The 54,698-nt window shown below is 50.8% G+C and carries 67 protein-coding genes (2 of these 67 only partly in view); 9 read left to right on the top strand and 58 right to left on the bottom strand.

The features are described from left to right. A protein-coding gene (gene ppk1, locus ACE418_RS01865; protein ID WP_416448925.1) for a polyphosphate kinase 1 crosses the window boundary here: on the bottom strand, window positions 1-278 show its 5' portion. It extends 1,879 nt beyond the left edge of the window; only the first 278 of its 2,157 coding nucleotides appear in the window; the start codon lies at window positions 276-278; the stop codon falls past the left edge of the window. A 7-nt stretch (window positions 279-285) separates the two neighbouring features. Then, window positions 286-1,830 carry a Ppx/GppA phosphatase family protein gene (locus tag ACE418_RS01870; protein WP_416448926.1) on the bottom strand — a complete coding sequence of 515 codons (1,545 nt, stop codon included), beginning with the start codon at window positions 1,828-1,830 and terminating at the stop codon, window positions 286-288. A gap of 183 nt (window positions 1,831-2,013) precedes the next feature. Between ACE418_RS01870 and ppx the strand changes: the two genes are divergently transcribed. Continuing rightward, the gene (ppx, locus tag ACE418_RS01875) at window positions 2,014-3,549 is read left to right on the top strand and encodes an exopolyphosphatase (protein WP_416448928.1); all 1,536 of its coding nucleotides are present in this window, start codon (window positions 2,014-2,016) and stop codon (window positions 3,547-3,549) included. 189 nt (window positions 3,550-3,738) lie between these two features. Here the strand turns inward: ppx and ACE418_RS01880 are convergent, their stop codons facing one another. The 9 genes from ACE418_RS01880 to ACE418_RS01920 all read right to left on the bottom strand — a co-directional run bounded on the left by ACE418_RS01880 (window position 3,739) and on the right by ACE418_RS01920 (window position 9,443). Next, window positions 3,739-4,500, bottom strand: a complete 762-nt coding sequence (locus ACE418_RS01880) for an EFR1 family ferrodoxin (protein ID WP_416448930.1) — start codon at window positions 4,498-4,500, stop codon at window positions 3,739-3,741. A gap of 105 nt (window positions 4,501-4,605) precedes the next feature. Next, window positions 4,606-5,295, bottom strand: a complete 690-nt coding sequence (gene radC, locus ACE418_RS01885) for a RadC family protein (RefSeq protein ID WP_020309747.1) — start codon at window positions 5,293-5,295, stop codon at window positions 4,606-4,608. Then, on the bottom strand, window positions 5,292-5,852 hold the full coding sequence (locus ACE418_RS01890) for a Maf family protein (protein ID WP_298587320.1): 561 nt from the start codon (window positions 5,850-5,852) through the stop codon (window positions 5,292-5,294). The genes radC and ACE418_RS01890 overlap by 4 nt, the downstream gene beginning before the upstream one ends. Before the next feature lie 18 nt (window positions 5,853-5,870). Next, window positions 5,871-6,146 carry a DUF4321 domain-containing protein gene (locus tag ACE418_RS01895; protein WP_416448933.1) on the bottom strand — a complete coding sequence of 92 codons (276 nt, stop codon included), beginning with the start codon at window positions 6,144-6,146 and terminating at the stop codon, window positions 5,871-5,873. A 98-nt stretch (window positions 6,147-6,244) separates the two neighbouring features. Next, window positions 6,245-7,936, bottom strand: coding sequence for a glutamine--tRNA ligase/YqeY domain fusion protein (locus ACE418_RS01900; RefSeq protein WP_416448934.1), 1,692 nt, complete (start codon window positions 7,934-7,936; stop codon window positions 6,245-6,247). Between the two features lie 257 nt (window positions 7,937-8,193). After that, window positions 8,194-8,478: a hypothetical protein gene (locus ACE418_RS01905; protein ID WP_416448935.1), complete on the bottom strand. Its 285-nt coding sequence runs from the start codon at window positions 8,476-8,478 to the stop codon at window positions 8,194-8,196. A 27-nt stretch (window positions 8,479-8,505) separates the two neighbouring features. Beyond that, complete coding sequence (locus tag ACE418_RS01910; protein ID WP_416448937.1) at window positions 8,506-9,090, bottom strand: N-acetylmuramoyl-L-alanine amidase family protein; 585 nt, start codon at window positions 9,088-9,090, stop codon at window positions 8,506-8,508. Beyond that, the gene (locus ACE418_RS01915) at window positions 9,087-9,263 is read right to left on the bottom strand and encodes a hypothetical protein (RefSeq protein ID WP_416448939.1); all 177 of its coding nucleotides are present in this window, start codon (window positions 9,261-9,263) and stop codon (window positions 9,087-9,089) included. Before ACE418_RS01915 ends, ACE418_RS01910 begins: the two co-directional genes overlap by 4 nt. 9 nt (window positions 9,264-9,272) lie before the next feature. Beyond that, window positions 9,273-9,443 carry a hypothetical protein gene (locus ACE418_RS01920; protein ID WP_416448941.1) on the bottom strand — a complete coding sequence of 57 codons (171 nt, stop codon included), beginning with the start codon at window positions 9,441-9,443 and terminating at the stop codon, window positions 9,273-9,275. A gap of 83 nt (window positions 9,444-9,526) precedes the next feature. Between ACE418_RS01920 and ACE418_RS01925 the strand changes: the two genes are divergently transcribed. Beyond that, a complete protein-coding gene (locus ACE418_RS01925; RefSeq protein WP_416448942.1) occupies window positions 9,527-10,501 on the top strand; it encodes a tyrosine-type recombinase/integrase in 975 nt (324 codons plus the stop codon). Window positions 10,502-11,451: 950 nt separating this feature from the next. On the opposite strand, the gene ACE418_RS01930 is transcribed toward ACE418_RS01925, so the two are convergent. From ACE418_RS01930 to ACE418_RS02090, 33 genes are all read right to left on the bottom strand, one after another. Next, window positions 11,452-12,135 carry a phage baseplate protein gene (locus tag ACE418_RS01930; RefSeq protein ID WP_416448943.1) on the bottom strand — a complete coding sequence of 228 codons (684 nt, stop codon included), beginning with the start codon at window positions 12,133-12,135 and terminating at the stop codon, window positions 11,452-11,454. Further along, window positions 12,136-12,513: a hypothetical protein gene (locus tag ACE418_RS01935; RefSeq protein WP_416448944.1), complete on the bottom strand. Its 378-nt coding sequence runs from the start codon at window positions 12,511-12,513 to the stop codon at window positions 12,136-12,138. It lies immediately after the preceding gene. Between the two features lie 19 nt (window positions 12,514-12,532). After that, complete coding sequence (locus ACE418_RS01940; RefSeq protein WP_416448946.1) at window positions 12,533-13,114, bottom strand: hypothetical protein; 582 nt, start codon at window positions 13,112-13,114, stop codon at window positions 12,533-12,535. Next, window positions 13,111-13,464: a hypothetical protein gene (locus ACE418_RS01945; RefSeq protein WP_416448948.1), complete on the bottom strand. Its 354-nt coding sequence runs from the start codon at window positions 13,462-13,464 to the stop codon at window positions 13,111-13,113. Before ACE418_RS01945 ends, ACE418_RS01940 begins: the two co-directional genes overlap by 4 nt. Continuing rightward, window positions 13,464-17,021, bottom strand: coding sequence for a phage tail protein (locus tag ACE418_RS01950; protein ID WP_416448950.1), 3,558 nt, complete (start codon window positions 17,019-17,021; stop codon window positions 13,464-13,466). Before ACE418_RS01950 ends, ACE418_RS01945 begins: the two co-directional genes overlap by 1 nt. Further along, window positions 17,021-17,470, bottom strand: coding sequence for an NlpC/P60 family protein (locus ACE418_RS01955; protein ID WP_416448951.1), 450 nt, complete (start codon window positions 17,468-17,470; stop codon window positions 17,021-17,023). Before ACE418_RS01955 ends, ACE418_RS01950 begins: the two co-directional genes overlap by 1 nt. Beyond that, the gene (locus ACE418_RS01960) at window positions 17,467-18,051 is read right to left on the bottom strand and encodes a baseplate hub domain-containing protein (protein ID WP_416448952.1); all 585 of its coding nucleotides are present in this window, start codon (window positions 18,049-18,051) and stop codon (window positions 17,467-17,469) included. Before ACE418_RS01960 ends, ACE418_RS01955 begins: the two co-directional genes overlap by 4 nt. 4 nt (window positions 18,052-18,055) lie before the next feature. Further along, window positions 18,056-18,628 carry a DUF2460 domain-containing protein gene (locus ACE418_RS01965; protein WP_337563694.1) on the bottom strand — a complete coding sequence of 191 codons (573 nt, stop codon included), beginning with the start codon at window positions 18,626-18,628 and terminating at the stop codon, window positions 18,056-18,058. Continuing rightward, complete coding sequence (locus tag ACE418_RS01970; protein ID WP_416448954.1) at window positions 18,628-22,899, bottom strand: tape measure protein; 4,272 nt, start codon at window positions 22,897-22,899, stop codon at window positions 18,628-18,630. Before ACE418_RS01970 ends, ACE418_RS01965 begins: the two co-directional genes overlap by 1 nt. Continuing rightward, window positions 22,856-23,125, bottom strand: coding sequence for a hypothetical protein (locus ACE418_RS01975; protein ID WP_416448956.1), 270 nt, complete (start codon window positions 23,123-23,125; stop codon window positions 22,856-22,858). The genes ACE418_RS01970 and ACE418_RS01975 overlap by 44 nt, the downstream gene beginning before the upstream one ends. A 119-nt stretch (window positions 23,126-23,244) precedes the next feature. Beyond that, window positions 23,245-23,622, bottom strand: a complete 378-nt coding sequence (locus ACE418_RS01980) for a hypothetical protein (protein WP_020310794.1) — start codon at window positions 23,620-23,622, stop codon at window positions 23,245-23,247. A gap of 13 nt (window positions 23,623-23,635) precedes the next feature. Continuing rightward, window positions 23,636-24,097: a phage tail tube protein gene (locus tag ACE418_RS01985; protein WP_416448958.1), complete on the bottom strand. Its 462-nt coding sequence runs from the start codon at window positions 24,095-24,097 to the stop codon at window positions 23,636-23,638. A gap of 12 nt (window positions 24,098-24,109) precedes the next feature. After that, window positions 24,110-24,517, bottom strand: coding sequence for a hypothetical protein (locus ACE418_RS01990; protein ID WP_278968175.1), 408 nt, complete (start codon window positions 24,515-24,517; stop codon window positions 24,110-24,112). Continuing rightward, window positions 24,514-24,903, bottom strand: a complete 390-nt coding sequence (locus ACE418_RS01995) for a hypothetical protein (protein WP_416448960.1) — start codon at window positions 24,901-24,903, stop codon at window positions 24,514-24,516. The genes ACE418_RS01990 and ACE418_RS01995 overlap by 4 nt, the downstream gene beginning before the upstream one ends. Next, a complete protein-coding gene (locus ACE418_RS02000) occupies window positions 24,900-25,364 on the bottom strand; it encodes a hypothetical protein (protein ID WP_416448962.1) in 465 nt (154 codons plus the stop codon). Before ACE418_RS02000 ends, ACE418_RS01995 begins: the two co-directional genes overlap by 4 nt. Before the next feature lie 4 nt (window positions 25,365-25,368). Next, on the bottom strand, window positions 25,369-26,223 hold the full coding sequence (locus ACE418_RS02005) for a phage major capsid protein (RefSeq protein WP_416448964.1): 855 nt from the start codon (window positions 26,221-26,223) through the stop codon (window positions 25,369-25,371). Beyond that, complete coding sequence (locus tag ACE418_RS02010; RefSeq protein ID WP_416448965.1) at window positions 26,223-26,906, bottom strand: hypothetical protein; 684 nt, start codon at window positions 26,904-26,906, stop codon at window positions 26,223-26,225. Before ACE418_RS02010 ends, ACE418_RS02005 begins: the two co-directional genes overlap by 1 nt. 117 nt (window positions 26,907-27,023) lie before the next feature. Then, a complete protein-coding gene (locus ACE418_RS02015) occupies window positions 27,024-27,197 on the bottom strand; it encodes a hypothetical protein (protein ID WP_416448966.1) in 174 nt (57 codons plus the stop codon). A 14-nt stretch (window positions 27,198-27,211) separates the two neighbouring features. Continuing rightward, complete coding sequence (locus tag ACE418_RS02020; RefSeq protein WP_416448967.1) at window positions 27,212-28,666, bottom strand: DUF6883 domain-containing protein; 1,455 nt, start codon at window positions 28,664-28,666, stop codon at window positions 27,212-27,214. Beyond that, a complete protein-coding gene (locus ACE418_RS02025; RefSeq protein ID WP_416448968.1) occupies window positions 28,666-30,039 on the bottom strand; it encodes a hypothetical protein in 1,374 nt (457 codons plus the stop codon). Before ACE418_RS02025 ends, ACE418_RS02020 begins: the two co-directional genes overlap by 1 nt. Window positions 30,040-30,051: 12 nt before the next feature. Then, the gene (locus ACE418_RS02030) at window positions 30,052-31,305 is read right to left on the bottom strand and encodes a PBSX family phage terminase large subunit (RefSeq protein WP_416448970.1); all 1,254 of its coding nucleotides are present in this window, start codon (window positions 31,303-31,305) and stop codon (window positions 30,052-30,054) included. Then, a complete protein-coding gene (locus tag ACE418_RS02035) occupies window positions 31,283-31,789 on the bottom strand; it encodes a terminase small subunit (protein WP_416448972.1) in 507 nt (168 codons plus the stop codon). The genes ACE418_RS02030 and ACE418_RS02035 overlap by 23 nt, the downstream gene beginning before the upstream one ends. A gap of 237 nt (window positions 31,790-32,026) precedes the next feature. Beyond that, on the bottom strand, window positions 32,027-32,539 hold the full coding sequence (locus ACE418_RS02040) for a hypothetical protein (RefSeq protein WP_416448974.1): 513 nt from the start codon (window positions 32,537-32,539) through the stop codon (window positions 32,027-32,029). Window positions 32,540-32,864: 325 nt separating this feature from the next. Then, window positions 32,865-33,110 (bottom strand): hypothetical protein, encoded by a 246-nt coding sequence (locus ACE418_RS02045; RefSeq protein WP_416448975.1) that lies wholly within the window; start codon window positions 33,108-33,110, stop codon window positions 32,865-32,867. After that, window positions 33,094-33,303: a hypothetical protein gene (locus ACE418_RS02050; RefSeq protein WP_416448977.1), complete on the bottom strand. Its 210-nt coding sequence runs from the start codon at window positions 33,301-33,303 to the stop codon at window positions 33,094-33,096. The genes ACE418_RS02045 and ACE418_RS02050 overlap by 17 nt, the downstream gene beginning before the upstream one ends. Before the next feature lie 115 nt (window positions 33,304-33,418). Further along, complete coding sequence (locus ACE418_RS02055) at window positions 33,419-33,940, bottom strand: hypothetical protein (protein ID WP_416448978.1); 522 nt, start codon at window positions 33,938-33,940, stop codon at window positions 33,419-33,421. A 9-nt stretch (window positions 33,941-33,949) separates the two neighbouring features. Continuing rightward, window positions 33,950-34,372 (bottom strand): RusA family crossover junction endodeoxyribonuclease, encoded by a 423-nt coding sequence (locus tag ACE418_RS02060; protein WP_416448979.1) that lies wholly within the window; start codon window positions 34,370-34,372, stop codon window positions 33,950-33,952. Next, on the bottom strand, window positions 34,362-34,649 hold the full coding sequence (locus ACE418_RS02065) for a hypothetical protein (protein WP_416448980.1): 288 nt from the start codon (window positions 34,647-34,649) through the stop codon (window positions 34,362-34,364). Before ACE418_RS02065 ends, ACE418_RS02060 begins: the two co-directional genes overlap by 11 nt. A 260-nt stretch (window positions 34,650-34,909) precedes the next feature. Then, window positions 34,910-36,916 (bottom strand): AAA family ATPase, encoded by a 2,007-nt coding sequence (locus ACE418_RS02070; RefSeq protein ID WP_416448982.1) that lies wholly within the window; start codon window positions 36,914-36,916, stop codon window positions 34,910-34,912. A 15-nt stretch (window positions 36,917-36,931) separates the two neighbouring features. Continuing rightward, window positions 36,932-38,524 (bottom strand): DEAD/DEAH box helicase, encoded by a 1,593-nt coding sequence (locus ACE418_RS02075; protein WP_416448984.1) that lies wholly within the window; start codon window positions 38,522-38,524, stop codon window positions 36,932-36,934. After that, on the bottom strand, window positions 38,525-39,001 hold the full coding sequence (locus tag ACE418_RS02080) for a DUF669 domain-containing protein (RefSeq protein WP_416448985.1): 477 nt from the start codon (window positions 38,999-39,001) through the stop codon (window positions 38,525-38,527). A 15-nt stretch (window positions 39,002-39,016) separates the two neighbouring features. After that, entirely contained in the window at window positions 39,017-40,072 is a 1,056-nt protein-coding gene (locus ACE418_RS02085) for an ATP-binding protein (RefSeq protein WP_416448987.1), read from the bottom strand. Between the two features lie 13 nt (window positions 40,073-40,085). Further along, entirely contained in the window at window positions 40,086-41,417 is a 1,332-nt protein-coding gene (locus tag ACE418_RS02090) for an AAA family ATPase (protein WP_416448988.1), read from the bottom strand. A 50-nt stretch (window positions 41,418-41,467) separates the two neighbouring features. Here ACE418_RS02090 and ACE418_RS02095 point away from each other — a divergent pair, with 50 nt between their 5' ends. Beyond that, window positions 41,468-41,635, top strand: a complete 168-nt coding sequence (locus tag ACE418_RS02095) for a hypothetical protein (protein ID WP_337465710.1) — start codon at window positions 41,468-41,470, stop codon at window positions 41,633-41,635. Here the strand turns inward: ACE418_RS02095 and ACE418_RS02100 are convergent. The 3 genes from ACE418_RS02100 to ACE418_RS02110 all read right to left on the bottom strand — a co-directional run bounded on the left by ACE418_RS02100 (window position 41,619) and on the right by ACE418_RS02110 (window position 42,504). Beyond that, window positions 41,619-41,780 (bottom strand): hypothetical protein, encoded by a 162-nt coding sequence (locus tag ACE418_RS02100; RefSeq protein WP_159459055.1) that lies wholly within the window; start codon window positions 41,778-41,780, stop codon window positions 41,619-41,621. The two genes, ACE418_RS02095 and ACE418_RS02100, sit on opposite strands and share 17 nt — an antisense overlap. An 81-nt stretch (window positions 41,781-41,861) precedes the next feature. Beyond that, a complete protein-coding gene (locus ACE418_RS02105; RefSeq protein ID WP_416448991.1) occupies window positions 41,862-42,197 on the bottom strand; it encodes a LysM peptidoglycan-binding domain-containing protein in 336 nt (111 codons plus the stop codon). Then, window positions 42,148-42,504 (bottom strand): hypothetical protein, encoded by a 357-nt coding sequence (locus ACE418_RS02110; protein WP_416448992.1) that lies wholly within the window; start codon window positions 42,502-42,504, stop codon window positions 42,148-42,150. Before ACE418_RS02110 ends, ACE418_RS02105 begins: the two co-directional genes overlap by 50 nt. Window positions 42,505-42,562: 58 nt before the next feature. On the opposite strand from ACE418_RS02110, the gene ACE418_RS02115 reads away from it, so the two are divergent. Then, on the top strand, window positions 42,563-42,916 hold the full coding sequence (locus tag ACE418_RS02115; RefSeq protein ID WP_416448993.1) for a DUF2513 domain-containing protein: 354 nt from the start codon (window positions 42,563-42,565) through the stop codon (window positions 42,914-42,916). A 173-nt stretch (window positions 42,917-43,089) separates the two neighbouring features. Here ACE418_RS02115 and ACE418_RS02120 read toward each other — a convergent pair whose 3' ends face one another. Genes ACE418_RS02120 through ACE418_RS02130 form a run of 3 tightly spaced genes read right to left on the bottom strand, consistent with a single transcriptional unit; the run spans window position 43,090 to window position 43,885 of the window. Further along, window positions 43,090-43,383 carry a hypothetical protein gene (locus tag ACE418_RS02120; protein ID WP_416448995.1) on the bottom strand — a complete coding sequence of 98 codons (294 nt, stop codon included), beginning with the start codon at window positions 43,381-43,383 and terminating at the stop codon, window positions 43,090-43,092. 19 nt (window positions 43,384-43,402) lie between these two features. After that, the gene (locus ACE418_RS02125) at window positions 43,403-43,660 is read right to left on the bottom strand and encodes a hypothetical protein (protein ID WP_416448996.1); all 258 of its coding nucleotides are present in this window, start codon (window positions 43,658-43,660) and stop codon (window positions 43,403-43,405) included. Between the two features lie 36 nt (window positions 43,661-43,696). After that, entirely contained in the window at window positions 43,697-43,885 is a 189-nt protein-coding gene (locus ACE418_RS02130; protein ID WP_020310820.1) for a helix-turn-helix transcriptional regulator, read from the bottom strand. A 118-nt stretch (window positions 43,886-44,003) separates the two neighbouring features. On the opposite strand from ACE418_RS02130, the gene ACE418_RS02135 reads away from it, so the two are divergent. From ACE418_RS02135 to ACE418_RS02150, 4 genes are all read left to right on the top strand, one after another. After that, a complete protein-coding gene (locus tag ACE418_RS02135; protein WP_416448997.1) occupies window positions 44,004-44,624 on the top strand; it encodes a LexA family protein in 621 nt (206 codons plus the stop codon). Continuing rightward, window positions 44,602-44,988 (top strand): flagellar basal body-associated FliL family protein, encoded by a 387-nt coding sequence (locus tag ACE418_RS02140; protein WP_416448999.1) that lies wholly within the window; start codon window positions 44,602-44,604, stop codon window positions 44,986-44,988. Before ACE418_RS02135 ends, ACE418_RS02140 begins: the two co-directional genes overlap by 23 nt. Before the next feature lie 14 nt (window positions 44,989-45,002). Next, window positions 45,003-45,470: a hypothetical protein gene (locus ACE418_RS02145; RefSeq protein WP_416449000.1), complete on the top strand. Its 468-nt coding sequence runs from the start codon at window positions 45,003-45,005 to the stop codon at window positions 45,468-45,470. Between the two features lie 163 nt (window positions 45,471-45,633). Next, window positions 45,634-46,713 carry a tyrosine-type recombinase/integrase gene (locus ACE418_RS02150; RefSeq protein ID WP_416449001.1) on the top strand — a complete coding sequence of 360 codons (1,080 nt, stop codon included), beginning with the start codon at window positions 45,634-45,636 and terminating at the stop codon, window positions 46,711-46,713. A gap of 494 nt (window positions 46,714-47,207) precedes the next feature. Here the strand turns inward: ACE418_RS02150 and ACE418_RS02155 are convergent, their stop codons facing one another. From ACE418_RS02155 to ACE418_RS02165, 3 genes are all read right to left on the bottom strand, one after another. Further along, a complete protein-coding gene (locus ACE418_RS02155) occupies window positions 47,208-47,411 on the bottom strand; it encodes a helix-turn-helix domain-containing protein (protein ID WP_416449003.1) in 204 nt (67 codons plus the stop codon). Window positions 47,412-47,415: 4 nt separating this feature from the next. Further along, window positions 47,416-47,559, bottom strand: coding sequence for a hypothetical protein (locus tag ACE418_RS02160; protein ID WP_416449005.1), 144 nt, complete (start codon window positions 47,557-47,559; stop codon window positions 47,416-47,418). A gap of 89 nt (window positions 47,560-47,648) precedes the next feature. After that, the gene (locus ACE418_RS02165) at window positions 47,649-47,885 is read right to left on the bottom strand and encodes a hypothetical protein (protein ID WP_416449006.1); all 237 of its coding nucleotides are present in this window, start codon (window positions 47,883-47,885) and stop codon (window positions 47,649-47,651) included. A gap of 599 nt (window positions 47,886-48,484) precedes the next feature. Between ACE418_RS02165 and ACE418_RS02170 the strand changes: the two genes are divergently transcribed. Next, window positions 48,485-49,387 (top strand): fumarylacetoacetate hydrolase family protein, encoded by a 903-nt coding sequence (locus ACE418_RS02170; protein WP_416449008.1) that lies wholly within the window; start codon window positions 48,485-48,487, stop codon window positions 49,385-49,387. 117 nt (window positions 49,388-49,504) lie between these two features. Here the strand turns inward: ACE418_RS02170 and ACE418_RS02175 are convergent, their stop codons facing one another. The 5 genes from ACE418_RS02175 to cbiB form a co-directional block, all read right to left on the bottom strand. Next, entirely contained in the window at window positions 49,505-50,896 is a 1,392-nt protein-coding gene (locus ACE418_RS02175; protein ID WP_416449009.1) for an amino acid permease, read from the bottom strand. Between the two features lie 17 nt (window positions 50,897-50,913). Next, entirely contained in the window at window positions 50,914-52,248 is a 1,335-nt protein-coding gene (gene brnQ, locus ACE418_RS02180) for a branched-chain amino acid transport system II carrier protein (RefSeq protein ID WP_416449011.1), read from the bottom strand. A 188-nt stretch (window positions 52,249-52,436) separates the two neighbouring features. Further along, window positions 52,437-53,516: a threonine-phosphate decarboxylase CobD gene (gene cobD / locus ACE418_RS02185; RefSeq protein WP_416449013.1), complete on the bottom strand. Its 1,080-nt coding sequence runs from the start codon at window positions 53,514-53,516 to the stop codon at window positions 52,437-52,439. A 4-nt stretch (window positions 53,517-53,520) separates the two neighbouring features. Next, entirely contained in the window at window positions 53,521-54,381 is an 861-nt protein-coding gene (locus ACE418_RS02190; RefSeq protein WP_416449015.1) for a GHMP family kinase ATP-binding protein, read from the bottom strand. Continuing rightward, window positions 54,372-54,698, bottom strand: partial view of an adenosylcobinamide-phosphate synthase CbiB gene (gene cbiB / locus ACE418_RS02195; RefSeq protein ID WP_416449016.1) — the 3' portion only. 633 nt of this gene lie beyond the right edge of the window; only the last 327 of its 960 coding nucleotides appear in the window; its start codon lies beyond the right edge, outside the window; it ends in the stop codon at window positions 54,372-54,374. The genes ACE418_RS02190 and cbiB overlap by 10 nt, the downstream gene beginning before the upstream one ends.

Here is a 54,698-nt window from a genome sequence, read left to right on the forward strand (position 1 = left end):
ACCAGCTTATGGACCATGGACTGAATAGCCTCGAACTGTTCCTGCGGCGTCATGCCGGCGATGTCGATGTGCTTGACGCCGCTTTCGACGAGGTGCTTGACGCCGGCCACGCGGATCATGAAGAATTCATCCAGGTTCGATGCGGCGATGGCGATGAAGTTCAGCTGTTCCAGCAGCGGGTTGGACGGAACGATGGCTTCACGCAGGACCCGTTCATTGAATTTGACCCATGTACATTCACGATTTAAAAAATATTGAGCATCCGTAAAATCTGCCATGATTATCTTATCCTTTCACTAATTTCGTCGAAATGCCAAAAACTTCGGCAAAGTCGACGGCCATTTTCAGATACGTCCAGCGTTCCAGTGAAATATCGGCGTCTGCCGTATAATAGACGACGAGTTCGTCTGCGTCGAGTTCAGCCCGGATGGCGCTGATTTTCCCTAAATGGCTCTTATCCAGGGAATCGGCCAGGCGGAAGATGGCTGTCAGTTTGGCCGTAATGACTTTCTGCCGCGGCGTCAGGGCGTGGTAGACCGGCGACGCTTCCTGCAAAGTACCGTCAAACGCATAATAGAGGACGGCAGCCAGGATTTCCTTTTCATCGTCAGCCAGGCCGAAGAGGTCCGTTTCCCTGATAAGGTTGTACGTACAGAGGTTATGCTTGCGGATATTGATGAATTTCCCTGTTTCGTGGAAAATCGCAGCCAGGCGCAGCAGATAATTATAGCTGTAATCGAGGCCGATGAACTGGTACAGAGCCTGGAAGAGGACGTTGCAATATTCTTCGATGCGGGCGGAATGGACGGAATCGGACAAATACTTGTTCGCCAGGCGGCGCATCATGTCCAGGAGCAGGCCCTGGAGATGGGCCATATAATCATTATGGGTCTTTTCGGCCACATAATGCATGGTATAGCCTTCGGTGAAAGTCGTCGGCATGACGACCAGCATATCGATGTCAACGATGCGCAGCAGTTCGTAATACAAGAGGATCGTCGGCATGATGACATTGGCCAGGTTCTGGGACAGGCCGAAGCGTTTCATGAGCTTGAACGGCGTGACGCCCTTGAAGGAATAGACGAACTGGCGCAGTTCATCCGGTGTGATCAGGAAAAGACCATTCTCGCTGGTCTTGCCCATGAGGCGCGACACCAGGTTGGCTCCGCGGCCGGACAGGACAATATACTTGATATCATACTGCTGGACACCCTTCCAGAGCGGATAGAGGGTTCCGTAAATATATTCGCGCACAGCTGTCGGGAAAGTCAGCTCATTGCGCTGCTTTTCCGTGAAATTTTCCAGGATGCGCAGGGACCCGATGTGGATGTTCTGCTGGAACAAGAGGCGGTCCGATTTCCAGCAGGTCAGGCCGACGCCGCCAGACGTGATGTCCAGGAGCATGACGGCTTTATCGGCGAAATTGAATTTCCCCTTCAATACATTATAATAGAGACCAAAGAACTTATAATAGATTTCCTTGGTCATGTGGATGACTTCGACGTCGAAGCCCGTGCGGATATGAATCTGGTCGAGGACACTGATCAAGTTATCGGCTTCACTGATAGCCGTTGTCGACAATACGCGGACATCTTTGACGTCATAGTCACGCAGGAGCTGGCGGAATCCCAGCAGGACCTGACAAATCTCGTTCAGGGACTGGAAACTGACGTGATGGCGCTGGAATACCGTTTCCCCATATTTTACTTCTCGGGATACGTTTTCGATGATCTCCATGTCATCCAAAGACGAGTAAGCAATGACCTTCAAGGTCATATTGACCGTCCCGATATGGATGATACCAAAAACATTCCGGGTTTGTTTTTCCATTACTCTCCCCACTTTTCTTGACGGTATAGTTGCTGTCTAGCTGATACTCTTCTTATTATACATGAAAGTCACCGTATGTATGTATATTTTTTGTAAAAATTTTCGGCATGCCTCTCTATTCTGTAGTATAATGAAAAAGGTAAACGATAAACTTGATAAACATCCGCAGAAATGAGGTATACCATGGAAAAATTAGCCATCATCGACATGGGCTCTAACTCCATCCGCTTTGTCGTCATGCAGATTGCCGACAACCAGTCGTACTCCCTGCTCTACCAAGAAAAAGAAGCCATCCGCCTGGGCCATGGCCTGAGCCAGACTGGCGTCATCAGTGAAGAAGGGATGCAGCGGGCCCTGACCTGCCTGCACGTCTATAAACATATCATGGAAGTCATGGACATCCATGAGTGCCGGGCCGTCGCAACGGCAGCCGTCCGCAATGCCAGCAACGGAGAAGAATTCTTGAAACGCATCAATGCCGAAACGGGCATCACCATGAACGTCATCACTGGCGAACGGGAAGCGTACTTAGGCTACCTCGGCGTCATCAATACCATTGCCATGAAGGACTTCCTCATCTTCGACCTGGGCGGTGCCAGCGTCGAAATGACCTTAGTCCGCAACGGAGAAGCCGTCCACTCCCTGTCGGTCCCTATCGGCGCCGTCACGCTGACGGAAAAATTCGGCACCCAGGGAAATCCCGATTCCGAAGCCATTGCCAGCCTGATGAAATTCGTCCAGAAAAAAATGGCCGCCGTCCCCTGGATACAGGACATCCAGCTGCCCATCGTCGGCATCGGCGGTACGGCCCGTAACTTCGCCAAAATGGATCAGCGGGCAACGAATTATGAACTGTCGAAGCTCCATAACTACATCATGCCTCTGGAAAATTTTGAAAACCTCTATCACGAAATCACGACGCGGACCAGTGCCAACCGCAAGAAGATCGCCGGCCTGTCCAGTGAACGGTCCGATCTCATCGTCGCCGGTGCTGCCGTCATCAAAACCATCTTCGACATGACGGGCAGCCCGGAAATGGTCGTCAGCGGCTGCGGTCTCCGCGAAGGTTTATTCTATGAATATTACGCTTCGTACTGCCAGCTGCCGTCGCCCCGCTTCGACGACATCCTCGATTTCAGTGTCAAGAACTTCCTCGGCACGCTGAGCGGCGTCATCATCAACCAGGCCCATTACGACCAGGTCACGCGCATCGCTACCCAGCTCTTCGACCAGCTCCAGCCGCTCCACGGCTACGGCCCGCGGGAACGTCTCCTGTTGCAGACAGCCGCCCGTATGCACGACGTCGGCAAAATCATCAATTTCTACGACCACGCCCGCCATTCGGCCTTCATGATCGCCCATGCCCCGCTCTACGGCATGACCCAGGTCGAACAAATCATCACGGGCTTCATCGCCGGCTTCCATCACGGCATCAGCCGCAAGATCATCCGAGCTTACCGCTACGCCAACATGGCCTCTGCCGAAGACTGGATCATGATCCGCAAACTCTCGACTATCCTGGCCTTGGCCGAAGCCTCGGACCTGACATACGAACAAATCGTTACCGACGTCGAAGTCACACTGGCCGAAAACGTCGCCGTCATGATCCTCACGACAACACCGGGGTCGACATACAATGCTGCGGACTATGAAATGAAACAACTGAGCAAACAATTCAAAAAAGAATTCGGTGCTTCCCTGCTCCTCGTCTGGAAGTGAAGGGTTGGATGAGAAAAAGGAGCTGTCGCATCGCGACAGCTCCTTTCAAGTTGTTAGTGGCTAGTTGTTAGCGGATGGGTTTAAATTTAAAGCTTTTCTCTGCAAACTATAAACTCTGTGCTACAAACTATAAAGTAAACGGGGCATCACATGATGGCAGAATCCTTCGTGCGACAGCCTCTTTTACTCTTATCGCCACGTCATGTCTTCTGCCGTGACATCGGGATGATGGTACTGGTCTTCGGAAAGGACCTGTTTGCCGTGGACGGTGACGGCCTGCTGGGGACACCAGTGGACACAGGCCAGGCAATGGCTGCAATGGGAGCCGATGACGGCCCGTTTCGCCGTACAGATGATATTGCTCACCGGACAGATGCGGGCACAGAGGCCGCAGGCAATACAGCGCGTTCCATCGACAGACGGTGTCAGCCAGCGTTCCCCGGCATGACGGACCAGGCCCAGGTTCATGAGCCAGGCCGACAGCGACGAATGGATGGCCGTCGTATCCCGGATCTGCCTGCGTATCTTATCCGCTGCGTCAGCGACCAGTTCATCGGCATGGTCCAGACGGTTCATATCGTAGCGGATATGACGCCGCGACGCAATGGTACTGTTAGCGATCATCGGCAGGACGGTCCCGTAGGACAAGGAACAATGCTGGCGCCGGAGAATCTGGTCCATCGTCCGGAGAGCCCGGCCCGGCGTACTACCACAAGTAGCAATGCCATAGAAATAGGTCGATTTCTGGAAACGGACCTGTCTGACGAAATCCTGTACGGGTTCGGGAAGATCCCCGAAATAGACGGGAAAGACAAAGCCGATGATGCGATCCTGGATGCGCTGGCACCGTTCGTGGATTGCCGAAATCGGCACCGCCGTATCGCCAGTCAGTTCAGCCAGCTTCTTGGCTGCATATAATGAATTTCCCGTTCCTGAAAAGTAAAGAATCATAAGGCTCACCTCAGAGACCGCACTGCCAGTTTCCCGCTGCAGGCGGACGGTATTTTATATTCATTATATCATGAAACCCTGTCATTTGTCTCGATACATTTGTCTTTACACGTAACCGCGCTCGCAAAGGCTGACGAAAGTCCCATCGCCGATGATGATGTGATCGAGGACAGGGATTTCCATAATCTGGCCGGCATCGGCAATGCGCTGGGTCACGACGATGTCCTCGTGGCTCGGTTCGGGATTGCCTGACGGATGGTTGTGGACCAGGACGACGGCAGCGGCATTGTAACGCAGAGCGTAACGGAAGACTTCCCGCGACTTGGCCAGACTGGCATTGATCGTACCGATAGTCAGCGTCCGGTAGGCAATGAGCTGGTTCTTCGTCGATAAGTAGACGGCTCCGAACTGCTCTTGTGGCAAAAAGCGCAGATCTTCCATGACATAACCGGCAATGGCCTGGGGTGTACTGAAATCAGGCGCCGCTTCCTTTACGTGCTGCCGTGAAATACGCCGTCCCAGTTCGACGGCGGCACAGACCGTAACGGCCTTATCCGTCCCGATACCGGGAATCTGGCAGAGGTCGCCGATGCTGGTATCACTGAGGTAGCAAATATTTTCTCCTGGCAGAGAGTGAAGGACCTGCCGCGACACATCGAGGACGGATTGTCCCTTCGTACCCGTCCGCAATAGAATCGCCAGCAAGTCCTGGTCGGTCACCGCTGAAGGGCCGTGACGGAGGAATTTTTCCCGCGGTTTCTCACAAACAGCGAGGCTGCGGAAAGGATCGCTCATACATGGACCTTAGCCTTGTGGAACAACTTGCATACCTGGGACAAGGGCAGGCCGACGACGTTGGTATAGGACCCGTTGATCTTATCGACGAAAGCCGCAGCCCGGCCCTGTATGCCATAGGCCCCGGCTTTGTCCAGCGGTTCCCCAGAAGCGACATAGGCTTTGATTTCCTTTTCACTGAGCCGGCGGAACCAGACTTTCGTTTCGACGACCTTCGTGTATTCCTTATGGCCATTGATCAAGGCAATGCCCGTATAGACGGAATGCTTCTTCCCGGACAGAGCACGGAGCATCTCGATGGCAGCGGCTTCATTCTTGGGCTTGCCCAACATTTCCCCATCGATGGCGACAATGGTATCGGCGCCGAGGACCCACTGGCCCGGGAATTTTCCGGCCACGTCGCGGGCCTTCCCCAATGCCTGGGCCTGGACGTATTTTTCCGGGTCTTTTTTCTTCGGCGATTCTTCACTATACGTACTCGGATTGACCATATAGGCGACGCCGATTTGCGTCAGCAGTTCGCGGCGACGAGGCGAACCAGAAGCTAAGATGAGCATGTAATAATCCCTCCTAAATTATTGAAGATGACGAAAGAGAATGGCTGCCAGGATGACGCCGATGATGCTGAGCATATTCGGTGCCAGATGGATGCCAAACTGCAATTCCATGAGATAGAGATTGAGGTGAATATTCTGGATATTCAAGATTTCATAATGCTGCGTCAGGGCCGGCAGGACACCCTTCAGGGCTGGAACGGCGTACAGGGCTTCCCCGACGATGCCGCCGAGGATACCGCCGACGATGAGGAAAATAAAGAAGAACAACAGACTGTGCGAACCAGGCGTTTTCATAGCCTACCTCCATTATACACGCAAGATACGAAGGGGCCGCCCTTTCTCATGAAATTCTAATCCATTCTGAGAAAGGCAGCCCCTTTTTTAATCATCACTTATTGATTTTTCTTTTTCTGCATCTTAGCCCAAGTATCGCGGAGGCCGACGATGCGGTTGACGACCAGGTGGTCTGCCGTCGTATCAGGATCAATGACGAAATACCCCTGGCGCAGGAACTGGAACTTATCGCCTACGTGATACGTTGCCAATGCCTTTTCGGCCTTGCTGTGGTATACGTCGAGGCTGTGGGGATTGATCTGATCGAGGAAATCCTTGCTTTCCCCTTCTTCCTCGCTGCCGTCGTCCTTCAAAAGATAGTCATAGACGCGGGTTTCGACGTCGACAGCATCTTCCGCATTGACCCAGTGCAAAGTCCCTTTGACCTTGCGGTTGGCGTTGGCGCCGCTGCCGCTCTTGCTTTCCGGATCATACGTGCAGTGCAGTTCGACGATGTTGCCGTCTTCGTCTTTGATGACTTCTTCACATTTGATGATGTAGGCATATTTGAGGCGGACTTCCTTCCCCGGAGCCAGGCGGAAGAACTTCTTGACCGGTTCTTCCATGAAGTCATTGCGTTCAATATAGAGGTGCTTGCTGAACGTCATTTCACGCGTACCCATGGCTTCATTTTCCTGGTTGTTGTCGGCCGTCATCGTTTCCGTCTTGCCGTCCGGATAGTTGGTGAGGACGACCTTGATCGGATCGATGACCGTCATCAGGCGTGGTGCTTTCATCTTCAGGTCTTCGCGGATGCAGTATTCCAAGAGCGAAATATCGACCATGCTGTCGGCTTTGGCGACGCCGATGCGTTCGCAGAAGTCACGGATGGATTCCGGCGTATACCCGCGGCGGCGGATCCCGGAAATCGTCGGCATACGAGGGTCATCCCAGCCGCTGACGATTCCTTTTTCAACGAGGAGACGCAGTTTGCGCTTGCTGGTAATCATGTTGGTGACATTCAAGCGGGCGAATTCAATCTGCCGCGGTTTCTGGCCTTCCGGGTCATCCCAATCTTCGAGGACCCAGTTGTACAGCGGACGATGTGCTTCGAATTCCAAGGTGCAGATGGAATGAGTAATGCGTTCGATTGCGTCCGATACCGGATGGGCAAAATCGTACATCGGATAGATGCACCATTTATCACCCGTGCGATGATGCGATGCATGGACGATACGGTAGAGGACCGGATCGCGCATATTGAGGTTCGGGCTGGCCATATCGATTTTAGCACGCAGTACCTTTTCTCCATCGGCGAACTTGCCGGCTTTCATATCTTCAAAGAGCTGGAGGTTTTCTTCGACGCTGCGGTTGCGGTACGGGCTTTCCTTCCCCGGCGTATTGAAAGTGCCGCGGTATTCGCGGATTTCATCACTCGACAAATCGTCAACATAAGCCTTGCCCAGGCGGATCAGTTTCTTGGCGTATTCATAGAGTTTATCGAAATAGTCCGATGCATAGAACATGCGGTCGTCCCAGTCAAAACCGAGCCATTTGACATCGCGTTTAATCGATTCTACATATTCCGTATTTTCTTTCGACGGATTCGTGTCATCAAAGCGGAGATTGGTCAGTCCGCCATATTTCTTGGCAATGCCGAAATTCAGGCAAATCGACTTTGCGTGGCCGATGTGGAGATAGCCATTCGGTTCCGGCGGGAAACGAGTATGTACCCGCTTGCCATATGTATTCTTTTCGTTGTCTTCATCGATAATAGTTTCAATAAAATTTTTGGTCGTTTCGTTATCCATCGATGTATCTCCCTTTCATATATGTATAAATGCCTTCAATATCACATTATAACCTAAACATGGCTTGCTTTGCAATGTTCTGCTACAAATTAAGCAAACTAGCGGTTTTTATCGAATCTGGCAAAAGTTGATTGATTTATTTTCATGTAGTTTCATTTCTTTTTTTTGACGAATTTTTGACGGCAGGCTGATGTGACATAAAAAAGCGGCGTCCACTCACAATGGAATGGACGCCGACTTTTATTTTTATTAATGTTTTATTGGTTTTGAGCCGACATTGTTTTAGACAATGCGAATTTCACGGCCCAGATAGCTCCATTAATAACAAGCGGCAGGACGATTTTGTCGCGGAGCATATTCCATCCTGTTTCCGATTTACTCTGTTCCTGGATTTGTGTCGTGAATTTGTCGGCAACAGCTTCGACAGCCGGGATGGCATTCGTTACGATGTTTTGCGTCAGCTCATTCTTCATATCTTCTGTGACAACATCTACGTTCAAAGCTTCTACAACACTGTCTCTAATATCGGTCCATTTACTCATCGTTCATTCCTCCATATATTAATGATTTTAATTATTAGATTGTTCGTAATCGGTTATACCGCGTGCAATAGCCCGGGCAATATCGTCCTCATTGTTTACAAGTAGCGCCATATCGTCATCATTGTCGATGAAAGCTGTTTCAACTAAGACAGCCGGCATATCTGTATACCGTAGTACCAGTAACTCTGGCATTTCTTTTACGCCTCTATCGACAGTATCGATGCTGTCGATAAGTTGCGATTGGATGCACTGCGCTAAATTGCCACTGTTACTCATCCTGCTATAGCATTCCACTTCTGTGCCGCGAGCTGTACCCGAAGCAGCGTTACAGTGGATGCTGACAAAAATATCAGCGCCCCATGCGTTAGCGGTTTCAGTAACAGTCATGCCCTGGCGATCATCATAATCGCTACGCCCTGCCGGTGTCGGCGCCAGGTTGTCGCTCTGCATTAAATAGCATGCACAGCCAGCCGCTTCAAGATATTTCTTTACAGCCGTGCCAATTTTGAGCACTACATCGCACTCCCGCAAATCAACACTTCCATCCGCGTCATAATGTACTGCTCCGGAATCATATTTTGTATCATGGCCAGGATTCAAAAACACTTTCATTTCAAATCATCCTTTCTTGTGGCGGCGGACTTTACCGTGCCGCCGATATAACCGAGGAGCCCCGAGGCGATTGACATGGCCAATTCGTTGAGGCTATAAAAAATCGCCAAAATCAAGGCCGTTACCAGCCCGATAATGACGAGACAATCTGCGATATTTACTTTTTCAAACATTTCCATCACCTACACATGCTGCAGCACTGACGTCAGCACTGACGCGAAAATGCCGACGACGGTTACACTCGTTCCCAGGGTCCAGCAGATGTCGTGTTTGAGATCATCAATTCTATGATGTGCCGATTTGCCAGACTCGATGGCCTGTACGACTTCGCGGTTGAGATTCGTCAGTTGCAACTCGATTCGGTCCAGCCGGGACATTAATTCATTGTCATTCATAGATTCTCCTTGATATGATTATTAAAAACGGAGTGATTATAATGCGTTTGCCAAATGGTTTTGGATCAGTTTATAAAATGCAGGGCCGTCGGAGGAGACCGTGGGTTGTAAAAAAGACTATCAACGGCCATCAAAAAGCTATTGGATATTTCGAAACTCATGACGCCGCCCTTACCTTTCTACTCAAATATAATCATGAACCAACAGGACTGACTGCGACGTTTGCCGATATCTACAAGCAATGGCGTCCAACAAAATGGCCGACATTGTCCAGATCGTCCCAATCAGCTTATGAGATTTCATTCCGGCATCTAGCACGACTTCATGACAAAACTATGAGCCAGTTAAAGTACCTAGACCTGCAGGCCGCCATGGACGATGTGCGAAAAGTCGCCGGATACAGCACTCAGAAAAAATGCCGGGTCCTTATGAGCCAGCTTTACCAATTTGCCATCAAACGCGAGATGGCCATGACGGACTACTCGCGGTATGTCGAGATAGACAAGCATCATGTCGTATATAAAAAAAGGCCTTTTACCACAAGGGAAATTAATCGTTTGTGGAAACAGGCAGATAACGCGGCTGTCCAGGATGTGCTGATACTGATATATACCGGCCTACGTATCGGTGAATACCTGTCACTAAAACCGCAGGATATAAAAATACGGGAACGCTATATTGATATCCGGCACAGTAAGACCCAGGCCGGCGTGCGTAAAGTACCCATCAGTAAGCGGATACTCCCCTTCCTGGCCGCGCGGAAGCGGCAGCAGGTCATCTGTTCGGTTGATACCTATGACGCTTTTCGGCGCCGATGGAACCGGACGATGAAGCGGATGACGATGCGCCACACTCCACATGAATGCCGGCATACACTGGCTTCACTGCTTGACTCCGCCGGAGTCAATGACACTGTCATAAAAATGATACTCGGTCACGCCCGGAGAGGCGTCACAAAAGCCGTCTATACGCATAAAACCTTGCGTGAGCTGCGTAAAGCCGTCGATAATTTGTGAGTAATACGGTACTAAGCGATATAACAGATGCTTTATAAACCGCTTAGTATTAGGCTTCGTGGCGTGTCTGGCTTGTGCTTAACAGGTGCATTTTGTGGCGCAAAAATTGCGTCATGTAGGCGTTAAACGTCTCTTTTAATACCTGTCGATGAGTTACCTGACCGCGCTATGGTTTCTTTAACCGGGAATAATGAGCTTACTTTACCCAGTGTACCTTGGAATACAGTTAAGACAACAACATGGGGCGGTACATCTTTGTACGATTACGTCCATAATGGATACGATATTAAATCCAATGTGGCTCATAACACACTACAACCGTCTAAAGTCGTGTACATCTGGATTCGTACAGCGTAACTGTCGAGGAGTTGGCAAAGCATGAACATGAAGAACAAGTACAAGCCGAAAATAATCATACGTACCCCATATCAGGTAAAAACCAGTCAAGCGGGATTATCAATATTGTCTTACCGTCATTTGTTGGTTTTCTTAGTAAATCTGGCGTAGTAAACACTAAACCAACTGGTAGGAACTCGCCCCATAACAACCTACAACTGAGCCGGGCTACGTATATCTGGTGTCGTACTGCGTAACTGTCGAGGAGTTGGCGGCTCATACACATCAAAATGGTGCAGGCTGGGGTGACTATACCGTAAAAGGATGCAGTGACTGGACTGATACACATCATGGTAGAACTGATGCTAATAGGCCTGCATACTTATGGGGCATCGACAGTTAGGCAGTCCGGCACCAGACGTAGACCGCTTTACACGGTTGGAGGTTGTTATGAGGTCGGTTACCGCCAGTGTAAGTTACGTTATTATCAATTAGACGCCAATGTTTGGTCCAGTGAGTAGCTAGATACCACGCATCGCATTGTATATCCGTATCCTCAGCCAGTGTATCGTCCAGTCTGCTGTCGTGCTTATGGCTTGCCAACTCCTCGACAGTCATGCGGTACGCAACCACGCAAAGACGGCTTTGCTCGGTTGCATGTTGTTGTGAGGTTTGTCACCACCAAATGGCGCTATCACTTGGCTTAGGTGGCGAACACCGTACATATCGTGTGTTTTGTTAGTTTTGATGACCTCCCTTTGGGGCTCAGTTTTGTTGTCATCATTTTGTGTTTGAAAGCACAATTCAAGTTTAACCACTGCCAATTCATCGACAGTGAGTTGGTGCATCCGCTCCCCGTAGGTCTGCCCCGCCACAAACTCGAAGCTGCCGAATTTGTCGGTGCCTTTGCCCTGTGAAATAAGGGTCAGCCCGGGGTCCAGCATCTTCCACGTGCCGCCGAAGAGCGTCCCCGGGTCGGTTGCTTTATCGCTGATATAGTAGCTCCCGACGGGGTGCGCGGCCAGGATGGCGTCTTTCTTTGCCTGGGTGACGGTGTCGGTGATGAGCGTCTTCAGGGCCGCGATGTCGATAGCGTTTCCTTTGGTATCTTCGGCAGCCCGGACACCTGTACCGGATGTCTGGGCATCGTGAAGCGCTTCCAAATTATTGTTGACGTAGTCCAAGATGCCGGTATTATCGGCATTGACCAAGGGGGACGTACGTCCGTAGGTCCCCGCCTGGATGATGTTATTACTGGCGTCCCGGAGCTCCGGGACCTGATAAACCTGTTTCTTCACTTACTTCGCCTCCGTTTCCGTGGTGGTGCTGGTCGTCTCCGTGGCAGCGGTATCGGTTTTTGTAGTATCAGCTGTGGTAGTCGTGTCCTCCGTATCGGCCGTTGCCGTATCAGTTGTGGCTCTGTCGTCTGTGCTAGCCGTTGTCGTCGTGGGGTCACTTGTCGTGACGGAGCCAGTGACGGGATCTACGTTCGTCGAGGCGGTGGCGTTTTTCTTCGTGACCGTCATGACGACTGCGTCCCCGTAGTCAAAATCCGTATCGATATCGGCATTTAAATTAATCATATTACCGACGTCATCGATAAGCGTATACGTCGTACGGGATGCAACTCCCTGCGGATAGGTAACCTTGCCATTTACTTTAAATTCTTTTTTCATGATGCTTTCCTCCTATTTTTTATAATCCTTCAATATCCGCTACAACTACGGGGACGTTCGGATCTAAATCCAACTCAAAACTGTATTCTGATGGGAAACGTAAATATCCCTTAATTCCATCCCAATCTTTGTGCCAATTCCCATGATAAAACACAGCTATTTTATTAGAGTAGTGATATGTTCCCGCAGTTGTTACTACCCCTAATATTTTTAAATATTTTAAGTTGCTATTATATACTACCTCTCCTTTTTGGTTATATACGATAATACCAACGGTGCCATCAGCTTTGTTAGCGTAATCAAAGTAGTATATATTGATACTATTTTTCTCTTCTATTCCGCTTGCTACCTCTAGCACTTGTCCTACTAAATTGCCATCTCCATTTCCCACCCTCACACGACATTGATCCGGTCTGCATATCTTAACGTTTGGAGACGACGCTGTAATGGCCGCTACACCAATTCTTGAATCTATTTCTATGAAGTTATATCTATTTATTATTTCATTCCCGTTTTGTTTTTTCACAAATGACAGATTCTTATAATTATCATTTATCGTGACGATGTCATTTTCGTTTCTTATTTCAATGTAGTTGCTCATCCCATGCACCCGTAAATAAATGTTATTGGCATTTTATCCCAGCTAACTGTTGATTGTTTATAATAGTCCCACATGCGTTCAAAGTGGAATCCGGTTCGCGTAACATTAGATATAAAAATGAAACCGCAAATGTAGACATTAAATTCGCCTTCGCTATCTCTTTTGTAAGCTTTTTCATTTCCCTTAAGAAATACAACAGGTTTCCCTGTATCATAATCTGGAATGGTAAAAGTTATATCTCCCGTACGTCCTGTAACTGTGATTTCTCCATAAATTCTTAGCGTAGATGCATTTACATTTGTATACTGCCTGCCAGATTCATCATACGTTACAATTTGCCCTTGAGACATTACCACACCCCCATTTTTACGCGCAATACATTGTTATTGTCATATACCTCAATCAGATTATCCTTTATTTCAACACGCGCCCCGCTGGTCTTCGTTCGCAACGTCCCGATAGTAGCAGTGATGGCCGACAAGCTGTTGACGTTGATTTTATCCGCCGTGACAGCATTGCTCTGAATCATGTTGTTCGTGATGATGTTGTTGCCAATTTTTGTTGTACCGTCGATGTTAATGAGGCTGCCTTTGATATAAAATCCGGTGTGGTCCTGCTGCAAGTAAGACGTCATGTCGCCTTGTGTGATTTTCGTCGCGATGGCATTGCTCATCTGAGCGATAGCCGAGTAAGACTTGGCCTTTGTCGAATCATTGAGATTGGAAACCACGGTAGTCACGGCATCCGACGTCTGCGTGATTTTAGACGTTAGCGACGAGTTGACCTTGTCCTGAGCGGTCTTGTTGCTCTGCACTGTCGACGACAACATGCTGGCGTCCTGCTTGATTTGGCTAATCTGCGTATCGACCGATGCGTTGACCTTGTCCTGAGCGGTCTTTTGCGTGGCAAAAGTAGATGTTAACCCATCGGTCGTTGTTTTAAGATCTGAGATAGACTTATAGCTGCTATCTCCCGGCGCTTTGTTGAGCTCAGTGATGACCGCAGATAAGTCATTAGCTGCCGACGCCGCGGCGGCCTGGATTTGCTGCGGAAGAGTCGTCTGCGTATCCTGTACAGCCTTATCAATGACTTGGTCTACTTTCTGCCGGGTTACGGCCTGGTCAGCCAACAGCGACGAGTCTACCAGGGCTTTTACCACACATCGAGTTGTGGGGGACTGCGGCCCAACGCCGAAAAGGTCGTAAAATGCGACCGTCACATCATAGATACCCGCGTCACAAGTGTAAGCCAGCTGATTATTGACCGATGAGATGACCGCGGAGTTGATGTAGTATCTCACTCCGATACAATCAGTCGGGACGGACTGGGCTACTATACTGAGGCCGCCTAATTTAGGCGTCACGACCGGGGCGTCCGGTTTTACCGGGACGGGTTTGTTGTACGTAATAATAGCAGGAGCACTATATTTACCAACTGCTGATTTAACATAGACATATAGTTTACCCGTTCGAATACTTAGCGATACAGTGCATGATGTATCTGTTGTCCGAGCCAACATCGCGTCTGTTTCACGGCCAGGGTATTGGTCTGTGCGGATTTCATAAAAAGCTACGTCTGTATTTGTTACTTCATTCCAAGACACAACAGCTGCAACGCCAAAAGTTATTAATACGTTCCCAGGAGTGTTAGGGATTTCTGTTCTCATCGCCACCAGAATATCGACGGAAGGCGCTGTATCCGGCGATGTCGAAACGCCCCATTCATCTTTGGTGCAGACGCAGATTCGATAGGTATCCCCTACGACAGCTTGCGGTATGACAACCTGGTTCTTGCCACTACCACCAAAAATCCATTCTCCATCGAAGCCCGCTTTATCGGCGGCAGTACCTTCTTTGATGGTGACATTCTGGGCCTGCTGATGGTCTGTTTTATACCACACTTCGCCGCTCAGGTAGCTTTGCAGTTCTGGCGGCGTCCAAGTGGCTACCAGGTCATACCGTGCAACGCCATCGGGCATCTGGCGATAGCGGTTGTAAGCCCGCAGGTCAGATACTGGCGGGATGTAGTACGCCATGATGGTGTACTCATAAGCCTTCACATCGGCCAGACTCTGGTTGCCTGAGCCAAAAATATTATAGGAGGCGAATTTGAGCCAGATTTTCTTGCCGACGTCTTCCTTTCGGAACGGGACATGCAGTAGTGTTGCATCTAACCGGGCAAAGGGCACGCCGGCAGCATGAGCGACGGCCGATGTATTATACTGCCCTCGGATGCATCCAGTTAGCTGCCAATGACCATTGGTAAGCAGGTTGGCTGTTTGATATGACAAACACTCTCCATCGAGCCAGCAAAGCGTGTTTCCCCGCTGGGCATCCTGTTCAGATCCAGACAACAGCGTCCCGTTGACGGCGACTTCAATAGTCGTTGCGTCTTTGGCCACAGCGGCCGCTAAGTTCCCTATCCGTGCTGTATTGGTAATTTGGCCAGCCAAGCGGTAATGCTCATTGTCATCGCTGACGAAGACATCACAGCCGCCCCACATATCTGCCGTACCTTTAGCACCGATCCAGAGTTCCAGGCCATTTTGTGTAAGGTCTGCCGGCGGCTGTAAGATGACAGGCTTTGCGGTATCAGGTGCCGGTTGATTGTAATTGATATACGGGCGGTCCGTTTCGTGGACATCATATGTTGCTTCGCTGTATTCCCCATCAGGGCGTGAAATAGCCGTGAAGGTCAGCAGGCCGTCCGTTCCTTCAGTAACGCTGTCAATAAGTACGACTTGCTTGTTCAGGCCACAATTCACGTCCGTCAAAGTGACCAGGTCGCCAACTTCGAGCCGGCAGAAAGACCAGTCCAACTTGAACGTGTATTTGTTCCGGCTGTATTTGCCATTCCTGGCCAAAGATTCTGCCAGTTTTACAGCCCGTTCTTTCGTGTAGAAATAATGAGCCTGCGTCGTACTGGCTTGACGAAGACCATAATCAACGATGTCATCTGTAACGGCATAGCTGACAGTTTCCTTTTCATACCCATTGGCACGGTTGATGAATTCTACGGGGAACTGATTATAGACTTCACTGCTGTCTTTACGCTGATAGGTTACCAGCGCCCCGCCAGACTGCGGGATAAAGTCGTCTGCTGTAAGGTTATACAAGATAGTCCGGTTCGGCGTCCAGGTGTCATAGGTCCGATCATCCAGAGGCACAATTTTAAAGGTATCATTCGACCAGAAGACATAAGCATTTGTCAAGGTCGCGATTTCATTGATGATGTCCCTGGCGCTCTTCGACTGCGTTTCATCGGGTGGAGTCGAAATGAGGAGGTCCGCAGCGGCACAATATTTTCGGTAGTTATCGAGGCCGATAATTTCTACATTGCTTAGCCCGACTTTATCCAATACATAGCGGATATAATCGGCAGGATTGACATCAACGCCGTCACCTGTATCCAACAGTTTACCAGCTACTTCGAAATTATAGTTCGGCATACTGCCGCTATCACCCAGGTCGATGACACCGGCCATATAAGCTAATCCGGGGTACGGCAGGGCCTTGTCTGGATGCTTGCCAGTGACATAGGCCCAGGGTTTCTGGTCCTGCGACCCTTTCCACAGCGTCATCTGGATATTAGAATCTGGATAATTGTAAATCTCTTTACCAACCCAAACTCGTTTGACCCCGTTAATAGGTCCTTCACAAAGGCCCATAAGAACCGCTACCGTATAGGTGTAAGAAACTGTAACCGTCTTACTGTGGCCACCTTTGCCGCTGCGCTGTGTTTCCCGGTGTTCATGAGCCGTAAAATCGTCATAGTAAATGACATTGCCGCTGACGCGGGTCGTCCCTAAAATTTCCGGAACCGGCGCGCCGTATTCGGCCGTACTGACTGTAAAGTCTGCGATTTTATTGCCTCGAATCGTCGTTGTATGCCCGCGAAAAATACCCATTATTTCACCCCCTTGAACCGATAAATACCGCGAAGCCGGCTTCTGCCATGGGCGTCCAGGAACATGACGTCATTCAGATCTGACAATATAACGCCCTGGTCAATGACAGCATGGATAATCTGATTATTGCCGATATAAATGCCACCATGAGACACACATCGGCCAAACTGATACATCAAAAAATCACCGATGGCCATACCCGCCCCGGTGATAGGTACACAATACTTTTTCACATAAGATAAAAACCATTCTTCACTATGGTGCAGATGCCACTCGTTCGAGTATGGAGCAATTTCAATGGCTCCCTTCTCAATCAGACCGGCATCTTCCAGGGCTCCAATCAGCAACATCCCACAATCAACACCGATGCCTTTAACCCGCGCCTGATTGACGTGAGGCGTTCCCAGCCAGGTCATGGCCGCTGCTGCGATTTTTTCGCCATCTGTCATATGAGCACTTCCTTTCTGGGTACGAAGGGCGCGATAAGGCAGGTATCATCCGTATTTTTGCTGGAGATGACCTGGCTTTTGTCGTTCGCCGAATAGGTTCCCTGCGGGTAATACTTCCGGATAGGGAACTGCATATTAAGCCCTTGTGTTTTGGCCTTGACGCTCAACTGCAGTTTAATACCGCCGGCGCTTTTGACTTCGGCCGTTCCACCAAAAAGAGAGATGCAGCCAACAATGGTTTTATCCCGGAAGAAACAACGACGAAGCTGTAGCTTTGCCCGGTCCAGGATGCCATCATGAGCCGCCTGCAGTACGGGGACACTGCCAATCAAGTCCTTCGTATCAGCATTGATTGTAATAGTCATCGTGTCGACGACAACACTGCTGTTCAGCTTGATTTGGTCCCGCTTGATGAGCAGGGCATTGTGCTTATAAACATGGCCATCGTAAGGAATGTCCATGTCCGTATCGGCGTAGTAGTATGTTGGGCCATTGAACAGGGTCAGTTCGTAGATGTCGCAGGACGTCATATTCTTTGCCGTATTCAGATATGTTTCCAAGTCTTTTGCTACGGTCTTCATGTCATCACCTCACCGTCACGAGCTTGAACGACTTCGTCTTGTTGATATTCTGGAAAACTTTTTCAATAGTCAGGCCGTCGTCTTTGAACATGACTTTCCACCAGTATGTATAGCTGGCCTTGACGATGGCCGTTGCGGCCGGTGCTGTCTGGAAGACAATGCAGCCGTTCACGATTGAATAAGTCGAGCTTTTCTGTAATTGGCCATCGACCCACACGGTAACGTTTTCAATGTATTCCACAGGCTCTACATAATCGCCCATGGCCATGATGGCCTGATAGGTCCCCGCCGTCACCATAGGAAGCTGACGATTCTTTTCCTGGTAGTCTTCCGGGTCTTTCCACAAGAAAGGTTCAAAGGCGCCCTTACAGAGCGCCACAAAACCCAACAGCTTACGATATTCGTCATCGGTCAAATAGACAAATTTCGTTTCAATGGTCCAATTCGGCAGCAGCAAGTTGGTCATCGTCCGGACCTTGCCGCTGCCGGATGTCTGCACTTCGGTGTTCCAGCTCATGGCTTTCGTACTGGACCAGCTGAGCTTATTCAGTTCAATCGGGAATTTCCGTAAAGCCATTAGAATACACCCGCTTCCGTTGCAAAATTACGGTCATTTTCAAACAGTGCCTGCCGGATGGTATCCAAGCCGCCGTTACGGAGGAAATCCGTAAAGGACGACGAGTCCAGCGTACTGACATTCATGGACACGTTATTGACCGACCTTTCATGATCAATCAATCCGAGCTGTTCAAACTTATCCCGGGATAGCGGTAAAACGGCTTCTTCGTAGTGCCCTTCACCAATCATGGCAATCGTATCGCCTTTGGTGATACCGCCAGAAGCCAGCTTCGGCCCATTCCAGGGAGCCGATGCCAAAGAGGATTGTTTATCGCTCCAGGTAGAACTGCCTTTAGACAAAGCCCCAAGGCCCGTAAAAGCCGATGTCATGGAGCTGCTAAGAGCAGCGGCTGTGCCGGCAGTCATAAGGCCCATAGCTACCCCCGCAGATGCCGGGTCGAGGACTAACTTGAAGAAAGCCGCCGGGCCTAAAGCCGCAGCCATGGAAGCCCCTTCAGCCGTCGTTTGTGCTACAGCGGCTGACGTCTGGGATTTTGCCATCGCACTGTTGACCAGCATTCCCGCCAACTGCTTGGCGTAAAACTCGACGATAACCTGAATCAGCGACTTCCCCAAACTTTGGAAGGCCTGTCCCAGCGTCTTCGTTCCCATGATGGTGTCCGTAATGGCCGAGCTAAGGCCGCTGAACGCCTTATCATACAAGTCGGCCACCATTTGCGCCGTTGTCGCATGAGCGGCCAAATACGTTTCCTGGTAGGTTTCCATCATGGCCTTCTGGGCCTCGTAGTCGTTAAGCCGGATAGCATTGGCATCACTCAAAACTGCCTGCAGCCGTTCTATAGATACCTGGTTCTTGGCCTCTTCAATATCGGCCTCGATGTCCTTGGCCTGCTGGAAGTAGGCTGTTTTCTGGTCGATGAATTCCTTGTACTTGGCCAGCTCTTCGTTATAGATTTCCTTGGCAAAGGATAAACGGCCATCAGCTGACACTTCATAGGCAATGTTTTCTTCGTCCAGGGCTTTCAGGAACAAATTTTTCTGCGATTGAGTCATCCCTGCGTAGTCGGCAGAGTACTGCTGCCATTTCGACTGGATGGATGTAATGGCCTTATCATAATCGGCTTCCATCTTGCTCAGTTCCTTATCGCTGGCTGTATCAGTCAGTGCCGGCGCATTGGTCTTTTTATCGGCCGCCATCGTGACAACCTTTTCTTTGATCTGCGCTTCTTTCTGAGCATCGGCTTCGACAGCTTTCAGATGTTCCTGGGCATACATAGCGTCCAGTTTTTCCTTATCTTTCTGATAGTTGGCGTTGAAGGTCTTGGACTCGTTCAGTTTTTCATATTCTTTTTGGAACTTGCGGTCTGTCAGCTCGACCTGCGTTGCCGTAGATTGCGCATAGCTGTCATCAATCTGCTGATGTGTCTGGAGTGCCTGGTCAGCCATCTTCTTGCGATAGTTAACCATACGCTGAGCAAAATCGTTGCTACCCGTTCCACCAGCCCCTTGAGCCTTGACCTGATTATAGTTAGATTGAATCTCGGCAGCATATTCTGCCTTATCGCTGCCGCCGTAATAGTCGGCAACGCCAGCCCATACATCGCCGCCATTGGCGTTGATTTTGTCCTGCAACATGGCCGCCCCAGCCAAGGCATTGGAATAGACGTTGCTTTGATAATCAGGATATAAGTCGCTAATCTTCACACGGCCGCCATTGCCATCGGCAACGTCCTGGTCTCCACTGAGAATCTGCATCATGCCGCCACCATTACCACCATCCATCGAAATGCCACTAACTGTATTGCCACCACTTTCTTTCATGGCTAAAGCTAACAGCAGCGCCGGATCTTGATTGTAGGCTGAAGCAGCGGCTTTGATAGCCTGTGTATAAACACTTTGGTCCCAGTTGAATTGAGGCTGACGCGCTTGATGTCCACCAGTATCTGAAAAACCAGCGTATTCGGCCATATTAATGTAACCATAAACATCAAAAGCCTGACGATGGTCTGTATTATAGTGCGTAGACACACCAGCACTACCACCAGCAGCATAATAACCAGTACCGTTTTCATCAATCATGATGACATGGCCGGTAGGGTCACCTTCACCGTCATTCGTGATGGCCACGTCACCAGGTTTGGGAGTATACCCAGAACTTGCCGGATGAAAAGCACCACCTGCATTTTGAGCCCAGTAATCTGCATTAGGACCTAAATCCCAAGCATTCGATACCCCGGCATTCGACCAGGCATTTTCAATGTATGTCGTGCAAACAACTTGGCCATCACCCGTGCCATATGGAAGTCCACTAAGCGCCTGAGCGTTATAAATGGCCCCAGCTCGCGGGTCGTAAGAGCCTGCACTTGCACTACTGCCAGACGCTCCGCTACTACCGCCAGTGCTTCCACCAGCGCCACCAGTATCAACACTTCCACCACCACCAAATTGCCCGAATGTAGGCATCGTGTAGTCCGTGTCATCGGATACATTTGGCGGATTGTCATGGATGGCCTGAGCAGCCTGACGCTTGGCTTTTTCTTCAGACGTCATGCCACTGCCGGCGTTACTCATAGCGTTATTTGTCTGGAAAATCTTCTGAATCAAGCTTTGCAGCCAGCCGATAGCGGTCTTCACGAAGCTGCGGATAGTTTCCAGCCCGCTCTTGGCCCAGTCCGGCAGAATTGAATTGGCCATATCCCCCAGGGCGTCGGCCACGCGACTCAGCGCCGATGAAACACCATCGTACAGCCAGTTAAACGCGGCAATGCCTGCCGTAATGGTATTGGTAATGACGGTCAAGAACAACGACAAGGCCGCAACGACGACGTTGATGACTGCGATGATAGCATAAACAGCTGCCGTAAATACCGTAGCCAGCAAGGTAATCAGAGGCGCGGCGGCAGAAACTAAATTGCTGATAGCCTGCCCCAATTCACCCCATAATTGTTTCAACGCAGTGCCGGCCATATTCACGGCTTCCATCGTCCCAGGCACGACATTCAGGAAGTCTGTCAAATTATGACCCGATGCGACAAAGGCGGCAATAGCGGCGCCAACAGCGGCAATGACCAGACCAAGCGGACCGAACGCCAATACCAGTCGGCCAATGCCAGAAATGACTTGTGGCAGTGACGTAATCGCTCCTTTGAGACTACTTGCGAAACTCAGCAGCCCTGTTCCCGCAGATACAGCCCCAGTCTTCATCAACGTAAAGCTGGTAGTTGCGGCCGCCATACCGGGAGGAATTGTAGCCAATGCGTTTTTTAACGTGTTGAGGCCTGTCAGAAAAGAACCGGCCAATGGAGCCGCGGCCAGTTTTGCATTGAGAGCAAATGATTGCAGTGCTGGAATCGTTGCTACTGTAAGGGTTGTCGCAAGACCAGCCGCGGCAACTTCCACTTCAGGGGGAATCATCTGTGACAAGGCTTCTCCGATGCCCTGATTTTTTACGAGGTTGGCAAACTGCTGCAAACTATCCCCCAACGAGGAAAAAAGATCCGGCAAATTCAAGGCGTCTGAAATCTGCTGCCCGACGGCAATAGCAGACTGACTGAGGCCGTCCATCATATTCGACCACGTGCCTGTAATCGTCTGCGCTTGCTGATCCATCATACCGCCAAACTTCTCTTCCATGCCGCCGACAAGGGCCTGTAACCCTGTTTGAGCGTCGACAGCTCCCTTGCTGACCATATCCATGGCCTGAGGGACAGACGTGCCGATTTTATCGGCCAGCATCTGCCAGGCAGGAATCCCGGCTTCTGTCAGCTGCAGCATTTCATCGCTCTGGACCTTCGATTTGGCTGCCATCTGTCCCAAAGCCAGAGTAATCCGGTCAATTCCTTCTTTCCCGAGCCCCACGCCGGCAGCGGCATCGCCGACGGCTCTTAACGTCGGGATGATTTGTTCGGCCGTAAAGCCAAAGGCCAGAAATTTCTGCGAAGCCGCAGCTACGTCATTGAATTCAAAAGGTGTTTTGGCCGCAAAATCCTGTAACTGCCCCAGCAGGTTCTTGGCCTGCTCTGCACTCCCCAGCATATTCGTCATAGCCGCCTGGACCTGCTGGAAGTTCCCGGCCGCCTGGACGGCTTTGACGCCTAATGCACCGAGGGAAGCGGCTACCCCCGCAATACTCATGACTGCGGCCTTCGATGCCGATAACGTTTCCTCTCCCAATGCAGATTTTAACTCGGCCTTCGTAGCCGACAATTCCCTGCGAAGCTCGGAGCTATTCGCCCCAATCTTGACCAAGATACTCGTCACTGTCGCCATCAAATCCCGCCTCCTCTCGTTGACTCTTGAATGATTCTAAAAATTCCTTGCGTTCGCGTTCCCGTTCGCCGCCTGTCTTTTCATGCAGGAACGGGCGGGCCAATTCTTTGGCCGGTATGGGATGTTTAGTGTGAACGCTTATCATGTTGCTGACGAACCAGGCCGTCGTAAATGCCTGGTCTTCCCGGCGTACCTGGTACCCGTCAATGAGCTTACTCAGCTCCATGGGAGATAACCGATAGAACTCCCATGGCTTGAGCCCTAATGGGCCATAAGCCTGCGATTCTGCCCATTCCAGCCATTCATAAAAAGACGGGGGCGGCTTATCGCTGGCCCCCTCCGCCTCTAATCTTTTTTTTCGTCAGCTACGTCCTGCCGGGCTTTCTCCGTCAGTTCTTCAGGAAAAGCGCCATAGTAAGCAGCCTTTCCGAGAATACCACTGCCAGCGATGGCCTTGACGGCCGGGATATAGAAATCTTCCTCCAGGCTCTTGCCCTGGTCAAGCAATTCCTGGATGCGTTCTGCATACCACAGTTCATTATGCTTCTTGTGATGAGCCAGGCCAATCATGAAGATCTTCGTAAGAACATTCAGATTCAATTCATTCCTGCTGACAATGGTACTGATACCTTCGCCGCAAGCTTGTTCCAACTGCATCAGACGAGCAATATTAAAGTACATATACTGCCCGTCGCCAAATAAATCAAAGGGAACTTTCTTCATGCTTCAATCCTCCTTACGCGCTAGGTGTCGTTAATTCAGACAACGGACCATTGCCAGACAACGTACCTTTAATCGTGGCAGCGTCGTCATATTTCGTCGACAGGCTGAAATCGGTAACAGCCGCCCAGCCGGTACGAAATTTCTTATCCGGATATTCAAACTTGACATGGACCAGCTGGCCATCATTGAAGGCATCTTCCAGGAACTGAGAGCCGGCATCGTTCAAAATGACGACAGATTCCAAGTCGATATTCCATTCACGAAGGCCGGCCAGCGAAGACTTCCAGCCACCAGACGTTTTATTGCTGGCGTCAATGGAATCAGCCTTACGCGTCAAATCACCACTACGCTGACCACCCAGCAAGGTCCAGGTCGGCGTAGCTTCCGTTTCGCCCGTATTCAGGTAAATCAGGTAATCCTTGCCGGCGGTAGCTACAGAGCCGGTATTTGTCGGTGTTGCATATTTACGTGCCATATAAGCACCCTCCTATTCTGTATACGTAACTGTGAACTGGAAAATAGCCAGGCCGATGTTCGTCATCCCTGCCGGCGTAGCAAATAAGATCTTATCGACGTTACTGCTTTCGGCCCAGCCATCAATTGTTTCATTTTCACGCAGCACTTCATCCACTTCCATGGCCAAGTCTTCAATATACTGCGCATCTGTCTCTTTCCCTTTCGGGTTCGGTGAGATGATTTCAATCGTGAAGACAGCCGAAGCCTGGCGCTTTCCCTTGCTGAACGGCTCGTAGGTAATCGAGTCACAGCAGATATACCCGGTCAGTTCCTTCGGATACGCCGGGCCAGATACAGCATTCAGCCATACCATATCAGGGAATTCATCTTTCAAAATCTCACAGATTTCATTGGCAATCTGACGGAATCGGTTCATCATGCACGGGACAAGCGGATTACCCCGACGCCCCCTTTCCCGCTGCCATCAATGCCGTCGATAGCAAAGTCAGCATAAGTCAGCCGGCTTTCCAGGTCCTTTGCCATCTGAACGTACATCTTATATTTCTGGAAATAAATATCTTCAGAACGGCTGCCATCAACCATAACCGTCGTATCCGAGCCAACCATATAGGCGGCACATTCCCGGCAGGCCACGGCTTTTCCCAACTGTTTGATAGCCAGGCGTGGCGGCAGTTGAATGTCAGCGTCAGACAGGCTGAAAGAAGCGGCTAAACGATGAAGGTAGTCATTGGCATAGTCGACGTCACAGTCTCTGCACGTTAGGATGTTGTCTGTAATATCTGCTAATGTAATGAATTCCATCATTTTACCTCCTCAAAAACCCGTCGGACAGCATTTTCAAATCGGCCGATGATTTGCCGTTTATTGGCGTTGGCTGCATTGAAGATGAAGGGATCTCGTTTGGTTCCCGGATGGTAAACCCGCTTTGCAAAAACGAATTTGCCGCCGGCAGTCCAGCGCAGGGCCAATTTCCGCTTCGGCGTAATAACATGCTTTGGCGTTCCTTGATGCAGGTAAATGGTAACCTTTCGGGTCGTGCCGACGGTACCTACCCAGGTATCCCTGCTGAACTGGACATTGGATTCAATAGACCGCTCAGCCTCGCCAGAACGCGTAACAAACTTATGCTTCTCACGGGCTGTCCGCTGAACATCCCGAACCGATGACAACATAGCCGAACGAAGCTGTTGCCGCGTCCCTCTGGAAATACGGTCCAGCCTGGAAATAGCTTCATCCAGGCCCTGGACCTCAATCTTCAATTCCATCGGCTTACGCGCCGGCAGTCGGGTTTGCCGTCATGCAGGCCAAGGCGTTCGGCTGTACGACCTGAGCCCCGTAAACAAACAACCCTTTGATAGCATCGCAGAAAGATTTTTCAGGACGGAAGGCTTCCGTCTTGGTTACCTGGGATGCAAAGGAAATAGCGTCCGTTGTGCCGGCCAAAATCTTGTACTTCGCATTGGCCGTATTCGGGACGTTGTTGGACTGGTAGATATTAAAACCAGCAGCCGTACCGATAAAACCATTGGACAGGACAGCGTCAGTCTTGGCCGTACCGGCAGCAACAAAGCGTTCGTCCTTAAGCATCAGGCCATAGAACCAGGACGGGACGACGACGAAGCGGCCGTCTGCCCGGACGTTCTTGTCATCTAATGCACATTTGAGGTCGACTAAAGCTTCATAAGCCTGTGCTGCCGTAGTCAATGCCAACGGGGTGGTATCCGTGCCAAGGTCTTTCGTGACGCCGGCTTTTTTGTAGAAGCTGGCGATATACTGATCCACAACATCGCGAACGCCATAAGAAGCACGCTGCATGGCGGCATCAATCAAGTTGACATTGGCCTGAGCGGCATCGACATCATCGACCTTGAAAGCAAAGTATTTCTGCTGGTCGATTTTGAGCTGGGTCGGCGTGCCATCGACGTCATCCAGTGTAATGTCTTCCGTCTTTTTGTAGTCCTTGATAGAAATATCACCAATCTGATTGATAATAACCGTGTCGCCGGCCTGGGAAATATCGCCTTCGTAATCACGGTTGCATAAGTTGCCGTAAATCAAGGCTTTATCGAGATGTGCCAGTAATCTGGCTTCCCAAATCGTAGGGATAAACGTAGTGATTGCCATTATTCTTTCACTCCTTTACTGATTTCCGCCCAGTGCTCATTGATTTCGGCCCTGGACATGTCTTTCAAATCATCCATCGTATACGTCTTGCCATCGGACCCGCTACCGCCTTTCGAACCACTGCCAGAGTGGCTGTCATTCTTCACGGCCCAAGGATTTGCACTGAGCCAGCCTTTTACGCCGTCTGCAATCGAAAGCTCCTTGTCCCCGTCTTTGTAGACAAGGCTGCCGTCATCTTTGGCACTAATGTTGCTAAGCAACACCTGTGCGAAGACGTCCGGCTTAACGGCCTTGCCATCTGTAAGGGCAGCCATGACTTGAGATTTCATGACGGACTGGATGCGCTTTGCCTTTTCTTCAGCAGCTTTCTTTTCACTGGCCGTATACTTATCAGTCAAATCTTTGACCTGTTTCTGCAGTGTTTCCATCTGCGCCCCCATTTTCTGAGGATCTCCGCCCAACTGCTGAAGGACAGACAAGGTCGTCGCTAAATTTTTGATAGAATCATCGACATTATCGCCATCACGCAAACCAAGGGCGTCCAGCACCTTGTTCCGAGAGATGCGATTATTGGCCGCTTCACTGCGTACTTTGCTGATCTCGGTCTGCAAGTCAGCCACCATAGAGCCGCCGTTTTCGATTTTTCCTAAAGCTTCAAAAATTTGCTGTAATGTGTAAGCCATTTTGTACCTCCTGGGTATAAAAAAAGAACCGTTCTTTTACGTCTGCGGTCCGCGTCTGGCGGCGAAAAGACAAAATATAAAATTGCAACAAAAAAGCGCCTACGTCAGGTAAGCGCTTTATACTGAATGCCAAATAATAGAATCGACATCCTCTTCTTTAACAAACGAATCGATATTGTTATCATCTTCTACGTGATAATCATACTTCCCATCGTTTCGACGGTAAACATCTAAAACAGTGACTTCTTGCCCACTCTTTAGCCTAATTACATCGAGTTCTTGTGCTTTCATAAAACCACCCATATCTAATCCTTCACATAGATACTTGTGAGCCTCGGGGCGCTTTCCCCATTATCAAATTGCCAACAAGTTCTAACCTTTGCAGATTTACCATTAGGCCCTACAAGAATCATATCTGCAAAATACTTGTTCCCATACGATGATTTTCCGTTGGGAACGGCTAAAACAATCGGCAAATGACGTCTTACATTTTCAATAAGCTCATTACCATTACTTAAATTATAGCCTAATGCTTTTTGAAAGGCAATTGCTTTGTACTTGCCTTTTGGATGGTCCGGGTTTAAAGCATATTTGAATATTTTCCCATCAGGAATTACCGCCTGCCCATAATTGGGTAATACATGAAATCGACTGATTCCAGTATCATCCGACCAATTACGCATATATTGGCGCCAGTCAGCCCGCCCTTTTTCCCAGGCACGGGCGCCGTCGATTCCCAGTAAATAACAGCGTTTCTGATGAGATTGCCGCTTGAGGTAGGCATCACCGCCATCCTTGATGTGATTGTGCTGCCGGCTCGTGTCGATTTCAGTCACGTAGACCAGCGACAGATGGCAGAGGCAGTGTGGATGGACCGGCAGTATAGGCGTCTTATCCTTTGGAAAGATACCCGGCCCCAGTCCCCAAAGGTTTGCCTGGGCATACATATCGCAGATGTCATAATGAGGATGACGACTGGACAGCGTCCACTTGTAAGCGGCGACATCATCGTCCGTATCGTAACGTGCATGGAAGCCATCAGCCCAGGCACGGGCCGCTTCTGTCCGGGCAATGCGTTCGGCCACGTAGCGGCTCTTTTCTTCCAGGGCCACATGAACGGCCCTGTCCAACGCCTTTTCGCTTCCATCGGACACGGCGTTCAATAACTCGCTGTACGCCGTTCTAAGGGCTTGATTCGGGGCGCCATGTTCTCCTATCAGCGCCACTTGTCGGCGGGCTCTGCGGACGAGCTGGAGCATCTGCGCCCTATCTGCGGCAGTCAGTTCCGACCGCCTGGCAAAATTCACAATATCCTGCAAATACTTCGGCATTTCCTGCTGCCTGACGACAGCCTGCCCGCTGCGGTATCCATCATACAGCTGCCGGGCCGCCTGCATGGCATGACGGTTCTGTTTCAACTGGTCCTTGATGGTGCTGACGACACGGGCGCGCATTTCTTTATTAGCGCCGTGGAGTTTCTTCGATAAGGTCATCCCTGACTCATCCCAGGCTTCTTCAAGTTGCGAAGGGAGCAAAGGAATTGTCTGCCCATAGCCTGCTTCACACGCCTCTTTGATAGCCTGTCTGACAGCATCCATAAAGACATCGCTAATTTTATAGGTCAGCCAGGCCTGTTCTACAATGGCCTTAACATCCCCGTCTTCATCTAAATTGTCGATGACGTAAAGGGCAACGGCATCAACGGCCCGTTGGAATACTCGGCTAAAACGCTTCAAGATTCCCGAAATAGGGCTTTTCATCAAGCATCACTCCCGTCAGGCTTCTCACCTGGCTTAGGGACCGGAGGCTCTTTCGGCGGTTCTTCGGGGGCTGTCGGCTCTGCATTCGTTTTATCGTCATCTGAGTTCTGCATCTGCTCAACGAGTTCATCGAAGCGCTCGTCAGGAATGTCCGGACAATAAGCCGCCATAACTTTCTTGAGCACTTCTTCCCGCAAGCCGTCTGTCAAATCCATATCCAGGACCATCTGCGCCTGAGTCAATTCATTGGCCACGTCGACAATACCAAAGTCATCGGGATACGTCACGGTGTACTCAATATCGCTGTTCAGCCACTTGGCCACGACTTCCATAACAGACTCTTCGGCTCTGGCACACTGCAGCGAGAAGTTGGCCAACTGCTGATTTGTCCGTTCAAACTCCCACTGCCGCGCGATGCCGCTATTGTTGTTCTGGGACGTATTGATGACAAAGGACAAGTTGGCCATGCGATACATTTCCTGGATGAGCGACGCAATCTGATTCTGCAAGACTGTCGCCGGATCAGACGGCGGGGCAATGAATGCCGGCGCATGACTGCAATCCGGGTTATACCCCAGCGCGTTGTTTGTCCCGACGACCAGGTCATTGACATCCAGAGACGGAATTGTCAGTAGCGGAAACGTCTGATTCCGCAAAATTTCACCCAGCCAGGAACAATGATTGTACAGAGCTTTGGCCGTCCTGGCAATTGGCAGTAGTTCCGGCACCGGGCGCATCGTCTTCTGCTCCAGCATCCGGGAAAATAGCGGCACGACCGGCACACAGCCAAGACCATGCTCGCCCGATGACTTCATGAGCTCATCGCCCCAGACTTCCCAGCGCTGGCGGTCATAATAAACATACCGATATTGAGGCGCTCCGTCCTTGATACTGGCGATTTCCTGGAATTGGATGTACAGCAGAGCACCCGTTTTGTCAACGCCATATTCCACTAAATCCTGCGGCCCCAGTACGTAAGCAAAGGGGAATTCCCGCTGCTGTAGCATTTCAGCCAGCGTCCGCGCCTGTAACTCTCGGACATTGTCAATCACGATGAACGACACCCCGTAGACCTTGGCCATAATAGCCGCCCGCTTCATGAACATATGGATGTCGGTACCACTGGTATCCACGTCTTTCAAGAATTCTTTGATGGTCGGGGCCGCCGGCCCGGAATAGTCACGCAACGGCTGCCTTTTAAAAATAGGATCTACCAGGGCGTTGACGATAGGGCTGAAATAATTCAAGTAGTATGCGTTTTTCTGGCGGAAGCGGTAATCATCATCTGCTTCCCGTTTGTGCTTGTTCAGGTACTGGCCCGTTTCAAAGCCGCCGGACCCATAATAAGCGTCTTTAAGCAGCGTGTAATCCATAAAAGCTCCCTCCTAAAAATTAACGCGCCGAGATACGATTTTATCCCGGTTCATGATTTCAGACAGCCCATAGCGTACCGCGTCGATACTATGATTATTGGCATCTGGGTAAGCGCTGATGAACTGACCGTCTTTGTTGCGGTCGTACTCGTAAGCGACAAATTCTTTGTACGTGTTCGGACAGCGTCGCTTGTCGATGTAAATGTGTGCGCGGTTCTGAAGCCAGCGCATCCCAAAGTCTATGCTGTCCGGTCCTTTGCGGGCGCCGGAAATACGAAGCCCATAATCGCTCATTTCAGCAATACTCTTCGGTTCAGCTGCATCGGCCAGGATACGTCCGCCATTAATGCGAACCTTGATGGCCTTAGCCGCCTGGCTGTTCGTCATCTTCTGCCGGTACAACTCATCGAAGATATACAGATCTTCCCGTTTCGCATCATAGTACATAGCGACATAGGCCAGCGGATCCACAGCAAAACCGAAGTCCAGGCCGTAATACAACTTGTCAAAATTTCCGACAAGTTCATCACTCATGGCCATGTCTTCAACGTTCTCAAAGACAGCGCCACCAGTGCCCGTGACTTCGCCTAAGTATTCGTGGCGGTACGCCGTTTCGTTACGTGCCTTGAGCTTCTCTGCGTCTTCAAAGAAGCGGTCCCCCAGCCATTCCCTGGGGACGCCCAGATACGTCGAATGATGGACCAGCCGGTCTGGATCATCAAAAAGTTTTTCTTCGTTTACCCAGTTATTTTGCGACTTCGGCGGGTTGAAAGAACAGAACTCCCAAAAGATGGGGCCGCCTCGCAGCAATGACTGGTTGAGGTTGCGGATTTCTTCCATACCGCTGAACTGGTCCAGCTCTTCAATCCAACAAATCCCGACATAACCGAACGGCAGTTTGATGGACTTGATTTTCTGTGGGTCGTCGACGCCGAAGAACAGTATCTTCTGGCCGGTCTTCTTGTACGTAATCTCATGAGGAGACGTCTTAAAGCGGAACTTGTCCGTCAACCCCAGGGCATCAATGCCCCACTGCATCTGGGGATAAACGCTGTTCTTGATAGTGTTGCCGACTTTCCGGAGCACAACAGCATGACACTCCGGATTCTTGATCATGAGCGGCGGTATCTCGATACTGATATCAGATGACTTCGTGGATCCGCGGCCGCCTTCCAGCCAGTAATAGGTGTGGCCATGCTGCTTTATATCCTGATGCAGGCCCCAGAAATGAGGCGCTATGATATTACTCAGTCTGATGGTCTTCATAGTCCGCTCCTATGTCATCAATGATCTGGACGTCGTTATCGTCATCCTGCCCAGCGTCCTTCAATTCCTGTTCCAGCTTGGCCAGCTTTAGCCGCTGCTCTTTCGCATCCATATCGGACGGATATCGCTTCAGCAGATTTTCCGCCGCCTTGATACGGTCGCGGACAGACGCCCGCGTTTCTACCAGACTGGCACGGCTGCATCCATCACCCGTGCCCTCAACGACAATCTGTACATCCTTGACTTCACCGCGCAGCGTCGCCGTCAGGAACTTCAGGACCTCGTCTGCCTTCGCGATACGCTTGTCTTCCAGCGCTTTGAGCCTGGCATCGATTGCGGCTTTAATCCTAGGTTTTCCTAGGTTTTCCAGTCCAATCGCCTCAGCTGTTTTAGGAGAATACCCAGCCCGCCGTGCTGATTCCGTGGCATTCCCGGTCTCGATATAATAATCAATAAATCGCTTCTGTTTCTCTGTCAGCTTCACTACATGTTCACCACCATCCTCTTTTCAGGCATGAAAAAAAGAACCTTGCCGGATGGGAGGCCACCTTCCAGCGCAGTTCTTCTTAACAGTGTGTGGGCCGAGAACACAGCATGACCGCCATCAGGCTGTATTCCTTCGGCCCCTCTTTTCACGATTTCATTATACCGCACTTTTTCGCCTTTTTCATTCGCGGGATATTTCCCAAATAAAAGTTATCCACAATCTATCCACAAACACCTAATCAATAAAAACAAATCGTGTTTGTATGGGCATGGCCCGCAGTCCGAAGTAACGGTTGGCCAGTTCCTGCAAGGCGTCTTTGCCGTGTTTGAAGCAGAACGACGTGCTGGCATTGACCATCTTGGCCGTCCATTCCCAACTTTTCGCGCCGTCGATGTAATAGATCTCTAAAATCTTCTGGTCCGTTTCATCCAATTCGTGGAAACATTTCGCCAGGCGGTCCATGCGTGTCTTGATGTCCTTGACGTTCTGCTGCAGTCGCTTCCGTTCGTCCTTGAGCTGTTCATGCCGAAGGTAGTCCGATTCTTGCGGACTCGTCCCGTCACTGCCGCCACAACCGCCGGCACCCGACAAAGCCGGCACTTTCGGGACCGGCTCTTCATCGAGTGTCCAGGTAATATCGTCGATACGCATTTCCATGTCTTTGATGTAGTCCGTAAAGGCGACATAGTTTAGCAGATAATTAGTAATAATCAGAACGTAATCATTATGACCTTGAACGATTGACATTGAACTACCTCCCTTTAAAAGCACGACGGAACGCCTCTTCGGCTTCGTCTTTACGATGAGCGGAGCAATCCCGCTCGTTCTTGCACTTGCGCACAAACTGCCCGAACTCGTCCGGGAACCAGTAGAAGTCCCCGTCGTCCAGAAGCCGTCCGCAGAATGCGCAACGGCTCCGGACTTCCTGGGACTCCGGCCGGCGAGTCCATGGCGTGTGTGACGGCTCTTTCTTTCGTCGTCTATTTTTGCGTCCCACGCCCTTACTCCTTCCGTCTATGTGTAATTTACCGCAAATAGAATCTAAATGCTATAGCGGCGAAACTAAAACGTTTTATTTACCGCCTTTATAGCGATACCCGCGGGCCACTTTTCGTTTTGCATGGCGGACCCGGCTTTTTACGGCATGATTCCGGCAGGAACGCTGCCAGCCCCTTACGCCATAGTAGCGCTTCGTCCCGCCGGGTACTGAATTCCACCAAAGATCGACTACCGAGATAAGACGTTTAGCAAGATACGGCTCTATTTTAATAGGCTTCAAACTAATTGAACCAAAATCAATTTTAATCTTCATGTCCATGACCTGCCTTTCGTTTAAATCGCAATACCGGCGGGCAATGCTTGCCCCACTGATGCCCATTCAAATCACGCTGGCCTTGTTTCGATTGCCAGGGGAATTGTCGCTTCTGCCGTTGCTTTTGGTAAAACTGCCGTTCTTCTTCCGTCATCTGCCGGCAGTGTACCGGCCCCGGTGCATACCAATTATCATCCATCGTAATCCCTCCTACTGTGAGCAATAAATAAGTGCTGCCGTGAAGGCAATCCAGAATACCACACAGTATATGGCAATCAGCCTCCACGTAATGACCTTCATCCGATTGATTTCAATCATCCTTTCCCTCCCAGCTTTCCCTGCTGCAGTTCACGCTGCGGGACGACATGGCCTTTCTGATCTTCTTCCCGCAACCGTTTCAGCAAAGGCAATAGTAAATTCACATAATCGTTCAGCGGCTCCTTCGTTTCGTTGTACTGATCGATATTTTTCCAGCCATGGCCACCGATGATGGGCCGGATGACATAGCCATAGTCGTCATCCTTGACCAGCTCACAGCCATTGGCACGCAGCGCACAAAGGATAGTTGCGAAATCGCTGTCCAGGAAAGCCGCCTGCAAAAGCAGCCAGGCCCATTGCCACCGGTCCGACGGGTGGTATTTCTCGAAGTCGTCGGGATATTCCTCGACGGGCCAGTTTTCCGGCTTCCTGGCATTTTCCACATGCTGGACGATGTTTTCCACCAGGCCCTTGATGTCAGGATCCCGTTGCAAGAGCTGGGCATGAGGGGTTTCCATGGCCTCCAGGACTTCACGGAACGCCGACCGGGCCCGGGCAATCATTTCATTCCGTCCCATAGGCTCCTCCTAATCGTCGTCCAGCGATTCAATCTGGACGTAGATGCCGGACTGAGGAGCGTAAAACTTTTGGATGCATTCCGAAGCGACCTGGGCGTCATCCCGCCAGAAGCCCAACGACGTCAGGACGTCCTTGAGCATCTTGACCAGGTTATCCGTGTCGGGCTTTGTCGCCTTCCAGGTTCCTTCCGGGTGCAGTTTCGTCGGCGGATACAGCCATTTCGTCGTCAAGGCTACGGGCCCCATGATAGGCTGTTCCGGCCGGAACTTCGTAAAGCTGGCCATGAACAGAGACCGTGTTTCCTTGACCGCCGGCGGCTCGTATGTATGGGGCTTGCCATCACGCCCGACGACGAGCTTCTTCATCTGATGCGTCGCCGACGGAATCCGCTGCATAGGTACGAAGAAATGAATCATGTCTTTATCTGTCATTTTTCCCTGCTCCTTTCCTTGCCTTCCAGTTTTTATAGGTGCACATTTCTGTACCATCGACTCCCAACAAGAAACATAAATAGTGTGACGACGTCCCACCATCGTAGCCGGTTCCGCGCAGAATCAGGAATGAGGCAACTTCTGCAAAAGTCGTATGAAGCTGGCAATGGTAACATAGAAAGTTATCCATAATCCGCTCGGCCTTTTTGACGTCGAAGCCATACGGCAAAATGCGATGGCCTGCCGAATCTAAATATTCAATTTCTTGATTCATCATTTTTTCTACTCCTTTCGTCGCCGCATGGTCCTGGTTCAGGACGACAAATAGGGAATAGGGACAAGGGGCACTTTCAGCCCCCTTGTTCCCCTATTTGTTGTCCAAGGACCCACACGGATTTATGCATGGACAGACATCCCTATATATATAACGGATGCCGTCCGTTTTGTCCGTATAAATATAATGGCATCGGTACAGTTGTCCGTATATTAATTTAATAATATTCAGCGCGGACAATTTCGGCATCTGTACGGATGCCGTCATTTTTTAGTCACAATTCCGTTTGCAAAGTCAAAAGCATCATCATCTTTTAAATATCTTCGGACGCTTCGCTCTGTTATATCCATATATTCGGCGAGGTCGCTGACCGTCACTTTTCCATTGATGAGGCAGGCATTATAAGCGCTTTCAAGTTGTGCCATTTTGGCTTCTTTCCGCTTCCGTTGCGTTTCCCGTCCCTTCTGCCGCGGGTCTTTGTCGCAGTCTGGCGTGAGCTTTTCCAGCTCGCCGCTGTCGTCAACGCGATGGATGGGATACTCGAACCACACGTTCAGGGGCTTGAAGGGCTCGAACTCTCGGAGCGTTCCTTCGATGCGCCAGGCCGTGCCAGGCAGGCCGACCTGGTCCGACGTGTTCAGCTGAATCATGTCCAACAGGGCGTCGGCATCGCGGGCGAATACACCGGAGCCGCTGGCCCGGTCCATGGACCGCTTGCTCCCCTGGGCGCCCTTGCTGTGATGATGGCAGTAAATGACAGCGCAGTTCAGCTCGGTGCAAACCTTATCGAACTGGTTACAGAAATGAGCCATCTGGTCAGCACTGTTTTCATCGCCTGTGATGATCTTATAAATCGGGTCGATGATAATGGCCGTGTAATTCTTCTTGGATGCCCGGCGGATGAGCTTCGGCGCCAGCTTGTCCATCGGGATGGATTTGCCGCGCAGTTCCCAAATGTCGATATTGGCAATGTTGTTGGCCGGCCACCCCAGGGCGTCATACACGTCTTTAAAGCGGTGCAGACAGCTCGGCCGGTCCAGTTCCAGGTTGACGTACAGGACGCGTCCCTGGGAACAGTACCAGTTGAGCCACTTCCGCCCTTCAGCGATGGCAATAGCCATCTCGATGAGAGCAAAGGATTTGCCAGCCTTGGATGGTCCTGCCAGCATCATCTTATGGCCTTTCCGCAGCACGCCCTCAATGAGCGACGGTGATAGTGGCGGCAGGTCGTTCCACACGTCCTTCAGGCTTTCCGGCTCCGGCAGGTCGTCGTTGACGGCCTCAATCCATTCGCGCCATTCCACGAAGTTTTCCTTGCCCAGGTTGGTATCGATGAGATACTGCTTTTTGCCATTCCGGAGGACGCCAGGCATCCGAGACAGCCGGGACGGGTTCCGATTCTGCGTATCGATGGCCAGCCCGTTCTTGCGGCAGATGGCATAGAGATAGTCGACACGCTTCCGATATTCTTCATAGTTGCCGGCGTCAATGTGGACGATGGCATGAACGCTTTTCCCGCCGCTATAGACCAGGCAGGCAACTGGCAGTTCCAGCTGCCGGATGATTTCGTTCTGCTTTTCCAGCTCCATCGAGTCGGACTCGACCAGGGCGAAGCGGAAGTCCGTCACGTTTTCGTTACGGACGCCTTTGCCATCCAGTGGATTGAACCGGATCCAGGCGCCGACCTTGGGGTTGTAGTCCCCCAGGACGGCTCCCAGGTCCCCGTCACAGACTGTCAGCTCTTCGATGAGTTCCCCTGCAGTACGGCCATAGTTCCCTTTATTCGGCAGGAACTTCCCGTCTTTTTCCCAGGAGCTCGTTACATAGCCGACATAGTCGGTACTATCAAACAGCGTTGACAAGTATTTGATGAGGTCTTTGACAGGGTCCCAGTTATCGCCCGGGGCTTCCAGTTCCCGCCCTTCGACCCAGTTCTTGTCGACGACGACCTGGTCATCCCGTTCGGGAATCAGGTCATCCCAGTCATAAGCGATGTCGGGGCCGGCTGATGAGGTCCAGCCGCCCCGCTTCGCCATGTCGACAATCGTAGCGCCGGTGACTAAAGACGTAGCGTTATTGTCAAAAGTGTCCCATTTCCGGACACATTCGCCGGAATGATACCGGCCAGCGTCGCGAAGGCTCCAGGTATCCCAGTCAGCGACGCTGTAGCCTTCGAGTTTTAACGCCATGCCTACATTTACCCACTCCTGATAGGTGCAGAACGACGGGTCAATATAGTCCAGGAGGGGTATGAGATTGATGTTTTCCAATATGCCCGCCCTCCTTTATTCTGGCTGGTACGTCGCCGGGATGATACCGGCCGGCATCCGCCAGCCAGTGGCTGCAATACGTCCGATGAGCTTAGACGCCGCTGCAAAGGACCAGGTACCGACATGCCGGAAGCCGCGGGCCTCCAACAGCCGGATTTGCCGAGCCGTTGCAAGCCCCAGTTCCTTGCGCTTGATGAGCCGGTCCAGCAACAGCTTGGCCTTGCCGGCATTTTCGATTTCATCGGGGAAGATACCGAACTTTTCCAGGGCTTTAAGCTGCTTGTCCGATGCCGGCATCATTTCCCAGCCAAATGACGGCACGTAATCTGCCAGGTCTTGCGCCTGGATGGACATTTCAAACTGCAGTGGATCTACCAGTTTCCGCTTGCGCTTCTTCATGGCTGCCAGTTTTTCTGCCAGGGCGGCTTCGCGGTCGGCAACGACGTCTTCTGCCGCTTCTTTTTCCAGGACTTCCAGGTCTGTTGGCTCGCCAGACTCGTTGAGCTTTTCCGTCATCTTCTTGGCCACGTCTTTCGTTTCGGCGATGAGGCAGGCCGGGCGGCATAGCTCGTGCTTTTCTGTATTCCAGAGGAAGTCGAGGAGCAGCACTTCTTTCTTGCCTGGAAAGAGCCGCGTGCCGCGCCCGACCATCTGGCTGTACAGGCTGCGGCTCTTCGTGGCCCGCAGGACGATGACGCAGTCTACAGATGGGCAGTCCCAGCCTTCCGTCAGCAGCATGGAGTTGCAGAGGACGTTGTATTTGCCGGCATCAAAATCGGCCAGGACCTGCGCCCGGTCTTCGCTGTTGCCATTGACTTCGGCGGCCCGGAAGCCGGCTTCATTCAGGATGTCACAGAACTTCTGGCTTGTCGCGACGAGCGGCAGGAAGACGACGGTCTTGCGGTCCTTACAGTAATTTTGCATTTCCCTGGCAATCTGGTCGAGATACGGGTCCAGTGCCGTCCCCAGCTCACCGGCCTTATAGTCGCCGGCCGAAAAACCGACACCGGAAATATCGATCTGTAGTGGAATCGTTTGAGCCACGATACGGCAGAGGTAGCCTTCTTTGATGGCCTGAACTAAGCTGTATTCGTAGGCCAGGCTATCGTAGTAACTCCCCAGATTGCGCATGTCGGCCCTGTCCGGCGTGGCCGTGACGCCTAAGACCTTGGCATCGCCGAAGTACTGTAAGACACGCTGATAGCTGTCTGAGACGCTGTGATGGGCTTCGTCGATGATGATTGTGTCGAAGTAGTCCGCCGCGAATTGATGCAGCCGCTTTTCCCGTGTCAGTGTCTGAACACTGCCGACGACGATGCGCCGCCAGGACCTGATGCAGGTCTGCTCTGCCTTTTCCACGGCACTTTTCAGCCCTGTTGCTTTCTCAATCTTATCGCTGGCCTGTTCCAGGAGCTCGCCGCGATGGGCCATGATAAGGACCCGTTCGCCGACCCGGACCCGGTCCTCAGCGATTTTGGCGAAAACAATGGTTTTGCCGGTCCCTGTGGGAAGGACCAGGAGTGTTTTGGTATGGCCGCTGTCCCATTCATGCAGGACGGCCTGTTCGGCCTCCTGCTGATAGGGACGCAGCGTGACGCTGCTGCTCATTTAGAACGCCCCCTGTGTGTAGGCGGGACGCTGCGCCGGCTGACTCTGCGGCTGTGAAGCCTTGGGAGCTGCCGTCTTGTCGTAGAAGCGTTTCACGTCGTTGTAATCTTTCCCGTTGTACTTGCGGATGCTGACCTGCATACGGCCTGTCGCTCCGATAAGCTGATTCCAGGCAATCCGGAAGTGGCCATCACCACGCTGCATCATGCCGACAGCGCAGGCGAAGTTAGTCAGCTGCCATTCGCTTTTCGAGTGCAGGAAGAGATTCTGGCGGATGCGCCCTTTCGTGCCGTCTGGCGTCTGCACTTCATATATCAGCTTGGCCATCGGGCAGGCCGGCATTTTGTCGCTGCCATCGAAGTGGGCCCGCTCGAAATCAACGATTGTAAAATCATAATCACCGGGAGGGACGATTTGAAAGGAGTCCTCCACTTCGGTAAATTCATCATCCCAACTGAATGCGCGTTCTTCTGTCATTGTCATTACCTCCTATTAAAACGGAACTTTCTTTAACTGATTGATGACCTGCAGCATCTGCGGAAAAGCCGCCACCAGGCATCCCATGACGAAGTCTTCCGGGTAGTCTGCAATCGGCATGTCTGCCGGGAAATAGCCCTTGTATGCTACGGCCTGCTGAATGTCCTGGGCCGTAACATTGTTGGCTGTCATGAGGTCCGCCAGGGCTTGAGGAATGGCTTCGGGCGCCTGGGCGTCGGGCTGTTTTTCTTCTGCCTGGACAGGCGGCTGCGGCGATTCTTTTGACGGAGCCGGTGCTTCCGGAATCGGATCTGGTTCAGCAGGTGCCGGCTGCGGCGGCGCTGTATTCATGACCGGGATACAGTACGCGATTTCCTGATAGTCAAAAGGCAGTTCTTCGGCCAGACCGTGCCGGTTCTTGGCATCCCAGCACGGATTGTGCGCCGTATACATGACCCGCTTGCCGCCGCTGACTTTCTTCTTGTTGTCCTTCGTCGTGATGACGATTTCTTTGTAATTCACGAAGAGAACCATATCCGCCCATTCTTTGGCCAGGGCGGCACACTGGTTGCCGGCTTTTTGTCCCAGTTTCAGCTCATACCGGTCATAGGCCCCTGTTTCTTCGGGCAGCTCAAACTTGCGGATAATGCTGTGGGCTGTTAGGACAACATTCATGCCGGCGTCAATGAGATCTGACAGGCTGTCTAAGAGCCGACCAAATTCTTCTTTGACGTAGGTGTAGCCCTTGCCATACCCAAAATCTTCAATGCCGACCTTCCCATTGGACTGGCAGATAGCTTCTTCGCAGAGCCGTTCGGCCCAGTCCGCTGTATCAATGACCAGGGTATGGTAGCCCATCGTATCCCCTTTGAGGTCTTTGATATACTGCTTGAGCATCTGCCAGGACGTCGGCCGGGGCAGGCGGTCCACTTCAAGGTGCGATGTGCTGCCTTCTGTATCGATGAACAGGGGCCTGGGGAACTGTGCGGCAAACGTTGACTTGCCGATACCTTCCGGGCCGTAGATGACGACTTTCTGAGGCTTTATGATTTTCCCTGAGATGATCTTCATGATTTACTCCTTTCTAAAACGTGCCAGGCGTCCACTTCGGCGTTTCTGCTTTCGGCGCCAGCTGCGGAGTTTCCTGGGAGCGTTCTTCTTTGATATACCCATCTTCGATGATGATACTGCAGGTGTCATCGGTCCCGACGCGGGTAGCGATGACCTGGAGGCCTTCCCCTTCCAGCCATTTGCCGAAGGCGGCCAGGGTTTCCGGGTCCATCTGCTCTAACTTGTCCATGAGGACGAAGCCGCAGTCCGGGTTGAGCTTGCGTACGATGGCCGTAGCGACCTGCAGTTGTTCTGCGCCGCTCATGCAGTCCCACTTCTGTCCGTTATACGTCAGCTCGCCATCCTGGACCGACAGCCCTGGCAGGGGCATGTCTGCCGAATCCAGCAGTTTCATCCGCTGTTCTTTCACGGATTCAATCTGCTGGGTCAGGTCGCCGTACTGCCCGGCCAACTCATCAGCTTCGGCCTGGACCCGGTTCTTTTCGGCATTCGCCCGGACCTTGGTATTGATGGCGTCAATATTGGCGATGTCCTGTTCCAGTTCGGCCGTGCTTTTATCCTTCCAGTTCGCTGAAGCCGTTTCAGCGCTGTTGATGTCAGCCGTAACGGCGGTACGTTCATTGATGAGCGCTTTCTTCTTGGCTGCCAGTTCATTCATTTTTTCATCGATTTCATCCAGTTCCACGTCGATACAGGTCTGCTGATCCTTTAAACTTTCCAGCATGTCCCGCTTGCGCTGGTTGTCGGCATTCTTGGCCAGGATGGCCTGCTGTCGCTTGATGAGTTCAGATGCGCTGACCGGTTCCGCCGGCGCATCGGGATACCAGGCCAGTTCTTCCGCGTGCTTCTTCTTGCGGTCGGCAATCCGGCCGACTTCCAGGCGCTGATTGTATAACGATTTTTCCTGGCGATCTAAAACGGCCAGCTGGTCACCGACGCCGATGATCTGCAACAGTGTTTCGGCCTTTTCATCATTCCGGGCATCCATGAATTTCGGTAGGTTCAGGGCCAGCTTTTCGATGAAGCTGTCTAAGAGCTGCTGGCCGGCTTTCTGCCCTGACGGGTCGATGACATGAAGGGCCGAAGACTTACCCTTGCGTTCCACTACCAGGCCGTTGCTGAGTTCGATGTGGATAGACGGCGGAGCGGCACTGCCAATGCGCTGGGATTCGGACGGCTTGAGTTTGTTGCCGCCCAGTGCCCAGGCAATGGCATCCAATACAGAAGTCTTGCCCTGGCCATTCCGGCCGCCGATGACGGTCAACCCGTTTTCCGTCGGCGTCAGCGTAACGGCCTTGACGCGCTTCACATTTTCAATTTCTAACTGTCTGATTTTTACTGACATATATCTCATCCTTTCTATGGTATAATCACACTCATAAGGAGGTGATCCTAATGAGCGTGGAAGAAATAACAAAGGAAATCGTAGTAGCAATGATTCAAAAAGGATACTTTGACCAATGTACTGACAATCATAATCAAACAACTCGAACAGATGAACGAATTCAGTTAATATCTAAAGCGTTTAGGGAAATATGCTCGACCGTTAAAGATGCGCGGTAATTAGCACCACATTTTCTCTGATCTCCCTGATGGTATCAGGGTTTATTGTAGTTACAGAACTATGCATTGCATCCTGTATTAAAAACAATGTCAGTTCTTCAAATGCATGGATAATTTTTTCTTTATTCTGATTTTGCAGTTCCATAAGTTACCTCCATCTGGTATAATAAATTTGAGTATTTTGGTATGTGGCTGTTGTCGGCGGTTGCCGGCAGCAGCCATTTTTTTAGTATCTGATGACTAGGCGCTGCCCTGGCTTTAACGTCGGGTTCGGCCCCAGGTCGTTGTTGATTTGGATCTGGTAAATTGTTTCGCGAATATCTTGGCCAGTCTTATCAGCGATAGGTCCGGCAATCTGCCAGAGAGTTTCGCCTTCGTCAACAACATGGACAATGGCCGTATCAGCGGCGACCGTTTCGGCCTGAGACCAGGGCGTCGTGCTACCGAGATACAGCCCGAACCCGAAGGCAGCCACAATGGCCATCGCGCTCCGGATCATCCGGAAGCGCGGTTTACGCTTTGGCCTGGTCAACCCATGTTCGTAAATCTTCATGGTCTTCATTCGAATTTCTCCTTTCTTCGTATTCAAATTGACTCATATTCGCCGACAGCTGGCTGATGAAGGTCCGGCACCGCTCCAGTTCCTGCTGGGTCCGTGCCAGCTCATCCTTGAGCCGTCTCCATTCAAATGGGCTGTGCGTCCAATCAGATGAGTCCATGCCTTCGAGCTCAAGGATATTTTTCATGCTGTACTTGACCCCAGGGAGCTTGAGCCGTTTCAGTAGGCCATCCTGCTCCATTTTGGTGATGGCAGAACGGCTCAAATCCCAACGATCCATAAGTTCGTTTATCGAGATAACCGGTTTCATATGGTTCCCTCCTTCCTGCTCCCATCTGGTATAATGGCCATGAAGGGAGGTGATAACTATGCGTATTAATATAGATTTGCTAAGGAACATTCTTTTAGATGTTGCTGATTGTCCAGCGTCAACAGTTGCTAATAGCCATTGTTTTACCTATCCGCAAACATCTCAAGCTGAAATCAATTACCATATTTACCTTTTAGTTAATCAAGGGTATTTAAGTGGTATCGATGCAAGTTCAAAAACAGACCCATACTATTATTTGAACATCGGGTTGACGTTAACAGGCCAATCCTTTTTAGACTCCGTATCTGATGATACTGTTTGGAAGAAAACAAAATCTTATATGAAAGAACACGCTATTGAACTTTCATTTAAGGCAATATCATTTGTTGCAACTCATATTTCTACTACTTAATTTTTCGATTTCCCCGGCAATCGACTGGTCTAATATATCTATCAATTGCCGGGTATTTTTTCGGTCCCAATGCGGGACGATTTTCATCTGATCGATGAGGTAATTTTCCATTGTTATCAGCGTCTGCAATCGCATGAGTTGAAAACGCTGGCTATCCGGTTGTTCTGGTTTTATCATTTCACCCACCCCGCCGTTAATGTTGCGCCGGCCTGCTGTTCGGCTTCATCAATCCATTCCTGGACTTTATCAGTCGCGTCGGATGTCCCATCAGAAGAATACACAAGGACGTCGATACAGGCTGCCCGATACCCTTTTGCCCGCGCTGCCATTTCTTTAGCGTCGTCTTTTTCAAACGCCGATTCTGGGAAGGTTAATTCCGGATTCTTTGCTGATTCTTGAGCATAGATGGCTGCTCTCCAGGCCGCTTTAAAGTTCGCTTCCAGCGTTGCTCTTTCGTTCTTCGTCATGGTAAAATCCTCCTATTAATTACAACGATGCGCCGAGTTTTTCTTCTACTTCATCGGCCCAGCCGCGGACAATGTCTGTTGCCTTGCTTTGCTTCATAGACGCTTCCAATGCGTCCCCAACAGCGTACATATAGCCACAGGCAATGTTGGCAAATTCCTTTGCGCCTTCTTTAGTCCAGCCGTTTTTGCCTTCCTTTGCCCACTGTTGTACACAAATGGCTTGGCCCCAGCGTTGCTGGAACCGGGATTTCAACAATTCCTTTTCCTTGTTCGTCATGCTGCTCGTCTCCTTAAATGTACATTTTGTACATTTTTATGGTAAAAAAATAGTGTCAACGGTTTCCCCTAAAGCCTTGGAAATTCGTAGAGCCAATTTAAAGGACGGGGTTCGTTGATTGGCTTCAATGAACGCTATATAGCGCTGTGATACCCCAGTTTTATATGCCAGTTCCGTCTGGCTCAATCCTTTTTTCTGCCGATATTCTTTAATTCTGTTCCCCATTATATCACCTCCCTCGTCTTCTTATGTACAAATTGTACAGTACATTTTGTAGATTGTCAAGTACTATTTTGCTATAATATGAACATACAGTACAGAAACAATATAAGGCGGTGATTGTATGAACGGAAAACGATTAAAAAAGCTACGTGAAGAAAAAAGATTGACACAAAAAGATTTGGCTGAAAAGCTTTCGTTGACTCCGAAAGCCATTTCCTTTTATGAACTAGGCTCTCGTGAGCCATCAGGAGATGCTTTAATACGTATGGCACATATACTGGGAACGACTACAGATTATTTATTAGGCAATTCGACTACAAAAGAAGCAGATCAGAAAGTAGGTCGCGGCGTCCGCATCCCGGTGCTGGGTCGTGTCGTGGCCGGCATCCCCATAGAGGCCGTGGAGGAGATATTAGACTACGAAGAAATCACCCCGGAGCTCGCTGCAACAGGCGAATTTTTTGCACTGCAAGTCAAGGGTGATTCTATGTTACCAAAACTAGAGGAAGGTGATGTGGTTATTGTAAAAAAGCAGGCAGATGTGGAAACAGGCGATATTGCAATTGTCCTGGTCAATGGAGATGAAGCTACTATTAAACAGGTAAAAAAGGTCACCGGCGGCATCATGCTTTACGGCTTTAATCCGGACGTATATGAACCTCATTTCTATTCTAACCAGCAAATAGAAGAGCTTCCTGTCCGGATCTTAGGCAAGGTTATTGAAAGCCGAAGGTCGTGGTAAAATGAAAAAAATCTTGATTTTCTTATTTATACTTTTTACTTTTACTTCTTCTGGTTTCGCCGCCAATTGGTATTGGTTAGGGGCTACTCCAGACGGGACACAGTGGTATGTTGATAATAGCGATGTAATCAAAACAGATATGTCTGCTAAAGTTTGGACTAAAATCATGAGAAGTAATGGTAAGTTTTCTGTCACTAGAGTTTATGTGGATCGTAGGAATAAAATGTTAGCTATAATTTCAAACACAAATTATAGCGCTAATGGAGTTGTTCTTTATCAACATATGCCTACATATTTAAAATTTGAACCCATTATTCCTGACTCAATGGGGGATATTTTATATCATGCTATTTGGCCATATTGAAAGGAGAAATAATCATGAAGTTACAATTAAAAAAGATATGGTTAATTTTTAGTATCTTTTTCCTTCTATCTTCTATTTGTGTATATGCAACGGATATTGCTCAATGGTCTTATGTAACAACAGATAAATCAGGGAACAAGATGTACATCGAGCCTAATAATATAAATGTTATTTTAACAGGGACTAAGGATTCTTATGAGCTTGTAGCAAATGTTGCCGTAGTACAACCTAATGGAATAGGAAGCATTTATAAGGATCTTATTTATCATGATAGTAGATATGGCAATATTATTTCTCATCATGCCATCTGGTCTTTTAAAAAATATCCACCGACTTCTATTAATGATTTTTTGACCAAATCTCCTGTAATTTTGAGTGGGAAAAATCGGGTTTGGTATAGTGCTAATGGGACAGATCCATGGTATACTGCTGAGTTTAATTTTGTTACCAAAAAAGCAAAAGAATTGCATATCAAGTATTAGTTATAATAAAGAAAAGTCCCGGCACCGTGCTGGAACACGATACCGGGAAATGCCGAAGGGGCTGGAACACCTACGGCGCTGTAAATCTACACACGACTACGAGGCTGATTTACGCTATCAGTATATCACATCAGCCTCCCTTTACGCAAAGGAGGTTATTTTTATGACCGATTTAACCTATCATTTTTCGTACCGCGAAAAAGACCGCGGCTGGCAGGTCATCTTGTCGTATAAAGACCAGGCAGGGCGCTGGAAGCAGAAGTCACGCCAGGGCCTGGCTACCAAGAAGGCTGCCAAAACGGCCGGTGAAAAGCTGTTATCTGACGTGTTGGATGCGATGAAGAGTCAGCCCATCGCGTCGGAGCTCGTCGACATTTCCCTGGCCGAATTTGCCGAATACGTTTTCCGCAGCCGCAACCTGACGTATAACTCCGTCCTGGCCTATCGCTACGCCCTGAAGAATTACGGCCCGAAGCTTCTGACCATGCCAGTCCGTAAGATTACCTATCTGGACATCCAGCAGGCGATGAGCAACTGGCAGTGTGCCGACGCCAGCTACCAGCTCTATATAACCTGCCTCAAGATGGTCCTGTCCTACGCTGTCGAGCCCTACCATCTCCGGCAGGATAACCCGGCCATCCACTTGAAGCCCAGGAAGCTGAACCGCCGGCATAAAATCCGGGCGCTGACGCAGGACGAATTTGACCAGCTCATGGAAAGCATGAAGGGCCGCCCGATAAAGTACTACGCCATTTGTGCCATTGCCGGGTACACGGGGATGCGCTTGGGCGAAATTATGGGGCTTACCTGGAGGGACGTAGATCTAAAAGAGCGCCAAATTAGTGTTACCAAGCAATATGGCCGTATTGGTCACAGGAAGCGTGGAATCATGAATATCAAAAACAAGGCCGCCGGACATCGCGTCATCCCAATTCCGGCCAAGCTGCAACAAATCCTGCTGGAGTATCGCCATGTAGAGCCTCGGCAAATAAACGGTCAGCTGTTTCCACACAAATTGCTGCATAAATCACTCGATGGGTATATCAAGAAAATCGTCCCGGATGCATCCATTCACAGCCTGCGTCACACTTATGCAACGATGCTGCTGGCTAATGGCACCGACATCAAGACCGTGGCTGCGCTTCTCGGTGACACGGTCACCACTGTTTTGAATGTCTACGTGGATTACACAGACGACATGAGACGGAAAGCCGCGCAGTCGATTGAAAAAATTTTTGCGTAGAAATTTTTGACGAATTTTTGCCGTTTTAAACCAAAATGGCTCAACCATGCGGTATAATAGGCCAAATACATTCAATATCACATTATACCGTGATTAGCGCCTATTTTGCAACTGTTTCACACAGATTTAGGAAAATAGCTGGTTTTGGCATTTATAGTATAAAACGGTTCACTTATTTTCACGTAGTTTCATTTCTTTTTTTTAACGATTTTTTGACGGCAGGCCGATGTGATAAAAAAAGCGCCTGATCACTCAGACGCTGAAAATATGAACTTGTTTAGGCGGGGCCGTACTTCCCGGCTGCTATTCGTCGATGGGATAAACATAGCCATCGTGACTCCGGTGTTTATGATATAGTAAAAATACCTTCCGTCACCTTCGCAGAGGAGGCAATACCCCTACGCACAAGGCTAATGGCCGTATTTTTTTGACGGCAAGCTAATGTTATATAAAGAAGCGGCGTCCGCTTATAATAGAGCGAATGCCGCTTTTGCTTATTTTTCTGGCTCTGGCCCAAAAAGGCGTTCCATTCCGGCATGCGTTACAAGCCAAGTCCCAGCTGATTTTCTGGCTTCTGTAGCGGTAAATCTAGGTGGAGCTTTTTTATATCCCGTGCAGGCTTGTCTAACAGTAATAGGGGCCAATCCCCAACGTTCGGCCGCTTCTTTCGCGGTCATAATATCATCTAATGTGCTCATTATATCACCTCTTTTTCATTACTATGTAAATCAGAACTACTGTGATAACGACAGAAGCCGCTATCGACAAGGCATCTTGTGAAAAATAAACTCGAATCCAGCTTAATACGGCTAAAATTGCAATAAGTAATTGCATTTTTTTATTCATTGTGTCTTTTCTCTCCTTCTAAGCTATATGTATGAACAAGATAACCATATCATAGTGACGAATTCCCACATGGAACCCCTTATATTTTCTTAAAAAACGATGCCATCCAAAATTTCATCAGGGATTTGTTCGACAGGTTCATTTCTTTGTATGGCACGCCGAAGTCTTCTGGTAGCATCTTCGAAGTTAATACATTCTGGCCGCAACGGGTCATCATATATCGTATGACTCAATGATTTTTTACCAAATTTCTCTAGATAAGCTTTCTGCGCCGCAAAAAAATCATCAACACCTGGATAAATATCATTGAGTTTAGTTGTTTTCATATTATGCCACCCCTTTATTAAATTATATCATGAAACAGAGTGAATAGGATATAAACCGATATTTCCATGATACAAGAAATTCAAATACGGCTACAGACTCAAGCTGACGACATCGCCATTTTCGTATCCATCGTAAAATCCTGTTATTATACCCGAATGGGTTGTGGTCAAATATCTCTGGCGGGCTTCCCACGGGAAGCCCCTACAATTCGGCCAATGGCCGTGTATTTTTTGCGGCAGACTACCAGCGTTATTCCCCATCGCCTATATGCGATACCATAGAAGCTGTCCCGTTTAAGGGCGGCCCGATACGCGCTGAGGACTCCCCGAAGCGTCGTTGTTAGTTTGAGGCTGTTGCGGCGTAGCCGCATCTGAGTCCGAGGAAAGGGCCGTGGCTCATAGTTCTTGAAAGCTCACCATCATACACGAAGGGGCTGCGGTCGAATATCTCTGACGGACTTCCCACGGGAAGCCCCTACAATTCGGCCACAGGCCGTGTATTTTTACAGATTGCGAACTGCGCTTATTTTATGAAGAGGATAGTCATTCTTTGGTGGTCATGCTATAATAGGTTATCATGAGTAAAGGAGTCGAAATTTATGATGATAAAAAAACTTGTCACTTTTGAAGACCTTGGTTTCGTTCAATGGGGCGTCCTGAACGAAACGGAAGACGGCGTGTACGGTGCCATTGCTTTGGAAGAAGCTTTTTTCACGCCCCTCCCGGAAACGATGCTGGAATTCATCCGTCAGGGCAATGACGGCCTGCTGGCTTTGGCTGATGCGCTGGAACAGAATGAAAAGGCCGGCGCCGTCAAGGCAAAGCCGCTGGATACGGTACGCATCATGGCGCCGATTCCCCATATGGAACGGAATATTTTCTGCATCGGCAAGAATTATACGGAACACATTGCCGAATTCGATAAGACGGCTATGCCCAAACCGCCGAAATACCCAGTCATCTTCACTAAGGCTACGTCGTCGGTCATCGGCCCGGATGACCTCATCGACCCTCATCCGAACGTCACGTCCCAAGTCGACTATGAAGGCGAGCTAGCCGTCATCATCGGCAAGGAAGGTTCGGACATCACCGTCGGTGAAGCCATGGATCACGTCTACGGCTTCACTATCCTCAACGACGTTACGGCACGGGATCTGCAGGCCAATCACGTCCAGTGGTTCCACGGCAAGAGCCTGGATACGTTCTGCCCCATCGGCCCGTACATTCTCCTGCGCGATGCCGCTCCCGACACCTTCGACATCGTCACCAAGGTCAACAACGAAGTCCGCCAGGATGGTTCGACAGGTGAATTCATCTTCACCATCCCCGAATTGATCCACACCATCTCTCAGGGCACGACCCTCTTCCCGGGCGACATCATCGCTACCGGCACGCCCAGCGGCGTCGGCGTCGGCTTCAACCCGCCCCGCTTCCTCCACTCCGGCGATACCGTAGAAATCACCATCCCCGCCATCGGGACACTGAAAAATAAAGTGAAATAAGAAAGGTTAAAAAAAGGAGCTGTCGCATCGCGACAGCTCCTTTCAAGTTATTAGTGGCTAGTTGTTAGTTGTTAGCGGATGGGTTTAAATTTAAAGCTTTTCTCTGCAAACTACAAACTACGAATGGCTGCTTTCTTTCTGCAAGAGGCTGTGTTTGCGTCCGTAGACCATGTAGATGATGAGGCCCAGGATAGTCCAGCCCGTGAACAGCATCAGCGTATGCGACGACAGTTCGGAGAAGATGAAGGCACAGCAGATGAAGCCCAACGGCGCGATGACGTGTACAGCCGGGCAGCGGAATCCGCGCGGATGGTCCGGATAGAGCCGGCGCAAGACGAGGATGCCGACGCAAGAGCAGAGGAAGGCGAAAATGGTACCGGCGCTGCACGTTTCAGCGACGATGTGGATCGGCGTGAAACCGGTGATGCAGGCAACGATGACGCCGATGACAATCTGGATGATATACGGCGTATGGAACTTCGGATGGACCTTGTAGAGGCTCATCGGCATGAGGCCATCACGGCTCATCGAGTAGAGAGCCCGGCTCTGAGCGAAGAGCATGCCCAAGACGACCGTCGACAGGCCGCAGATAGCGCCGGTGCCGACGATGGCCGAACCGAGATGGAGGCCGATGTATTCCAGGACAAAGGATGCCGGTGCTGCCGTATCGAGCATGGGATACGGGACGACGCCGGTCATGGCCGCGCAGACGGCGATGTACAGGACCGTACAGATGGCCAGGGCTGAAATGATGCCGATAGGCATGTCGTGCTTCGGATTCTTCGTTTCTTCTGCCGCCGTCGACAAGGCATCGAAGCCCAGGTAGGCGAAGAAGAGGACGGCCGTCCCGGCAAAGACGCCGTGGATGCCATAGGGCAGGAACGGCTGCCAGTTCATCGGTTCGATATGCGGTGCCGCCAGGAAGAGGAAGAGGAAAATCGTCCCGATCTTGACGTACACCAGGATACGGTTGACGTGCGCGCTTTCGCGGACGCCGACGACGAGCAGTGCCGTCGCCAGCGCGACGATGAGGACAGCCGGCAGGTTGATGATGCCACCGTCGGCCGGCACCGCGGTCAAAGCTTTCGGCAGGTCGATGCCGCAGGAATGAAGGATGCCGACGAAGTAGGCTGACCAGCCGCCAGCTACGGCGCTGGCACCGACAGAGTATTCCAGGATGAGGCTCCAGCCGACCCACCAGCCAAAGATTTCACCGAGCGATGCATAAGCATAGGTGTATGAGCTGCCGGATACGGGCAGGAACGAAGCCAGTTCTGAATAAGCCAGGCAGACAAAGGCGCAGGTAATGGCAGCAAAGACGAAGGATAACATCAGGCCGGGACCGGCGTATTTCGCCGCGCCGATACCGGTGAGGACGAAAATCCCCGTTCCGATGATGATACCCAGGCCCATGAGGGTAATGTCAAAGGCACCGAGGGCCTTATTCAACTTCTTTTCCTGCGTATGGGCCAGCAAGTCATCAAAGGATTTGCGGCGTAAAATATTCATAAACGTGCCCCCAATCCTTACTGACTAGATTTGTTTGAAGAAACAGCGGCCTTCCAAATGAAGCCGATGATGAATCCAACGATGGTGAAGCTGATCCAGCCCATGCCCAGCGTATGGAGCGGTACCATGGTATTGAAGATATTGTCGATAGGCCCTAAGGAAATCTTAGCCGTCTGAAGTCCCGTAACCAAGGCCGGAATCAAGGTCAGGCCAATGGTCCAGGCATAGACACACTGCCGTCCATCAAAGAGGTTGTTGAGGAAGGTCAGGATGATGATGGCGACGACGAGCGGATAAATGAACATCAGGACCGGAATAGCGGCAACGATGATGGTCTTCAGGCCGAACATGGCGACGAAGAAGGAAATGACCGTAAAGATAGTGACCCATTTCTTATAGCCGATATTGCCGACGAGTTCATTGAAATACGTAGCGCACGACGTAATCAGGCCGATAGACGTCGATAAGCAGGCCAGGAGTACGATGACAGCCAGGATGATGGCCCCGACGTTGCCGAAAAGGATCATGGCACTCTTGGAGAGGACCGGTGCCCCCGTTTCCTGGATACCAAAAGCAGCGACGCTGTCGGCACCGATCTTGGCGATGAAGATGTAGACGAAAGCCAGGCAGCTTACGGCAATAAGGCCGGCTTTAAAGACTTCCTTGGTAATGGCAGCCGGTTCCGTAGCACCGTCTTCCATGACGAATTCGATGACCAGGATGGCGAATACCAGCGATGCGATGGCATCCATCGTGTTATAGCCATCGAGGATACCCTGTACGGCAGCGATGCTGGCCGTTGCATAAGCAGCGGTCGGTTCCTGCGGCGAGCCGAGGGGCGTAATGAAAGATTTCGCGATGAGCAGCAGGATGGTCAGCAGCAGGGCCGGCGTCAGGATCTTGCCGATGCGGTCGACCAGTTTCTGCGGCGATACGGACAACCAGAAGGAAATGACGAAGAAGAGGACCAAAAAGCCCGTCATGATCATGTCACTGCCACCGCTTTGCAAGAAGGGGCGGACGGCGATTTCATAAGAGACGCTGCCCGTACGGGGAATGGCGAAGAACGGCCCGATAGTCAGATAACAGATGACCGTGAAAAAGAGGCCATATGCCGGATGGACGCGGCTTGCCAGTTCCTGCAGGTTCTTACAGCCCGAATAGCCCATGGCCAGGACCCCGGCCAGCGGAAGGCCGACGCCGGTGACGACAAAGCCCAGGACAGCCCACCAGACATTCGAACCGGCAGCCTGCCCCATGGCAGCCGGGAAGATCAGGTTCCCTGCACCAAAGAACAATGCAAATAACATCAAGCCAATAGCAATCGTTCTGTTTCCTTTATTTTCTCCCATATGACACTCCTCCTATCTTTTTAAATTTTAGATTTTTCAAGAAATCATAAGGACAGAAAATATAATAAATTAAATAATTTAATTTGTGAGTTTATTCTATCATAAAAAAAGAAAAAAATCATGAACTTTTGGCAAGTTTAATCGAATTCTAATGCTTCTCTAATCTTTCTTTAATATTTTAGTGAAAATCAGAACTTGCTTAAATTTTCCCGCATTTTTTCTACGAATCTTTCATTTTCAAAACGAGGCCGCACGGCATTGCGCCCGTACGCCGCCGTCAAGCCCGGGTAATTGGCACAATCGCGGATCAAAATCCCATCAGCCCGCAAGGCGTCTGCCAGATCTGCCGTCCGCTCCCCTTCCCCGGTGAGGTGCCAGAAGATGAAATTGACACTGGGCCGATAGACGCGAAGGCCCGGCAAGGCCGTCATCTGTTCATAGAGCCAGTCTTTTTCCTGCTGCACCAGCTGGCGCGAAGCCTGCTGATAGGCTCGGTCCCGGAGCCCGGCGACGCCGGCATACTGAGCCAGGACATTGACATTCCAGCCGTCTTTATGGCCCTCCATGAGGGCGCGCCGCAACGGCGACGTGACGCCAAACCCCAGGCGCAGGCCCGGCAGGGCGTAGAATTTCGTCAGCGACCGGATGACGAACAGGTTATCCCTTTCCCCAGCCTGTCCCAGGACCGAATAAGCTTCGTCGGAGGGAAGGAAATCGAGGAATGATTCATCGACGAGGATATCCGTCCCCTTGCGGGCGCCGACTTCAGCCAGAGCCAGGACTTCATCGGCCGTCGCCAACGTCCCGGTGGGGTTATTGGGATTACCGAGGAGGATGCAATCGGCCTGGCCACAGGCCTGGCGCAGTGTTTCCCAAGGAAAGGCAAAGCCATCGTCTTCTTTTAGGTACTCATAACAGACAACGGCCCCGACAGCCCGTGCCGCCCGTTCGTATTCACTGAACGAAGGGACGGGCAGCAGGACCCGCTGAGGCCGGAAGGTATGCATATAGAGATAAAAAAGTTCGGCTGCACCATTGCCCAGCAGGATGGTCCCGGCCGGTATGCCATAAGCCTCTTCTAAGGCCTGGCGCAGCGCCGTCCCAGCCGGATCCGGATAATGGACGACATCACCGAGATGGGCCGACAGGACCTGGCGGATGCTCTCCGGCAGGCCGAGGGGATTGATATTGGCGCTGAAATCCAGCCATGAGCCGCCACCTGGTGCGGGCTGGTAGATATTGCCGCCATGTTCAAATCGTTTTATCATGGAATCACCTGTTTTCTATGGAAATACCGCCGCCGCGCAAATGGACTGTTTCTGTATAGGTCCACTGCGGGAATTGCCGGATCAGAGAGGCAATAGCCTCTTCCCTGTCCGCCTGATTGGAAGCCTGACAGAAGATGACACCGGCTATGGTCCCGCTGTGAGCCACATTGACACCGGCAACCGCGGGATGACGCCGGGCAGCCCGGATAAAGGCCGGAAAGTCTGGTTTCGGCAGCCAGGGCTGATTGGCCAGGGCACTGAGAGTCGCCGCCTGGCCGATCTGGCGGTCCGTCAGCGACGACGACAGGAGCTGCCAGCCTAAGAAGAGCGCTGCTGCATCCGGCCGAATCCGGTCGGGCCGGGCCTGATGAAAGGCAACGGTATCGACGGTCCCGCCGGCATCGAAGATGGCAATGGCCAGAGGCGGCACATGCTGAAAAACATGGAGTAGTTCTCCCGTTTGCGGCTGTATCACGGCCAAGCCCTGACAAAAAACGCCGTCTGTCGGCTCGATGGAAGCCGCCAGACGGCCAAGGTCTCCTTCAGAAAGATGCACATGGTTCACAACTGCCACGGCCGCCAGGACGGCGCAGATATCGGCGGAACTGGAAGCCATCCCCTTGCCGGCAGGCAGTTCTGATGTCAGGAAAAAATCATAAGGAAAGCGCCCGCACCGGCACCAAGCCCGTCCCAACGCCAAGGCACGGCGGGCTTTGGCTCCACCGCCGACGAGCCGTCCCATCCCGGGGCGGACGACGACGGTGCTGTAACGGTCGATAGGACACGTAACCAGGAAAGGCTCATCCTGCCAGATTCCCTGCATCACTTCCCCGCACGAACCGGGGACGCGGACGGTCAGCTCCATAAGCCGTAAAACCCGAGATGAAGGAGCGCCGTGATGACGCCGGCTGCCAGGGATACACCGTACATGAGATACGTGGCCTTGCGGATATACTGCGGTTCCAGTTCATGATCGGCATCGCCCATATATTCGCGGAATGTATCCTTGCCGAAATAGCGGTTATGCCCGCCCAGGCGGATGCCCAAAGCTCCGGCTACGGTCGCTTCGGCATAGCCGCCGTTAGGGCTGGGATGCTTGGAAGCATCGCGGCGCATGATGCGCCAGGCCCCCTTGGCATCATAGCCCAGACAGGCCGCCGCAGCGATGAACAACAAGGCACA

Origin of the sequence: Megasphaera jansseni, assembly GCF_047974155.1 — a bacterium.
Lineage (GTDB): Bacteria > Bacillota > Negativicutes > Veillonellales > Megasphaeraceae > Megasphaera.

What these genes read in the sequence shown, in the direction of transcription:
- ACE418_RS02160 (WP_416449005.1), bottom strand. Translation starts at nt 47,559, where the DNA reads ATGAATAAAAAAATGCAATTACTTATTGCAATTTTAGCCGTATTAAGC.
- ACE418_RS01935 (WP_416448944.1), bottom strand. Translation starts at nt 12,513, where the DNA reads ATGAAAAAAGAATTTAAAGTAAATGGCAAGGTTACCTATCCGCAGGGA.
- ACE418_RS02040 (WP_416448974.1), bottom strand. Translation starts at nt 32,539, where the DNA reads ATGTCAATCGTTCAAGGTCATAATGATTACGTTCTGATTATTACTAAT.
- ACE418_RS01915 (WP_416448939.1), bottom strand. Translation starts at nt 9,263, where the DNA reads ATGTTTGAAAAAGTAAATATCGCAGATTGTCTCGTCATTATCGGGCTG.
- ACE418_RS02005 (WP_416448964.1), bottom strand. Translation starts at nt 26,223, where the DNA reads ATGGCAATCACTACGTTTATCCCTACGATTTGGGAAGCCAGATTACTG.
- ACE418_RS01995 (WP_416448960.1), bottom strand. Translation starts at nt 24,903, where the DNA reads ATGATGGAATTCATTACATTAGCAGATATTACAGACAACATCCTAACG.
- ACE418_RS01890 (WP_298587320.1), bottom strand. Translation starts at nt 5,852, where the DNA reads ATGCTCATCTTAGCTTCTGGTTCGCCTCGTCGCCGCGAACTGCTGACG.
- ACE418_RS01925 (WP_416448942.1), top strand. Translation starts at nt 9,527, where the DNA reads ATGCGTTTGCCAAATGGTTTTGGATCAGTTTATAAAATGCAGGGCCGT.
- ACE418_RS01990 (WP_278968175.1), bottom strand. Translation starts at nt 24,517, where the DNA reads ATGATGAACCGATTCCGTCAGATTGCCAATGAAATCTGTGAGATTTTG.
- brnQ (WP_416449011.1), bottom strand. Translation starts at nt 52,248, where the DNA reads ATGGGAGAAAATAAAGGAAACAGAACGATTGCTATTGGCTTGATGTTA.
- ACE418_RS02175 (WP_416449009.1), bottom strand. Translation starts at nt 50,896, where the DNA reads ATGAATATTTTACGCCGCAAATCCTTTGATGACTTGCTGGCCCATACG.
- ACE418_RS01945 (WP_416448948.1), bottom strand. Translation starts at nt 13,464, where the DNA reads ATGTCTCAAGGGCAAATTGTAACGTATGATGAATCTGGCAGGCAGTAT.
- ACE418_RS02120 (WP_416448995.1), bottom strand. Translation starts at nt 43,383, where the DNA reads ATGACGAAGAACGAAAGAGCAACGCTGGAAGCGAACTTTAAAGCGGCC.
- ACE418_RS01965 (WP_337563694.1), bottom strand. Translation starts at nt 18,628, where the DNA reads ATGGCTTTACGGAAATTCCCGATTGAACTGAATAAGCTCAGCTGGTCC.
- ACE418_RS02015 (WP_416448966.1), bottom strand. Translation starts at nt 27,197, where the DNA reads ATGAAAGCACAAGAACTCGATGTAATTAGGCTAAAGAGTGGGCAAGAA.
- ACE418_RS01910 (WP_416448937.1), bottom strand. Translation starts at nt 9,090, where the DNA reads ATGAAAGTGTTTTTGAATCCTGGCCATGATACAAAATATGATTCCGGA.
- ACE418_RS01980 (WP_020310794.1), bottom strand. Translation starts at nt 23,622, where the DNA reads ATGAAGAAAGTTCCCTTTGATTTATTTGGCGACGGGCAGTATATGTAC.
- ACE418_RS02075 (WP_416448984.1), bottom strand. Translation starts at nt 38,524, where the DNA reads ATGAGCAGCAGCGTCACGCTGCGTCCCTATCAGCAGGAGGCCGAACAG.
- ACE418_RS01880 (WP_416448930.1), bottom strand. Translation starts at nt 4,500, where the DNA reads ATGATTCTTTACTTTTCAGGAACGGGAAATTCATTATATGCAGCCAAG.
- cobD (WP_416449013.1), bottom strand. Translation starts at nt 53,516, where the DNA reads ATGATAAAACGATTTGAACATGGCGGCAATATCTACCAGCCCGCACCA.
- ACE418_RS02105 (WP_416448991.1), bottom strand. Translation starts at nt 42,197, where the DNA reads ATGAAGACCATGAAGATTTACGAACATGGGTTGACCAGGCCAAAGCGT.
- ACE418_RS02115 (WP_416448993.1), top strand. Translation starts at nt 42,563, where the DNA reads ATGCGTATTAATATAGATTTGCTAAGGAACATTCTTTTAGATGTTGCT.
- ACE418_RS02010 (WP_416448965.1), bottom strand. Translation starts at nt 26,906, where the DNA reads ATGGCTTACACATTACAGCAAATTTTTGAAGCTTTAGGAAAAATCGAA.
- ACE418_RS01985 (WP_416448958.1), bottom strand. Translation starts at nt 24,097, where the DNA reads ATGGCACGTAAATATGCAACACCGACAAATACCGGCTCTGTAGCTACC.
- ACE418_RS01960 (WP_416448952.1), bottom strand. Translation starts at nt 18,051, where the DNA reads ATGAAGACCGTAGCAAAAGACTTGGAAACATATCTGAATACGGCAAAG.
- ACE418_RS01870 (WP_416448926.1), bottom strand. Translation starts at nt 1,830, where the DNA reads ATGGAAAAACAAACCCGGAATGTTTTTGGTATCATCCATATCGGGACG.
- ACE418_RS02125 (WP_416448996.1), bottom strand. Translation starts at nt 43,660, where the DNA reads ATGACGAACAAGGAAAAGGAATTGTTGAAATCCCGGTTCCAGCAACGC.
- ACE418_RS02110 (WP_416448992.1), bottom strand. Translation starts at nt 42,504, where the DNA reads ATGAAACCGGTTATCTCGATAAACGAACTTATGGATCGTTGGGATTTG.
- ACE418_RS02085 (WP_416448987.1), bottom strand. Translation starts at nt 40,072, where the DNA reads ATGAAGATCATCTCAGGGAAAATCATAAAGCCTCAGAAAGTCGTCATC.
- ACE418_RS02165 (WP_416449006.1), bottom strand. Translation starts at nt 47,885, where the DNA reads ATGAAAACAACTAAACTCAATGATATTTATCCAGGTGTTGATGATTTT.
- ACE418_RS02155 (WP_416449003.1), bottom strand. Translation starts at nt 47,411, where the DNA reads ATGAGCACATTAGATGATATTATGACCGCGAAAGAAGCGGCCGAACGT.
- ACE418_RS02045 (WP_416448975.1), bottom strand. Translation starts at nt 33,110, where the DNA reads ATGGACATGAAGATTAAAATTGATTTTGGTTCAATTAGTTTGAAGCCT.
- ACE418_RS01900 (WP_416448934.1), bottom strand. Translation starts at nt 7,936, where the DNA reads ATGGATAACGAAACGACCAAAAATTTTATTGAAACTATTATCGATGAA.
- ACE418_RS02145 (WP_416449000.1), top strand. Translation starts at nt 45,003, where the DNA reads ATGAAGTTACAATTAAAAAAGATATGGTTAATTTTTAGTATCTTTTTC.
- ACE418_RS02090 (WP_416448988.1), bottom strand. Translation starts at nt 41,417, where the DNA reads ATGTCAGTAAAAATCAGACAGTTAGAAATTGAAAATGTGAAGCGCGTC.
- ACE418_RS02170 (WP_416449008.1), top strand. Translation starts at nt 48,485, where the DNA reads ATGATGATAAAAAAACTTGTCACTTTTGAAGACCTTGGTTTCGTTCAA.
- ACE418_RS02100 (WP_159459055.1), bottom strand. Translation starts at nt 41,780, where the DNA reads ATGGAACTGCAAAATCAGAATAAAGAAAAAATTATCCATGCATTTGAA.
- ACE418_RS02050 (WP_416448977.1), bottom strand. Translation starts at nt 33,303, where the DNA reads ATGGATGATAATTGGTATGCACCGGGGCCGGTACACTGCCGGCAGATG.
- ACE418_RS02025 (WP_416448968.1), bottom strand. Translation starts at nt 30,039, where the DNA reads ATGGATTACACGCTGCTTAAAGACGCTTATTATGGGTCCGGCGGCTTT.
- ACE418_RS01955 (WP_416448951.1), bottom strand. Translation starts at nt 17,470, where the DNA reads ATGACAGATGGCGAAAAAATCGCAGCAGCGGCCATGACCTGGCTGGGA.
- ACE418_RS01975 (WP_416448956.1), bottom strand. Translation starts at nt 23,125, where the DNA reads ATGGAGCTGAGTAAGCTCATTGACGGGTACCAGGTACGCCGGGAAGAC.
- ACE418_RS02055 (WP_416448978.1), bottom strand. Translation starts at nt 33,940, where the DNA reads ATGGGACGGAATGAAATGATTGCCCGGGCCCGGTCGGCGTTCCGTGAA.
- ACE418_RS01940 (WP_416448946.1), bottom strand. Translation starts at nt 13,114, where the DNA reads ATGAGCAACTACATTGAAATAAGAAACGAAAATGACATCGTCACGATA.
- ACE418_RS02130 (WP_020310820.1), bottom strand. Translation starts at nt 43,885, where the DNA reads ATGGGGAACAGAATTAAAGAATATCGGCAGAAAAAAGGATTGAGCCAG.
- radC (WP_020309747.1), bottom strand. Translation starts at nt 5,295, where the DNA reads ATGAGCGATCCTTTCCGCAGCCTCGCTGTTTGTGAGAAACCGCGGGAA.
- ACE418_RS02080 (WP_416448985.1), bottom strand. Translation starts at nt 39,001, where the DNA reads ATGACAGAAGAACGCGCATTCAGTTGGGATGATGAATTTACCGAAGTG.
- ACE418_RS02095 (WP_337465710.1), top strand. Translation starts at nt 41,468, where the DNA reads ATGAGCGTGGAAGAAATAACAAAGGAAATCGTAGTAGCAATGATTCAA.
- ACE418_RS01895 (WP_416448933.1), bottom strand. Translation starts at nt 6,146, where the DNA reads ATGAAAACGCCTGGTTCGCACAGTCTGTTGTTCTTCTTTATTTTCCTC.
- ACE418_RS02190 (WP_416449015.1), bottom strand. Translation starts at nt 54,381, where the DNA reads ATGGAGCTGACCGTCCGCGTCCCCGGTTCGTGCGGGGAAGTGATGCAG.
- ACE418_RS02000 (WP_416448962.1), bottom strand. Translation starts at nt 25,364, where the DNA reads ATGGAATTGAAGATTGAGGTCCAGGGCCTGGATGAAGCTATTTCCAGG.
- ACE418_RS02150 (WP_416449001.1), top strand. Translation starts at nt 45,634, where the DNA reads ATGACCGATTTAACCTATCATTTTTCGTACCGCGAAAAAGACCGCGGC.
- ACE418_RS02060 (WP_416448979.1), bottom strand. Translation starts at nt 34,372, where the DNA reads ATGACAGATAAAGACATGATTCATTTCTTCGTACCTATGCAGCGGATT.
- ACE418_RS02030 (WP_416448970.1), bottom strand. Translation starts at nt 31,305, where the DNA reads ATGAAGACCATCAGACTGAGTAATATCATAGCGCCTCATTTCTGGGGC.
- ACE418_RS01970 (WP_416448954.1), bottom strand. Translation starts at nt 22,899, where the DNA reads ATGGCGACAGTGACGAGTATCTTGGTCAAGATTGGGGCGAATAGCTCC.
- ACE418_RS01950 (WP_416448950.1), bottom strand. Translation starts at nt 17,021, where the DNA reads ATGGGTATTTTTCGCGGGCATACAACGACGATTCGAGGCAATAAAATC.
- ACE418_RS02135 (WP_416448997.1), top strand. Translation starts at nt 44,004, where the DNA reads ATGAACGGAAAACGATTAAAAAAGCTACGTGAAGAAAAAAGATTGACA.
- ACE418_RS02065 (WP_416448980.1), bottom strand. Translation starts at nt 34,649, where the DNA reads ATGATGAATCAAGAAATTGAATATTTAGATTCGGCAGGCCATCGCATT.
- ACE418_RS01905 (WP_416448935.1), bottom strand. Translation starts at nt 8,478, where the DNA reads ATGAGTAAATGGACCGATATTAGAGACAGTGTTGTAGAAGCTTTGAAC.
- ppx (WP_416448928.1), top strand. Translation starts at nt 2,014, where the DNA reads ATGGAAAAATTAGCCATCATCGACATGGGCTCTAACTCCATCCGCTTT.
- ACE418_RS02020 (WP_416448967.1), bottom strand. Translation starts at nt 28,666, where the DNA reads ATGAAAAGCCCTATTTCGGGAATCTTGAAGCGTTTTAGCCGAGTATTC.